Consider the following 57,671-nt stretch of genomic DNA (forward strand, 5'->3'; position numbering starts at 1 on the left):
AGCGGATATATTCCAAGATTCCGCAATGTTTACAAACAGGAAACGGATTTTCTGAGAGGTTATGCAGCCGGTTTTGGAGCAAACCGCCAGACTTACAATGACCGAAACGGATTTGGCGAGGATTTGAAAGCAGGCCTTCTGGAAACAAAATATGGCAATTGGAGCGTAGGATCACACATGATGGGCGAGACCATTCCAAAAGAAAGCAATTACGCGGCACTGGACAAAACGATGAAGGACCCGTTTGGCATGCCGCAGCTCAAAATTTCCGTTGGTTACGACGACAATGATGAGAAAATGATCAAGGATTACATTGAGCAAGTAAGTGAAATGTTCGTCAATGCGGGTTTTAAAAATGTGAAATCCAATGACGGACACAGAAATCCGGGCAACGACATTCACGAAATGGGCGGCGTAAGAATGGGTAAGGACCCGAAAACGTCCATGCTGAATAAATTCAATCAGCTGCATGCGTGTAAAAATGTGTTTGTGACTGATGGCGCGTGCATGACTTCAACGTCAACACAGAATCCTTCCCTCACTTATATGGCATTGTCAGCAAGAGCTGTTGATCATGCAGTTAAGGAAATGAAAGCCAAGAATTTGTAAAAAACAAATCATATAATGCGAAAACCGCCACCAACCGTGGCGGTTTTTTTTGTGGCCTGAAACGCCGTATTCATAGCATTTAAAAAAGTTTTAATTTATTTTTAATAAGACTAAGGGGATTCGAGTACAAAAAAGTCTTTTAATTATTACATAAATAAAGACTCAATGCAGGATCCGTTACTTAACCACGAATCAAAGCGCACAAGCACATTTGTGTCTCCTTTACACGAAGGGAAAAGTGTTGCCAGTGAAATCGATTCTGCTACTTTTTTAAAGGCAACATTCGAGCAAAACCCGGGGAAAGGTCTCGAATTATTGTTCAGGCGTTATTATAATCCGCTTTGCAGTCACGCGGTTCGTTTTGTTTATTCCAAGCAGATTGCCGAAGATCTTGTGAGCGAAGTGTTTTTCCAGTTTTACCGGACACGCGCTTACGAAAACATCACTTCATCCTACACCAGTTATCTCTTCCGCTCTGTCCGTAACGAATGTTACACGTATATGCGGCGCGAATTCGGGAAAATGGCGTCTCTGGAAGCGAATGAAGAGAACACCATTTCCACTTACCATCAGCAGCCCGATGCTGAGATCCATTATAACAATCTTTTCCTGAAAGTGAATGAAGTCATTGCGCGCCTGCCGATGCAATGCCAGAAAGTGTTTCTGCTCAGCCGTTTTGAAAACAAAAAATACCACGAAATCGCTGACGAGCTTCATATTTCCCCAAAAACGGTTGAAGTGCACATTTCCAAAGCATTAAAGCACCTTCGATCGGCGCTTCATGGCGAATGGATGATCTCTGTTGCGCTTACGATCGTGAGTTTTATTTAATCTGACATTCAGCTGCGAGCAGTCCGTGGCCTTCCTTCGAACTCCCATCATATGAAAACAATTATATCAAAATACACGCTATTTGAGTATTTGGCCGGACGGGCCAATCCGCTGGAACGACAGCAGGTGGAAGACTGGATTCTTGATAAAGAAAATACAGAACTATTTAACCAATGGATCCTCGAATACGAAACAAAATGTCCGCAATTTATCCCGGACCAGGACGCCGCCATTCAAATGTTGCTGCACCGCATCGAGACTGACATTGAGCCAGTTGCAGATAATTCGAAGTCTCAGAATGAAAATAAGAAGTCCGACTTCTTCTCAACCCGATCCAACAGCTTCTGGCTTATTGCGGCCTCGGTAATGTTTCTGGTGAGTTGCGGCTGGTGGTTTCGCGAACCGCTGCAATACAAAACCTATCAAACCGCTTACGGGCAAACAACCGACGTATACTTGGAAGACGGCAGCAAAGTTGCGCTGAATTCGAATTCAAAATTAAGAATCCCTAGATTCGGCTTTGACGATCATGTGAGAAATGTGGTTTTGGAAGGTGAAGCCGAGTTTTCAGTAAGCCACACCATTGACCATAAGCGATTTGTGGTAAAAACATCAGAACAATTTCAGGTTGAAGTGCTGGGAACAACATTCTCCGTTTTCGCCCGTCCGAGAGGAACCAAGGTTGCGTTGAAAAGCGGCAGCGTCCGCATTGATTATTCCCAAAACAATGAGCGTAAGGAAATGATGATGGAGCCCGGCGATTTGGCCGTGTTGGATTTTACAGGCGGAGTGAAACTGGCTAAGAAGCAGGACACCAGCACATTCGCAACGTGGAAGGAGAAGCGTTACGTCTTCAACGCGACATCCATAGGGGAGATTGCCGCGATGATCAGTGAAAATTTTGGACAGCGCGTGGTGCTTTCGGATCCCGAAATGGCACAGCGGACGATTACGGGGAATTTCAAAACGAAAAATGCGGACGAACTTTTAAAGACGATCTCAGAAGTTCTCGACATGAAAGTCGAGCAAAATGGCAATACAATCCTATTAATGAATCACTAATACCTAAATCAATTGACTATGAATTTACAGCTATCAGCTAAGCAATGGGCAGCGATCGGGATTGTGCTGATGACGCAATCCTCGCTGGTTGCGCACTCCCAGGTTATTGCATTCGCTTCAATGCCAGCTAAGCAGCACAATGCTGTCGGCCAGGAAGTGAAGTTGAAAAATGTGCTGCTTGAAATGCAGAAATATTACGGTGTAGAGATCATTTTCGAAGATCGTCTGGTCAGATCGGTGAATGTTGCTTCCAGCACGCTGGATCTGAATCAGCCGCTTGAAAAAAATCTGGGATTGTTGCTTCAGCAAAATGGATTGACTTATAAAAAAACCAGGAAAAACACTTTTGTAATCACGGAAAATAAATCAAAAGAAGCTGCTCCCGTTAAAGACGACAAGAAGGACACAGCTCAATTGCTTGACCAAACTACAATTAGTGAGACCATTGTATTGCCTACAAATGTCCAGCAAGTTGCGGTCGACAGGACGATCAAGGGGAAAGTTGCCGATGAGTCGGGAGCCGGACTACCTGGTGTTAGTGTTGTTTTAAAAGGCACGCAGCGCGGAACTTCGACAGGATCGGGCGGAGAATTTACATTGGATATTCCCGAAGCCGGCCAAAATGTGCTTGTGCTCAGTTTTGTGGGTTACAAATCTCAGGAAGTCACGGTTGGCAATCAGTCCGAAGTTTCCATCGCTATGGCCCCGGACGAAAATGCATTGGATGAGATTGTGGTTGTGGGTTATGGTTCGGTGCGTAAGACCGACCTTACCGGCGCGGTTGGAACCATAAAAGGCGACGTTTTGCAGGAGCGTCCTGCTTCGTCATTGAATCAAGGACTTTCGGGTCGCATTGCAGGTGTGAATGTGTCTTCCAACTCCGGTCGTCCGGGTGGTCGTGCTAACATTCGTATTCGCGGAGCGAGCTCCATTTCAGTTTCAAATAATCCGCTTTATGTAATCGACGGCGTGATCCTGAATGCAGTGGAGCTCGGAAACGGAAGCACGCCGATTGATTATTTAAACCCAAATGACATTGCATCGATTGAAGTGCTCAAAGACGCATCTTCAACTGCGATCTACGGAGCGCGTGGCGCGAATGGTGTTATTTTGGTAACGACAAAGCGTGGCACATCCGGCGGTGGGAAAGTTACTTATGACACTGATTTCAGCGTCGGCGTGGTTCCGAAAAAGCTTCCTGTTTTGAATTCCAAGGAGTTTTTAGCCGTTGAAGAAACGATTTATGCCAATGCAGCAAAATACGATCCGGTGGGCTGGGCAACCGGCACAAAATACACAGATCCTAAGTTGAAACGGACCAATCCATTGCTTTTTGATTCCAATGGCAATCCCTTATATGACACCGACTGGCAGGATGAAACATTCCAAAAAGCATTCACGCAAAATCACCAGCTTGGATTAACTGGTGGCAGTGAAAAGGGCAGTTACGGTGCATTTTTAAATTATCGTAATGAAAACGGGATTGCGCGCGAATCGTGGCAAAAAAGATTTGCCGGTCGTTTTGTGTTTGATAGCCAGGTCAAAAGCTGGCTGAAAGTTGGAGGAACATTGGGTTACACCGATCAGAACGAAAAGCAAATTGACCAGCTTGGTGGCGGCGGGATTACAGCTATGCGCCAGGTTTTGGAAGCTTTACCAATCATTCCCGTCAAATATCCCGACGGCAAATGGGCCAGCAACCGTGATTATCCGGGAATGGAAGGTGGCGACAGCCCGCTTAGGGTTGTGGCGGAACGCCTTTATTATCTCAGAACGCAGACCATGCTCGGAAATATGTACGCCACCATCAGACTTGCTGATGGCCTGGATTTTCGCTCAACAGTGGGAACGAACGTGATCAATCAGCGGGAAGATTACTTTGCAGCGGCTGGATTGCAATACATTTCAAACAACGGTGACGCCTCGGTCACCAGCAGAAGATTCAACTCTTGGCAGTTTGAAAATTATCTGACTTACATAAAGGAGTTTGGCAAAATACATTCTATCAATGCAATGCTCGGTTTGTCGTGGCAGCATGTGGATCGTTTTGATGATGCGGCCAGAAGCCAGAATTTCACGGACACTTACTTTCAGTTCAACAACCTTGGGGCGGGCGCAACTGCACTTGCACCATCATCCAGCGCATCCGCTTATGGACTAAATTCTTACTTCGCAAGGCTTAATTACAGCTTGCTGGACAAATATCTGGTGACATTTACGGGCCGGATCGACGGATCGTCCAAGTTTGGGGATGCCAACCGTTATGCATTTTTCCCGTCCGCGGCGGTTGCATGGCGCGTAAGTGAGGAAGAGTTTCTGAAAAATGTGCCGGCAATTTCAAACCTGAAAATCAGGGCAAGTTATGGAGCGACAGGAAACTCGGAGATTCCTGCTTACCGCGCACTCGCGGGAATGTTGAGCTATGACGTCATTTTTGGTGGCGTTCGTAATATTGGAACGGGTGTGGGACGTATGTCAAACGCCAATTTGCAATGGGAAAAAACGCAGCAAGTCGATTTTGGGATTGAGTTAGGTCTGTTCTCAAACAGGCTGAGCTTTGAACTCGATTTGTACAGAAGAAAAGTGAATGAGATGTTGCTCGATGCGCCTTTGCCGCTTAGCAGTGGTTACGGAAGCATTTTCACAAACATTGGCAGCATGGAAAACAAAGGAGTTGAATTTGCAGTGAATTCGACCAACATTAAGGCCGGAGATTTTTCATGGAGCACAACTTTCAATATTTCTGTAAACAAAAACAAGGTGCTTGCGCTGTCTGGCGGGAGTGACATTTTCTCCGGAAACACCATTGTCAGAGTAGGAGAGCCCGTAGGTTCATTTTTCGGTCGTGTTCACGAAGGAACTTGGTCAACAGCGGAAGCTGAGCAGGCAAAAAAATACAATATGCTGCCTGGTGACGTAAAATACAAAGACCTGAACAACGACGGAACGATTAATGATAATGACCGGGACATCATTGGAAAAGGGATTCCGGACGGTTTTGGAACATTCCTGAACACATTCCAATACAAAGCCTGGTCATTGACGGTGGATTTGCAATACATGTATGGCAACGATGTGCTCGATAGGAGCATTCACTCTGCGGAAGACAGACAAGGCATTGCCAACAGTTATAAAACTGTGCTGAATGCGTGGACAGAAACCAACCAAAACACGCCCATCGCGCAGATTCGCCCGATCAATGCATATTATACGACGAACAATGACAGCCACAAAGTTACGGACGCATCATTCATTCGTGGGCGGAACTTGCTGCTTGCCTATGCATTCCCTGCTTCGACAGTGGCCAAGCTGAAACTGGATCGCCTGCGTGTTTACGGATCGGTTCAAAACTTCTTTGTAACAACCAAATACAAGGGTTATGACCCCGAAGTTTCCAATTCCGGCTCACCGTTCGACCAGGGATTTGGATTGTACGATTATCCGAAGCCAAGAGTGTTTATGCTCGGTTTGAACATTGGTTTATAACATCATTACAGACTCTTACTTGAAGGAAAATGAATAAATTATCAAAAAGAATCGGCTTGCTCACAACATTTTTGAGCATTTTTTGGGCAACGGGTTGCAGTGACTTTCTGGACGAAGCCGACCCGAGTAATTTCACTGTGGAAAATTATTTCACGCAGCCTGCACACGGCAGGAGCTCCGTTAATGCAATTTATGCGCCCATGCGCGATCCGCTGGGCAGTGGATTTGGCGGAGGAGCCTGGATGATGACGGAATTTGCAACGGGCTTGGCCGCGACGGATCTGGGGCAGGCTGTTAACAGTTATTTTGTCAAAGATTTGCGAAATACATCTGACAACGGTTACGGGCAAACTTACTGGGCGTCTTATTACAGAGGCATTGCCAATGCGAACCTTTCCATCGCCAAAGTGCCGACGATTCCTGCGATGAATGCGGATGAAGTTAAGAAGCTGCTGGGAGAAGCATATTTTCTGAGAGCCTGGTATTATTTCAATTTGGTTCGCTTGTTTGGCAACATTCCTTTGGTAACTGAGCCCGTTGATCTTGAATCCGAGCAATTGAAACCAGCAGCTTCCACGATTGACGAAGTTTATAATCTGATTGTGGCTGACTTGAAGTTGGCGGAGGAATCAGGTTTGCCCTGGACCGACCCAAGCGGAAAGGTGAATATGGGTGCGATTAAGTCATTGCTTTCCCAGGTTTATCTCACAATGGCTGGATTCCCTTTGCAAAAGGGCGCAACGCATTTTGATCTGGCTGCCAAAAAAGCGCAGGAAGTGATTGATTCAAAACAATTCAAACTTTTCACCAGCTACAATGACTTGCACGATCCGAATAAAAAGAACATTGACGAAAATATCTTCATGATTCAGTTCCGGACGCAGCTTCTTCCTTCAAACTGGCAGGTTTCTATCATTCCTTACAACAAAAATATTTCCCAATATTCCGATGAAACGGGCGGGATTTATTCAACTGCGGATTTTGTAAAATCATACGATCCAGCGGATCTGCGCATTAAGGAAAAACAGTTTTTCTTCACAAAATTCACCAACGAAGCTGACCGCAACAAAGAAGTGGATTTGGGCGGATATTTCATTTATAAGCACTTTGACAACATTGCTCAAACCAGCACGGGCAATAGCGATTTGAATTGGCCCGTGATCCGTTATGCCGACGTTTTGTTGACCTATGCAGAAGCGGCCAATGAAGTGAGCGGCCCTTCAGCTAAGGTGCTTGACGCGGTCAATGCTGTCAGAACAAGGGCTCAATTGCCAGCATTGGCAGGTTTGGCCAAGGACAAATTGCGTGAAGCGATCTGGAAGGAACGCTGGTATGAGCTCTGCTTCGAAAACATCACGTGGTTTGATATGGTGAGATTGCGCAAAGCATTCAATGTTAAAACCAAAACTTTCGAAAATTACGTGGGCCACAAATTCACATACGGACCGACCGTAACGGAGCGCGAATTACTGTTCCCGATCCCCACTTCCGAGATCAGAAATAACACGAGCCTGCGTCAAAACAACGGATATTAAGGTTAGTCGTACACATTACATTGTAGGTTAATGATTAAACTTTCGGGTTTAATAGCATTTAGGTCGCTGAATTTTTCGGCGGCCTATTTTATTTTAGAGGGTTTTGCAAAGCTGGGAAACGCTGCTGGCATTAATTTTTGAGAGCTTGGGCTTCATCAACAATTTGTTACGATATGAAAAAGACAGTGAGTGTGATTTTTGCAAATGTTGCCATTGCAATGGGTGCATTGTGTATCAGTTGTAATTCAAAAACAGACACGGACAGAAAAAAACTTGCAAACGCAGAGGAAAAAGCATTGGAAACGGCTGACGAAGCCAGTCAAAAGATAGCCAGCAACTCGGACACGACCGAAATAGCGGATGTGAAGGAAGACTTGCTGCAAGTGAATAATGATTTAAACGAAAAACAGCGCGCCTATTTGAAATCGTTAAAAGAGGAGGAAGCCAAGCTGAAAGAGCGCGTTACCGAGCTGGACGACAAAATACAGACTGCTGACGGGGACGCCAAGAAACGTTTAATGTCAAAGAAAAACAAGGTTACTCAGGAAAGAGGTTTGTTGCAAGCCAACATTCTCGAAATGGCCAAACCGATGGAGGACAAGCGCCTTGAAACCGCTCAAAAAGAAATTCAGCAACGCATTGTTGCGATTAACAAGGAGTTGAGTTCGGAATAGGAAACGTATGAAAAAGGGAATGGCCGACATTTGCCGGCCATTCCCTTTTCAAGACATTAAGCTTTATCAGATGAATCTGTTGATCAAATTCTCCAAATACTCTTGCTTGCCAGAAATTGTTGCTGGTTCGCCTTTTGATGCTGCAAGGTCAAACAGATCTTCCAGTTTGAGGAGGCCTTTTTCATATTCAGCGCCTTTGCCGCCATCGAAGCTTGCGTAACGATCTGTGCGAATTTTATCGTATTCACCATTTTGAATGATTTTATCCGCAACGATCAATGCTCTCGCCACCGTGTCGATCCCGCCAATGTGTGCGTGGAAAACGTCTTCAACGTCCGTTGAGTTTCGACGGCGTTTTGCGTCGAAGTTAATTCCTCCGCCTTGCAGTCCGCCTGCTTTCAGGATCACAAGCAATGCTTTTGTCCATTCTGCAAGATCGTTCGGGAACTGGTCCGTATCCCATCCGTTCTGGTAATCGCCGCGGTTTGCATCGATAGAACCCAAAATGCCAGCATCCGCAGCAACCTGCAATTCGTGCTCGAAAGTGTGTCCGGCCAATGTAGCGTGGTTCACTTCCAGGTTTAATGAAAAGTCTCCCAATAAGTCGTGCTGACGAAGGAAACCGACCACTGTTGCGGCATCATAGTCATATTGGTGCTTTGTAGGCTCACAAGGCTTCGGCTCGATGAAGAATTTACCCTTGAAACCATTCGCACGTGCATATGCAACGGCAAGTTTCAGCATTTGCGCAAAGTGTTCCTGCTCACGTTTCATGTCTGTGTTCAGCAAAGTCATATACCCTTCGCGGCCTCCCCAGAACACATAATTCTCGCCGCCTAATGCGATTGTAGCGTCCAGAGCCATTTTCACCTGAGCGCCTGCATGTGTAAGCACGTCAAAATCCGGGTTCGTAGAAGCGCCGTTCATGTAACGGTGGTGGCTGAACAAATTAGCCGTTCCCCAAAGCAGTTTAACGCCCGATTCCTTTTGTTTTTCGCCCAAATAAGCCGTCAATGTCTGCAAACGCTTTTCGTTTGTCTTCACGTCGTCGTCATAATCCACAACATCCAGATCGTGGAAGCAATAGTAAGGGACGCCAAGTTTGGTGATAAATTCAAATGCAGCATCAGCCTTGTCTTTTGCGCGATCAACGGCATCTGCTTTTTTGTCCCATGGGTAAAAAAGCGTTGGCCCGCCGAACGGATCAAGTCCTGATCCGTTGAATGTATGCCAGTAAGCGACAGCAAAACGAAGGTGATCCTTCATGCTTTTGCCTCCTATGATGCGATTTTCGTCGTAAAAGCGATATGCAAGTGGGTTATCCGATTCAACACCCTCAAATGCGATTTTTCCGATTCCTTTGAAATACTCTTGATCTCCGAGTAAGATGCTCATTGTGATTTATTAATAAGTGTAAGATTGACATTTCATGCTGCAATACTATCACTTTTTTCTGAATTTGTTGCAGTGAAAATAAAAAGAGGAACAGAAATGATTTCTGCTCCTCTTTTTTAAAATTTTTTTAAATCCGATCAAAAGAATTTCGCGCGGCGGTCTTCGATTTTAGCATTCTCACGAATTGCTTCGTTCACCAAATATGACATGCGGCTTTCAAGCGATTGGGTCAATTGCGTTTTGTATTGCGTGTAATCAGCGATTTTTGGTGCTTCGGTTTTGCTAACTAATTCCATGATAAACACACCATTCTCACCCGTGAAAACACCCGATTTTTGACCTGCTTTCAATCCAAATGCTTTACCAAGTGCGATTGGATCAAATCCAGCGCTGGTTAAGAAACCGGTTGCAAGCGAAATGTCAGTTGCCGTTTCGACCAATGCGCCCGCGCCATATTTGGCAGCAATTGCAGGAAGATCGCCCGTTGCGCCTTTCAGCTTCGCAGTAATCTGCTCAGCCTTGATTTGGTTGCGGACTTTCGTTGTAAGCTCGTCGCGGAAATCAGCCACTTTCACATCTTTCGCGTCAGACTTGCCAACTAAAACTGCTACGATATATTGTTCCTCAGTTTCAAACACTGGCGAAACACCATTGATTTTTGAGTCGTCTTTGAATGCCCATCTTACGATTTCACGGCCATTCTGGATTGCATTAATGTTCGTTGCCGACTCAGGAACGCGGTTTGCGTTGGCTACAACCAATGCTTTGTTTTTCTTAACTGCTTCATCAAACTCAGCTTTTGTTTTTACCGTGTTAGCAAACTCATCCGCCTTTCTGTAAGCTTCATCACGCGTTGCCTGACTTGGAGCAATCGTTTTTCCGATGGCTGCAATGCGATATAATGTGTTTGACTTTGTGTCTGTAACCTTGATAATGTGGAAACCAAACTGACTTTCTACCAATCTTGGGATCAAACCAGGAGCAGTTGCCGAAAATACAGCTTCTTCAAACGGCTTAACCATTGCGCCATTGTTCTGAAAATAGTTAAGGTCACCGCCACGCTGTGCAGATTGTGGATCAGCACTTGTTGTTGCTGCCAATGCTTCGAAATTAGCGCCTGCACGAATCTGAGCAAGAATGCCTTCCGCTTTCGTGCGTGCCGCAGCTTTTGCCGAATCCGACTGATTTTCGGGACGGATTAGAATGTGGCTGGCTCTTGCAGAAGCAACTGTGTCAACGCGTGTGCCGCCGTATTTGTAAATATAATAAGTGTTGCCTTCGCGGTAAGGACCGTAAACGCCACCTGGAACGAACGTTTTCACAGCTTCTTTCAACTGGTCTGACATGGTTCCCAATGACATGTTGATTGGAAGCGGAATGTCCGAATTCATGCTCGCGAAAGATGAATCGTTTGTTGCAGTCGCCAAGCCACGTGCAAGTTCTTTGATTTCGTTGTAAAGTGCAGCGCTGTCGTCTTTTGCAGGCTGGATTGGGAAAGTCACGTATTCGATTGAACGTGTGTCCGTTCCTTTGTATTCTGTGCGGTGTGCGCTCAGATATTCTTCTAATTGTGAGTCTGTTACTTTGATTGTTGTGTCTACAACCGAGAAGTAAGGCACATACAAATAACGCAATGTTGCTTTGCTCGTCTGTGCTACATATTCTTTTTCAGCCAATGCTTTCGGAATGTAAGTCGAGAGTTTCAGCATGTTTTCATATTTGGAACGCATGCGCTCTTCGCGAAGGCTTTTCTCAAAGTTTTCCCATGATCTTTGTTGCTCAACAGGAAGTGTTTTGAGGTTTTTCAAATAATTAACAACTGCGTTTTTATCAAATCGGCCTGTTGTAGGATCAGAAAAGGCTTGCAGAATAGAAGGGCTAATGTGGTTTCCTTGAACCATATCAACCAATTCCTGGTCAGTTACAGTTAAACCAAGATCTTCAAATTGCTTTTTATAGGCGATATCGACAACAAACTGGTTCCAGGCCTGATCTCTCAATGAAGCCAGTTCATTTTCGTTGAGGCTGCGTCCTGATTGTGCTTCGTAATTCTGACGAAAGCCATCGACGCGTGTTTGAAAGTCTTTAATGTTAATTTCTTTACCGGCGATTTCCCCAACAGTCTGGTCATTTCCTCCGCCAAGCATTGAATTTGGGCTCATCAAGTCGCCCCCCACCATAAAAAGAATTAAACTGATCGCGATTACCGTGACAGCGATCCCGGATTTTTCTCTGATTTTTGTAATTAAGGCCATTTTCTCGATTCAAATTAGTCCGCAAAATAAAATCTTTTCTTCGTGGAATGCAAGAGGTTATGCTTAATGCATGTGTTTCAGATTGAATGCATATAGAATTAGCATAAAAATACTGAAGAAGACTCCCGCGAAAGCCGTGATAACGCCGAGCCAGCCGCCAATCAGAAACAGCGGTAAAAGGAATGCAACGGCAATGCCGCCCATGTAAAGGTAAAATCCCTTTTTTTGTTGATTCCACATTAGATAAGCGGCAAATAAAGAAAGCGATTCAAAGATGAGCATAATGATCGCCCCGGTTTTAATCGAGCCCGCAGTGGTTTGTTCAATGACCGCCTCAAACATTTTGTCCATTGTCTCCGTATCAGCGGTAGATGCCTGATTTTCCAAGTTTTCTCGCACGCCTTCAAATGTTTCGCGTGTTTTGTCGGCCATGATTTCCGGATTCCACAAGCGTTCGGATTGGGTCCAGAGACCAGAAACCGAACTCATAAAAGTCAGGATACATAATATGGTAAGAAACGTTGGTCGATTGACGATTTCACTCATTAGATTGTAAATAAATCAGCAGGGTTTTCTGATGAAGGATGTAAAATTTGTGGTTTTAGCTGAAAACACCAAAGCCATTTGAATATTCTTATAAGGGAACATACATTTGTCATTTTTAGTCCGAAAATATTACAACAACCGAAAGACCACCTTATATGAGCCTACAAATTCTGACCGATCGTGTTAAAAATATCCTGGGAACCGACAGCGGCCTTAACGCCACTGTGAAGTTTAAAACGGAGGAAGGCAATGTTTTCATTGATAGCAAAACCGTCCCGAACACCGTGTCAAACGACGACCTGGAAGCAGATTGCACATTTGAAGTTTCTACAAAAAATGCACTCAAACTCATCGACGGCGACCTGAATGCAATGATGGCTTACATGACCGGCAAACTCAAAATTGACGGTGACATGGGCGTAGCAATGCGCATTGCCGAAACTTTCGGAGGAAAATAGTAGTCTTTGCCCTGCATAATCTTTTGCTCTCGGATCAGCATTTTTACCAAAACCAATTCATCACGTGTTATGGAAAAGCAAAAAGAGCACAATGAAAGTGACATCAAGCGCAGGGATTTTTTGAAAACAGGTGCGCTTGCTGCATCAAGTTTCATGATCGTTCCGCGTCATGTTTTGGGAAAAGGATTTGTCGCGCCGAGCGATAAGCTGAACATTGCGGCAGTGGGTTGTGGCGGAAAAGCGGATGTCAATATAAGGCTTGCCTATAATGAAGGCGCAGAAAACATTGTTGCATTGTGTGATGTGGACGACCGCCAGGCTGTAAAATATCGCAAGCAATTTCCAAATGCACCTTATTATAAGGATTATCGGAAAATGCTTGAAAAGGAAGCCAAGAACATTGACGCCGTTATTGTTACCACGCCCGATCACATGCATTTTCCCATCGCCATGGCTGCTATGGAGCTCGGAAAACATGTTTATGTTGAAAAACCATTGACAAAAGACATCTGGGAAGCGCGTAACCTGACCAATGCTGCAAAGAAATATAAAGTTGTAACGCAAATGGGAAACCAGGGCAGCAGCAGCGACGGCACACGCCAGACCGAAGCGCTTGTGCAGTCGGGCATCATTGGCGACGTGCATAAAATTGAAGTCTGGACGGATAGACCTGTGTGGCCGCAGGGCGTAAAATCACCGAAAGACAGGGGCGAGTCGCAACCCGTTCCGCAGGGCGTTGATTGGGATCTGTGGCTGGGAACCGCTCCGAAACGTGATTATCATGAAGCTTATATGCCATTCAGATGGCGCGGTTACTGGGATTTTGGCACCGGCGCATTGGGCGACATGGGCTGCCACTTTATCGACGTGCCTTTTCGCGCATTGAAATTAGGATATCCAACTTCGGTCGAATGCAGCGTCGGTTCCGTTTACGCTGACTTTTTCGAGCAGGCGTTCTTCGACGATGTTTGTCCGCCATCAACTTCCATACATTTAAAATTCGCATCCAAAATCAAGGGCCAGGACATCAGTTTCTCGTGGTATGACGGCGGAATGCGTCCGCAATTGCCCGAAGGATGCGATTACAAAACCGTTTTCAACAGCGTGGATGGCGGAATGTTGTTTACCGGAACAAAAGGAATTATCAGCGCAGAAATGTTTGGCAACAATCCGCGCTTGTGGCCTGAGAAGCAATTTGAAACGGTCAGGCCCAATATAAAACCCCGCGCATTAGTGCCCGGAGGCTCGGAAGGGCATCAGCAGCAATTTGTGCAGGCCTGCAAAAAAGGCCACGGCACTTATACGAGCTCCGCGTTTGAAGAATCAGGACCTTTGACTGAAATTGTTTTAATGGGAAATCTTGCTGTAAGATCTTATCTGCACCGGGAACCCAAAGCGGATGGCAAAGGATTCGACTTTCCTGGAAGGCAAAAGCTTATTTGGGATGGTGTTAATATGAAGATTACCAACTTTGATGTTGCGAATCAGTTTGTGAAACGGGAATATCGGACAGGGTGGTAACGCGGCTCTGGCGAGACTTGCTAAGTCTCCAAGACTTAGCAAGTCTCGCCAGAGTAAGCTACAACTCCAATTCCCTTAAATACATTTGAATTGTATTTTCCAATCCCAGGTAAAGCGCGTCTGAAATCAATGCATGACCAATGGAAACCTCGTCCATCCAGGGAATGCTTTGTTTCAAAAACCGAAGATTGTCCAGGCTCAGATCATGGCCTGCATTGAGTCCTAGGCCCACTTCTCGTGCTTTTTCAGCTGCCAGGACGAACGGGATCACCGCTTTCTGACGGTTTTCGAAATAATGTGCGGCATAAGGCTCCGTGTAAAGCTCGACACGATCCGCGCCACAAATTTTTGCGCCTTCCACCATGCGCTCATCCGGATCGACAAAAACTGACACGCGAATGTTTGCAGATTTAAATATTTGAATCAAATCCGTGAGTTGGCTTCTGTTATTGACCGTGTCCCAGCCCGCATTGGAAGTGATCGCACCCAAAGCATCCGGCACCAATGTTACCTGATCCGGCTTGTTAGCAAGGACAAGTTCCACAAATTTCTTTTCCGAAGGATTCCCCTCAATGTTGAATTCTGTGGTCACAACTTCCTTCAAATCATAAACATCCTGATAACGGATATGCCGCTCGTCCGGCCGTGGATGCACCGTAATGCCCTGCGCACCAAAGCGCTCACAATCCAGCGCCACTTTCAGAACATTAGGATTATCACCTCCACGGGAATTCCGGAGAGTCGCAATCTTATTTATATTAACGCTGAGACGTGTCATGTTTTAATGAGTGAATGAGTGAATGAGTGAATGAGTGAATGAGTGAATGAGTGAATGAGTGAATGAGTCTAATTTTGAATGACTTAATGACTGAATGATTGAATGTGTGCGTGTGCTGGCGCTGCTGCGCTGAATCAATATGTGGATAATGATTGAATGTCTGTTTAGGCACAATTTATAATGATTCGCTTAACTTTGCAGCCCGATTGGCAAATTTATGATTCCAGTTTGAATTTTAACATTCAGTCATTCAATCATTCACTGATTCAAAATTGATTCAGTCATTCAGTCATTCACTCATTCAAAATTGATTCAGTCATTCAATCATTCACTCATCGCACCGGCGACCCGGTCAAAATTAAAAAAACATGTCACTAAAAACCCAAGTTGAATCAGGCATTAAGGATGCTATGCGGGCGAAAGATCAGGATACATTGCGGGCTTTGCGTGCGATCAAGTCGCTTATTCTTTTGGAAGAAACCAAGGGCGGCGCAAGCGGCGAACTCACTGCGGATGACGAACTTAAACTGCTTACCAAAGCAGCCAAGCAACGCAGAGAATCAGCCGACATTTACAAAACACAGAACCGTCCTGATCTGCTTGAGAAAGAACAAGCCGAACTTGCGATTATCGAGCAATTCTTGCCGAAACAGCTTACAGAAGACGAGGTTAAGGCCAAATTGCAGGAAATAATCACCCGCGTAGGCGCATCTTCACCTGCGGATATGGGCAAAGTAATGGGCGTGGCGACCAAAGAATTGGCAGGACAGGCAGACGGACGTGTGGTTTCTACTTTGGTAAAGAGCTTATTAGCATGAAGTTATTGGATGTTCTCATCCTTATTCCCCTACTTTGGGGAGCATTGCATGGTTATCGCAAAGGGCTTTTGATTGAAATTATTGGAATTGCCGGACTTGTGATAGCCATGATTTTGGGATTCAAATTTTTGGGGTTGGGAATGGAAATTCTGACGCCCTATTTCAGTGACAGTGTGGCCAAGCGAATCCTTCCTTATGTGGGTTTCTCGGCCATTTTCTTTCCTACCATTTTTTTATTGAATCAATTCGGCTACTCGATCCGAAGGTCGCTGCGCTATTCAATTTTAGGAACATTTGATAGTGTCGCCGGCGGAATGGTTGGTGTGCTCACCTGGGTTTTCGGGATCAGCGTTTTCTTTTGGCTCGTTAATGCGATCGGTGTAAAAATCCCTGCACACAGAACGGACGACACTTATTTGTATCCCATTGTTGTCCCTGTCGCACCCAACCTGATCACAAAAGCGCTCACATGGATGCCCTCAGGAACCGAGCTGATCAAAGAATGGAAGCACGAATATCTGGATGATGAAGAACAAGCCTCTGAAAATTGACCGTTGATGCGTTTAAAATGATTTGAACTTTCAAAATCCCGCGAAGGTTATCTTCGCAGCCGAGCAAATGATATCTAACATTCAGTCATTCAGTCATTCGCTCATTCAAAATTAAACGTTGCAGACAACTCGTCCATCAGCTCTGCGCATTGGACCCATAGAAAGACACAATGATCGAATTAAATAAAAGGCAGGATATCCGGAAAATGGACGTGGAACAGATTAAAAGCTGGCTGGCCACGCATGGTGAAAAGGGTTTTCGTGCCAAACAAATATTCGAATGGATCTGGAAAAAATCAGCCCATTCTTTTGATGAAATGACCAACTTATCGCTCGCGACGCGCCATTTGCTGAACGAGCACTTTCTCATACATTCGCTGGACATTGCCAAACAGCAGCAAAGTAATGATGGAACGATCAAATCTGCATTCAAACTTTTTGACGGAAATCTGGTCGAAGGCGTGTTAATTCCCGCCGCCGACCGCATGACGGCTTGCGTAAGCAGCCAGGTGGGCTGTTCGCTAACCTGTAAATTTTGCGCAACCGGTTATATGGACCGCAAACGCAATCTGGAAGCAGGAGAAATTTATGATCAGGTCGTGGCTATTGCGCGCCAGGCCGAGGGAAGTTTCAAAGCGCCATTGACCAACATTGTTTACATGGGCATGGGCGAACCTTTGCTGAATTATGCCAATGTGCTGCAATCCATCGAGCATATCACGTCGCCGGAAGGACTGAACATGTCACCAAGGCGCATCACGGTTTCCACAGCCGGCATTGCGAAAATGATCAAAAAGCTTGGAGATGATGAAGTTAAGTTTAGACTTGCGCTCTCATTGCACGCGGCCAATGATGAGAAGCGAAATCAGATTATGCCTATTAATGAGTCAAATTCGCTGGATAACCTGGCCGAGGCATTGAATCATTTTTATAAAAAAACCGGCAACAGGATTACTTTTGAATATATCGTTTTCAATAATTTCAATGACACTTTACAAGATGCGAAGGAGTTGTGGGAATTTACCAAACGTGTTCCTGCACGGGTCAATATCATTGAATACAACCCCATTGCCGAGGCGGATTTCAAGAACACCGAAGCCGACAGGTTAGACAAATTTGCTGCTTATCTGGAAGACAGGGGCGTTTCCGTGCACGTGCGCCGGAGCCGCGGGAAAGATATTGACGCTGCTTGCGGGCAATTGGCCAACAAAGAAGCAGCTTAATCTCGGCTACTTATTGCTGACCCGGAATTAACAATTTGGTAATATTGCAACGGTAAGTAATAAGTAGTTTTGTCTCCTAATTAAAAAACCTATCTTCTTCCTTTATGTTTGGTCTTGAAACCGACATTTTTATCCTCCTCGCTCTTAGTATTTTAGCGGCTTGTGCTTTTGAGTTTGTAAATGGTTTTCACGATACAGCCAATGCAGTTGCCACTGTCATTTACACCAATTCTTTAAAACCTAATGTGGCCGTTATTTGGTCTGGTTTTATGAATTTTTGCGGAGTTTTCCTGGGTGGGATTGCCGTTGCGATGGGGATTGTCAACCTGCTTCCCGTTGAATTATTGATTGATCAGAATGTCTACCATAGCGCCGCTATGGTTTTTTCATTGCTTTTCAGCGCCATTATCTGGAACCTTGGAACCTGGTATTTCGGGCTTCCCAGTTCCAGTTCACATACATTGATCGGTTCCATTTTGGGGGTTGGACTTGCCTTTACATTCATGCCTGAAAACACGCAGGGCGCGGGTGTCAACTGGTCAAAGGCGCAGGAATTGTTTACTTCACTGCTCACTTCCCCGATTTTTGGTTTCGCGTTGGCGATCATTATCATGTTCATTCTGCGCAGAATGCTTTCCAAGCCACTGCGCGAGGTTGTATTTAGTGAGCCAAAGAAAAATCAGCCGCCTCCCATGTGGATTAGGGCAACTTTGATCACCACTTGTACATTGGTAAGCTTCTTTCACGGATCAAATGATGGACAAAAGGGTGTTGGGTTGGTTATGCTGATCCTGATCGGGATTGTTCCTGCGCATTTTGCATTGGACAACAGCATTGATCCTGCGGGCATGAAAACGGATTTGGCTGGCATTGAACGTGCAGTCAGCACCATTGATTCTTCAAGATTGTCCGTTTCCGACCGCCAGCATCTTTACACGGTCAAGGCAGAAATAGACATGCTTGAGACGCAGATCGAGAAACCGCTTGTGGATCATAAGCTGCCTTTGGAAGACCGCATGAATGCGCGTCGCTCCTTGCTTTTGATCAGCCGTAATTTGAAAACAATTTTGGATAACGGTCACGCGAACCTGAATACGGACGACAAAGCATTCCTGAAAATGCAGTCGGGCAGCGAGCTGGGCATCAGGAGATACACGGATTATGCGCCGGATTGGGTGATTTTAATGATCTCGCTTTCACTTGGACTTGGCACAATGGTAGGCTGGAAACGAATTGTGGTCACGATTGGTGAGAAAATTGGGAAACAACATTTAACGTATGCGCAAGGTGCTTCTGCTGAACTTGTTGCGGCCAGCACAATTGGCGTCTCTTCATATTTAGGTCTTCCAGTGAGTACGACTCACGTGCTTTCATCCGGCATTGCGGGTTCAATGGTCGCAAGTAAAGGCGTCAAAAATTTGCAGGGCGGCACCATTCGGAACATTGTGATTGCGTGGGTGTTAACACTTCCTGTGACCATGGTTTTATCGGGAACGCTTTACGTTTTCTTCCGCTGGATACTTTAAGGATATATTCTGATAAAAGGTTATAAAGGGCCACCGGGAACATTTCCGGCGGCACTTCATTTTTATGGCGCTGCACTTTCTTTGCTTTTCATTGGTTTAATATTGTAAATTCGAGTCCACGCGGTGGCCGCCACGCGGTGGCCGGAATTTTTACGATCAACTAAAAGCCAATTATTCACCATAATGACGACTATTGAAGCGCAGGTCAACCGTTACGGATATGTTACCGAAGCAGTTGCTGATGATATTGATTTGATTGCAGAGATCAATCGGTTAAAAAAAGAAAAGAATGCAGTAATCCTCGCGCACTATTATGTGGATGCCGAAATTCAGGACCTTGCCGACTATATTGGTGATAGTCTGGGACTTTCGCAACAGGCTGCCGCCACGGAAGCGGATATGATCGTCTTTTGCGGCGTGCATTTCATGGGTGAAACGGCTAAGGTTTTAAGTCCAAATAAAAAGGTAGTTATTCCTGATTTGAATGCCGGCTGCTCACTGGCCGATTCAGCTCCCGCAGACAAGTTTGCCGCATTCAAAGCGCAATATCCGGATCACATTGTTATCAGCTACATCAACTGTTCGGCAGAAATAAAAGCATTGACGGACATTGTTTGCACATCATCCAATGCATTACAAATTGTAGAAAGCCTTCCAAAAGATCAGAAAATTATCTTCGCCCCGGATGCGAACTTGGGCAGATATGTGGCACATAAGACGGGCCGTGACATGGTTTTGTGGGATGGTGCCTGCATCGTTCACATCGATATTTCAAGAGAAAAACTGAAACAACTTCGGGAAGACAATCCGGATGCATTGCTCATCGCACATCCTGAATGCAAGGAAGATATTTTAATGCAATCGGATTATGTGAGCTCTACAACGGGTTTGCTGAAATTTGTGAAGGAATCTCCGCATCAAAAATTCATTGTTGCCACAGAAGCTGGCATTTTGCATAAAATGAAACAGTCGGTTCCGGACAAGAAACTGATCCCGGCTCCCGGCTCTGACAACAACACATGCGCTTGCTCCGAATGTCCTTATATGAAAATGAACACGCTTGAAAAGGTTTACAATGCGCTATTATACGAGCAGCCTGAGATCATTGTTCCGGAAGACATTCGTTTGAAAGCTTACAAATCAGTTGCCCGCATGCTTGAACTGAGCAAAGGGATTTAAATATTTGTCAAAAATCACCCCACGCTGCTAATGCTGACAGCCGAATGTGGACGTTGATGCACCAAAATTAACCTTAAAAAATGCCCCAATTCGATTTCCTGATTATCGGTTCCGGAATTGCCGGATTAAGTTATGCAGCCAAACTGGCGAGACATTTTGACGAATTGAAGCAGGAAATTTCCATTGCTGTCATCACCAAAGTGCAGGCGGATGAAACCAACACCAAGTACGCGCAGGGAGGAATCGCTGTCGTTTGGGCGGAGTCGGATTCGTTTGAAAAGCACATTCAGGACACAATGGATGCGGGGGATGAGGTGAATAAGCGCAATGTGGTTGAAATTGTTGTGCGGGAAGCACCGCAGCGTATCCAGGAATTGATCGATTATGGAACGCGTTTCGACAGGGAAAAGGGCGGAGAATATGATTTGGCCAAAGAAGGCGGGCATTCGGACAACCGAATTCTGCATTTCAAAGACATTACAGGCGCAGAGATCGAGCGCGCATTGCTCGAAGAGGTTAACAGCCATAAAAGCATTCAGGTTTTTACACATTATTATGCTGTTGAACTGATCACTCAGCATCATTTGGGTGAAACCGTTTATCGTTATCGCGAAGACATTCAATGCTATGGCGCTTATGTGTTAAACAGGCAGACCGGCAAAGTTGAGAAGTTCGTTGCCAGGACGACGCTGCTGGCAACAGGCGGGATCGGCAACATATATCAAAGCACAACAAATCCTACAATTGCAACTGGCGATGGCATTGCCATGGCTTACCGCGCAAAGGGAATTTGTGATAATATGGAGTTTATTCAATTCCATCCCACGAGTTTTTATCAGCCCGGACAGAAACCTTCATTCCTTATTTCGGAAGCGGTAAGGGGTTTCGGCGGCATTCTTAAACGTGCTGACGGAAGCACATTCATGGAGCTTTACGACGAGCGCCTTTCGCTCGCGCCGCGTGACATTGTTGCCCGCGCTATTGACTCCGAAATGAAAAAGAACGGGGTTGATCACGTTTATCTCGACGTGCGCCATCTTGATTATGACAAATTTCTGGAACACTTTCCGAACATCACAGAATACTGCATGAAATCGGGAGTCGATATTAGGACAGAAATGATCCCGGTTGTTCCGGCACAGCATTATTTGTGTGGCGGCATTAAGGTTAATGAGTGGGGAAAAACGAATATTAACTTTTTGTATGCCGTGGGAGAGTGCTCTTGCACAGGTTTGCACGGCTCTAACCGATTGGCTTCCAATTCATTATTAGAAGCTGTTGTGTTTGGACATCGTGCCTACGAAAGCACAGTTGCAGATTTTGCCAATGCAGTCACGCCTCAAAATATTCCGGAATGGGACGATTCGGGAACAACGCATCCCGAAGAGCAGGTTTTGGTAACCGAAATGACCCGGGAATTAAACAGCATTATGTCCAATTATGTCGGAATTGTCCGCACCGATCGCCGTATGAAGCGCGCTTATGATCGTCTGGAACTGCTTCATCAGGAGCACGAACAGCTTTATCGTGAATCCAAGGTTTCGGTTGCGATATGCGAGCTGCGTAACATGATCTCGGTTTCTTATCTGATCATCAAAATGGCAATGGCCCGACGCGAGAACATCGGGCTTCATTACAATTCTGATCGCGTCACTTCCGACCGCGCCATTTCCGACAGGGTTAACTCAGATCCGATTAGTTTTTAGCAATAACGTGCCGGTCTCTTTTTGTAACGGCACGTCTCCATACATTTTCTCCGATTTTTTCGCCCAGGTAAGTGCCTTGCTCAACGCCGTCGCGATAATGTATGCCACCATATACGCGGCTGATGGAAGCGTCCAGATAAGCGTCTTTGAACGATTTAAAGGATTTAATTCCATGCCCGTATTTCTTTTCCGTGGTGTCCGTAAAGGCAATGTTATCACCTATCAAATGCGTCAGGATTGTTCCGCAAGCCGCTGAAATAGAGCTGTGTCCACTCACATATTCCGGAAATGCCGGCGTTTCCAGGAATGGTCGCCAGTTGGGGTCCCAATTGTTGTTGATCACCGTCTCAGGCCTGATGCGGACAAACTTGTATTTCTCCTGCCAGCATGCAGAGAATGCATCAAATATGGACAAAGCGCCCAATGTATAGGCCTCAGTCGACTGCATTAAATTGAGTTTTTTATCCGTCGCAACCGTTTTAATGATCGCCAGCCAATGTCCTGCCGGAGTCATTTTTTTATTTGCAAACATGGCATGTCCCACAACATTGGTCACAAATGCATTGTCATCCCAGAAGTATGCAGTCGCTTTCTGATCTTCGGTTAATGCATTGCCCATGTCATAAACTTCCATCGCCAGTTTCATGAACGGACTGGTCTTGTTCAGGGCATATTTGGCAGGCGGCGGGCAGCTGAATTGATTCACAGAATCGAGTGCAAAAGTCCGCACGGTGTTCCACATAGGTTCACAGGCATCGGCATAAGCAGGCGGCGTAGGCACCCAGGTTCCCGGTGCATTTGTCACCGTATAGCGATAACCGCGTATCTCTTTATAATGATCTTTTGCAGAATAAGCGAGCACGTGCTTTGCCACGGAGTCACCGTATGCAGTGGAACGTTCAAAAACATCCTCAGGGATGCCCATTTTCCTGTATTTTTCAAAAAGCTCCGTTTCATAATCATCCCACATATTTCCTGAAAACGTCAACGTCCTTCCGACAACCGTGAATGCTTTAATGCTGGCGAGCGGAAAGCAATATGCGAGAGAGGAGTCCGGTTTGGGCGGATTGGTGAATTTAACAAGCTGTCCACCAAGTGATTGATAGTCCGGATAGGCTGGTGTTAATGCTTCGTAAGCTGCCAGAAACGAATAGCTGTAAATGCGGCTTGCAACCGGCGGTTTAAAAATATCGTGGATAATAACGTCCGTCAAATGGGTTGTCGTTTCGTGAAACAGCTTTGGATCGGAGGCCTTGGCGTTGTATTCTTCTGGGGAAACGGTTTTGGAACAACCAGAAGTAAATGCAAGCAAAATCAGGGAGAGAAAACCAAATTTCATTCTTGATGCGGTAGGATATGTGATGGCAGATTTAGATCACGAAGTTAAGCAAATATCCAGCAGATTCAGCGCGTATTAATGTAACTTTTAGTAGACAAAGTTATAATTATCAAATTTTAAGCACAAAAAATTGTTATTTTCCTAGAATGCATTGGGGAAAACGCAGAATGTTTTCATTTGTGAAATATTTAATATCTTTTTGTACAATTGAACGAGTAAATCATCTAATTTGGTACTTATCCTGCAAGCTTATGAATTTTGCGCAGCTAATTGTGTACAAATAACACGCTTCTAATCCTAAATAAATCGGGCTTACCAAATCACTTAATAACCCTAATTCAACCTATGTAAACACTTTCCAATCCGAATCTTATTTATTCATCTTGATGGTCTCAGCAATGGAGATCAATGGCTGACTCTACGTTCCGTGCCTATGCGGTTATGCAACTTTTTTATCCTACTACTCAAATCAAATTTACTTTATGAGAAATTTTACTGGATGGACATTTCGTGCTACATCACGATGTGTTTTTTCTCTTTTACTGATCCTGGTCACGGTGATGGGAGCGTTTGCCCAAAATCCTGTGAAGGGAAAAGTAAGTGACGAACAAGGACTGCCTTTGCCAGGCGTAAGTGTTGTTGTGAAAGGAACCACTTCCGGTTCAGTCACCGACAACGAAGGTAATTACACGGTCAATGCGGACCGCAATTCAACTCTTGTGTATTCATTTATTGGTTATCTGACACAGGAAGTTGAAATCGGCACCAAAAATAGCGTTGATATCAGATTGGCTGCCGACACAAAAGCACTTGAAGAAGTGGTCGTGGTGGGTTATGGAACCGCCAAAAAAGCAACATTAACGGGCTCAGTAACAGCCGTTAAAGGAACAGAACTTCAAAAAGCGCCTGCTGCCAACCTTTCCAACACATTAGGTGGTCGTCTTCCTGGTATTTCAGCTGTGCAAGGCAGTGGCGAGCCTGGTTATGACGGCTCGGCGATCCGTATCCGGGGAACTAACTCACTGGGTAACAGCAATGCATTGATCGTTGTGGATGGTGTTCCCAACCGTAGTGGTGGTTTGGATCGTATCAATCCCGCTGATATTGAAAGCATTTCCGTTTTGAAAGATGCGGCCGCAGCCATTTACGGTTCACGCGCCGGAAACGGAGTTATTTTGATCACAACAAAACGCGGGAAAACGGGCAAGCCGCAATTGTCTTACGACATGAACTTTGGTGTGTCGCAGCCAACGCGTACGCCGGAAATGTCCAATGCATCTGAATATGCGACGATCCGGAACGAGTTGCAAATCTATGACAACCTTCCCGTTGGAGAATGGCAAGGCGCATTAACTGGCTTTAACACAACAGGTTCCTATAAAAGGGTCGATAACGGAAACGTCATCAATGCGGTTTTCAATCCGGACGACATGAAGAAATTTGCCGACGGCTCTGATCCGCTTTTGCATCCAAATACAGACTGGTATGGCTCTATTTTGAGAAAATGGGCACCGCAGCAACGTCACAATGTGCAGCTGACGGGCGGAAGCGAAAACATCAAATATCTCGCTTCATTAGGGCACATTAACCAGGACGGATATTATGTAAATTCTGCAACGGGTTACAAGCAGTATGACATGCGTATCAATTTGGATACCAAGATCAACAAATATGTAACTGCAAATCTTGGTTTGACGTTGCGCGAAGAATTCCGTCACTTCCCAAGCGGTGGGAACAGTGCAGGCGCAATTTTCCGGATGTTAATGCGCGGTAAGCCAACAGAAATGGCAATCTGGCCAGACGGACGTCCCGGACCGGACATTGAAAACGGACAAAACCCGGCGGTCATCACAACCAATACAACGGGTTACAACAATGACAAGCGCGATTACGTACAAACAAACGGCGGTTTGGAAATTCAGGTTCCGGGTGTTCCTGGCTTGAAAATCAACACCATGGCCGCTTTGGATAAGCAGCTACGTCGTCAGAAAAACTTCGAAACGCCTTGGACTTTATTTTTCTGGGATAAGAAGAGCTACGAAGCAGACGGGACAACGCCTGTTTTGACCGGAACTGTTCGCTCCACTTTCAAAGATCCGCGCGTGAGAGAAAGCGCTTCGCAGGAACTTTCCATTCAGCTTACGGGTCAGGTTTCCTATGAAAAATCGGTTGGAGGACACAATTTCAATGTCATGGCCGGTATTCAGCGTGAGAAAGTGGAAGCTGATGGATTCTTCGCTTTCCGCAGATATTTTATCTCGCCGGTGGTTGACCAATTGTTTGCGGGTGGAACTGCGGAGCAGGACATTAACAACTTTGATCTTTACAAAAGAGCGCGTTTGAGCTATTTTGGACGTGCGGGATACAACTTCAAAGAAAAATATCTGGCAGAATTTCTCTGGCGTGTTGACGGTTCTTATGTTTTCCCGAAAGATGGCCGATTCGGTTTCTTCCCGGGCGTTTCCGCAGGTTGGAGGGTTTCGGAAGAAGATTTCTGGAAAAACAACATTCGCTTCCTGAACAATGTAAAAGTGCGCGGATCGTGGGGCCAAATGGGCGCTGAACCTTATTTCCTTGGAACAGAAAACCTTGCTGAGTATCAATATTTGTCAACAATGGGCTTCGGCAGCTTCGTAATCAATGATCAGGTTGCTAAAACATTGCTTGAATCACGCGTTGCGAACAAAGACTTTACCTGGGAGGTTGCCAATAACAGCAACTTCGGGATCGAGGGAACATTGCTGAACGATAAACTGGCTTTTGAATTTGACTACTTTGTTAACAACCGTTCCAACATTCTGATCCCAAAAACAGGGACAACGCCTTCATCTGCTGGTATCGACGGAAAACTTCCTCCACAAAACTTAGGTAAACTGCAAAACAAAGGATGGGAATTTAAAGTAAGCTACGATGGCAATGCAGGTGACTTCCGTTATTCTGTCAGTGTGAATGGTGGTTATGCCAAAAACAAGATCAAATATTGGGATGAAGTGCCAGGTGCGCCAACTTATCAGCAATCCACCGGCATGCCTTACCAGTCTTTCCTTGTTTACACTTTCGACGGAGCATTCAAAGATCAGGGTGAGATTGATGCGAATAAAATTGACTACTCACCAATTACAGGTAACCTGAGACCTGGTGATATGAAGTTCAAGGATGTGAACGGCGATGGAAAAATCAGTGCGGATGACCGCATTCGTACAGAAAAAGTGCAGCGTCCATGGTTTACAGGCGGTGCTTCTGTGAATTTGGGTTACAAGGCATTTGACTTGTCATTGTTAATGCAGGGAACATTGGGCGGCTTGCAAATTGTAGGTTTGACAGAATCAGGTGACATTGGTAACTATCTGAAATATGACTACGATCACCGCTGGACAATTGACAATCCAACCGACAAATATCCACGTTTGACAAACCGTAACAACAGATATTACACCAACACAGGTCAGGCTGGGATCAACGATTATTTCTTGAAAAGCAACAATTATCTGCGTGTTAAGAACATCGAATTGGGTTACAACCTGCCTACGGAAATCGGATCGAAAATCGGTTTAAGCAGCCTGCGTATTTACGTAAATGGATTGAACCTGTTCACCTTCGACAAAATCAAGGTCTGGGATCCGGAATCCACAAACCAGAGCGGACAGTATTATCCACAGGCAAGAGTTGTGAGCGCAGGTTTACGTTTGGCATTTTAATGAGATCTAACATGAAATTTAACTATAAAAGTATAATCGTAATTGCGTTGCTGTCCGCAGCCGGATTATCATCCTGTGATACGGAATTCCTCGACGTAACGCCGCCAACAGAAATCCCTAGTGAAGAAGTCTGGAAGGATGGTGCATTGGCAGAGGGCTTTGTAACAGGCATCTATTCAGGACTTCAACAAGGTGGTTTCAGCGAGCAAATGCTTGCTTCTCTGACGGATGAAGCCGTTTTTACCCATACCGGGCGTAACATTAACACGGTAAATGAGGGAAGTTTGAGTCCATCCAACCTCGGCTGGGTGGACGCCACTTACGGTTGGGGATCGATGTACACGTACATCAGGGCTTCCAATTTGGCGATCGCAAATTTGGCAACTGCAACATTCGCAGATGAGTCGCTTAAAGCGCGTCTGAAAGGTGAGGCCTATTTCATGCGGGCATATTACTATCAGCAGCTGGTTCGCTATTACGGCGCAGTGCCGATCATTAAAAAAGTGTATGCATTGAACGAAGATTATAGTGTTCCGCGCAATAATTTCGATGAATGTGTGCAGTTCATTGTAAGTGATTGCGACAGCGCAGCATTGCTTCTTGAGGGCAAAACACTTGTAAAAGGCCGTGCGACAAAACTCGCAGCATTGTCTTTGAAAGCGCGTGTATTGCTTTATGCGGCAAGCGACCTGCATGATATCCCGACAGCAAAAGCCAAATCAACGGTGCTTGCGGCATATCCGAATCCGGAGTTTCTGGGTTACGTTTCGGGCGACCGCAAAGCGCGCTGGACTGCCGCACAAGCTGCCGCAAAAGCAGTGCTTGACGGTGGAAACGGGGGTTACAAGTTAAATCTCACAGCGCCCGTGACGCCTGCGGAAGGCAGAACAAATTACATTTCCATCGCCATGGCAGGTGCCAGTGCTGATAAGACTTTGGATCCTTCTGCTGCTTCGGAAATCATTTTCGGGCGTTATTTTACGGCTAGCTTGGGTGAAGGCGCACGTCAGACCGGGTTGAACAACGGTCCGAATGGTTATCACAACTGGGCCGGAAATACGCCAATCGGAACGCTTGTTGATGATTACGAATTGATGGATGGAACCTCGTTCAGCTGGACGAATCCCGCGCATAAAGCCGCTCCATACAAAAACCGCGATCCACGTTTTTATGCAACTGTAATGTTTGATGGTGCAGATTGGAAACCACGTCCTTCCGATGCAAAAGATCCTGCAAACCAAATCCAGACTGGCGCTTATGACTTACTGGACGATAAGGGCGCATTGATCAACCGCAAAGGATTGGATACACGCAGCAGCTCAATTGAAGACTGGAATGGCAGCCGAACAGGTTACTATATGCGTAAATTCATCGATCCGAACCCAGCTTTGTACGACAACACCGACCGTCAGAACATTCCGTGGCCATTCATTCGCGTAACGGAAAATGTGTTCAACTACATTGAAGCGAGCATTGAACTGGGTCAGGATGCAGAAGCGCTGGCGTGGCTCAACAAAATCCGTTTCCGCGCGGGTATGCCGGCTTTGAAGGTTTCGGGCGCTGCGCTTAAAGAGGCATATCGCCACGAAAGGAGAATTGAAATGGCGTACGAAGAGCAGCGTTACCACGATGCACGCCGATGGATGATCGCAAAGGAAACATTGGGTCGTCCATTGCAATACATTAACGTGCTTGGGAAATTCAAGGCAGGGAAGTCTATGAAGGAGCCATATCATTACGATACGACCGTTTATGACTACACCTACACGCCGGTTGAAGAAAAATCTCACGAAAACCGCACCTGGGTTGACAAAATGTACTTCCGTCCGTTCAGCCGCGACGAGATCAACAGAAATTCAAAATTGGTGCAGAATCCAGGTTATGATAAATAATTAGTCCTCGCTTTATTAGTAAATTTGTGAAACTATGTCTTCGTTATGAAGGCATAGTTTCTTTTTTCTATCAGTTCAACCTTCGTGGTCTATTTATGAAGCGAATAAAATCCTGGTATCCAGGTGTTATTGTGCTGGCTATCAGTTTGTTTTTTGTAGGATGTAACAAATCTGGTGATGCAGGGCAAGCCAAAGAGGGCAACAATGAGCCGCCCTTGTTTACATTGTTATCAGCCGAAAAAACCAAAATCGACTTTGCCAATACATTAACAGAAGGCCTCAACACCAATGTGTTGATGTACGAATATTTTTACAATGGTGGAGGCGTTGCCGCAGGTGACCTCAATGGCGATGGACTCGACGATATTTATTTCACAGGCAACATGGTGCCGAATAAGCTTTATCTGAACAAAGGTCAGATGCGCTTTGAAGACATTACCACTGCTTCGGGCGTGACGGGCCGTGAAAGGCCGTGGAAAACAGGTGTGACCATGGCCGATGTGAACGGCGACGGGAAGCTGGATATTTACGTTTGTTACTCAGGGAATGTCTCGCCGGAAAGTCTGAAAGATCAGCTTTTTATTAACAAAGGCAATGACGCAAATGGCATTCCGCAATTTGAAGAATCCGCCGAAAAGTATGGATTAGGCGCACCGAGCAACAGCACGCAGGCAGCCTTTTTTGATTTTGACAAAGACGGTGATTTGGATATGTTTTTGCTCAATCACAATCCGAAATCGCTTCCGATACTCGACGAAGCAAGCACCGCCGATCTGCTCCGGAAAGATGATCCGGTTACTGGGTTAAGGTTTTTTAAAAATGACCCGAAAGCAGACGGGACCCCGTTTTTTACAGACATTACCAAAAAAGCAGGCATTCACAGCTCGCCGCTGACATATGGCTTAGGCATTGGCATTGCAGATGTAAATCAGGACGGTTGGCAGGATATGTATGTTTCCAATGATTATTCCGTTCCCGATTTTTTATATATCAATAATAAAAACGGCACATTCACAGACGCACTCGATGCGGCGATCGGGCACACTTCTCATTCCTCAATGGGGAACGACATTGCGGACTTCAATAACGACGCACTTCCCGACATTTTCACATTGGACATGCTTCCCGAAGACAACCGTCGGCAAAAATTACTGCACGGACTGGATAACTACGAGCTCTTTGATTTCAATGTTAAAGTGGGTTTTCACCACCAGTATATGCGCAATATGCTGCAACTCAATCAGGGATTTGGCGGCAAGGGCAAAACGCCCGTTTTTTCGGAAGTAGGGCAGTTATCAGGCGTTTCCAACACAGATTGGAGTTGGGCATCCCTGTTTGCGGATTATGATAATGATGGCTGGAAGGACTTATTTATCACGAATGGCAACCTGCGTGATTTCACCAATATGGACTTTGTGAAGTTCATGGGCGATCATTTGAAACGCATTGAAGGGCAGGTGAAGCGGGAAGATGTGCTCGAAATGGTGTATCAAATGCCGTCGTCCAACATGAAAAATTATCTTTTCCAAAACAAAAAGGACTTGACATTCACCAATGTTGCCGACAGCTGGGGCCTTGGGGAAATATCAAACAGCGGCGGCGCTGCCTATTCCGACCTTGACAATGACGGTGATTTGGATTTGATCGTCAACAACATTAACAAGCCTGCATTTATTTATCAGAATGAAGGTGATAAGCTGCTGAAAAACAATTATTTAAAAGTCAAATTAGAGGGCGAAGGGCAGAATAGGTTCGGCATAGGCGCCAAGGTTATCATTTACAACAAAGGCCAGAAGCAATATCTCGAACAAATGCCGACCCGCGGTTACCAATCGAGTGTGTCGCCGGTTTTGCATTTCGGGTTAGGGAAAGAAAATGTGGATTCGTTGCTGGTTGTCTGGCTAAACGGAAAGCAGGAAAAAGTTATTTCTCCCAAAATCAATGCATTGCTGACATTGTCTGAGAAAAACGCCAAAACTGGCAAATCTTCCAGCAGCGCAGTGAAGCCAATTTACACCAATGTTCAATCGCCCATCGCTTACAAAAGTGCAGCGAATAACACAAATGATTTCAAGCGCCAGCCATTGCTGATCAACCCGATCTCATTCTCAGGTCCATGCCTGGTGAAAGGGGATGTCAATGGGGATGGTTTGGAGGATGTTTTCGCTGGCGGAGGCTCGGGCGAGGCGGGTAAGCTTTATTTGCAGCAAAAAAATGGCTCTTTTTCCAGTAAATCAATTGCGGCTTTTGAGGCAGATAAGCAGAGTGACGACACGGATGCTGCCTTTTTCGATGCCAATGGTGATGGATTTCAGGATCTCTTCGTTTGCAGCGGCGGTTATGCCGCATTCATGCCCGATGATCCGCTTTTGCAAAGCCGTCTATATTTGAATGATGGCAAAGGCAATTTTTCCAAAAGCGCGGGTTTACCCAAAATGATCACCAGCACAAGCTGCGTGCGCGTTGCAGACATTAACGGCGATGGTAAATCGGATCTTTTTGTAGGCGGCCGCGTCATTCCGGGTCGATATCCTGAGACACCGAGAAGTTACATTCTGATTAATGACGGCACGGGAAAATTCTCAGATCAGACCGCGAAATTTTCGCCCGAGCTGGCAACAATCGGACTTGTTACCGACGCTGCCTGGACGGATTTGAACGGAGACAAAAAGCCTGACCTTATTGTTGTCGGCGAGTGGATGCCGGTCACGGCTTTCATTAATTCAAATGGCAAACTCGAAAATAAAACGACCACTTATTTTGCCAAAGCATTCACGGGCTGGTGGAATAAAATTCTGCTAAGCGACATGAATGGTGATGGCAGGGAAGATCTCATCATTGGAAATCTTGGGTTGAATAGCCAGTGTAAAGCCTCTGATGCGGAGCCTGTTGAAATGATTTACAAAGATTTCGACGATAATGGGTCCATTGATCCGATCATGAGTTTTTACATTCAAGGCAAAAGCTATCCCTATGTTACCCGTGACGAAATGCTGGATCAAATGAGCAGTATGCGGACGCGTTTCCAGGATTACAAGAGTTACGCAGATGCAAGCGTGAAAGAGATTTTCACCGCCGACGAGCTGAATGGAGTCAAAGAATTGAAAGCAAATTATCTCAAAACCACTTACTTCGAAAAAGCTGCGGATGGGAAGTTCGTAGAAAAAAGCCTGCCGTTCCAGGCGCAGGTTTCGCCCGTTTACACCATTGCTGCCGTAGATTATGATCAGGATGGCAAAAAAGACTTGCTGCTTTGCGGTAATGTAAGCCGCGCACGACTGCGATTTGGGAAGTATGATGCCAATTATGGCGTTTTATTGAAGGGAAATGGCAAAGGGCAGTTTGCCTACATCAGCCAGGACAAGTCTGGTTTTGACATGAAAGGCGATGTAAGAAGTGTGCTTCCGATTGGGGAAAAGCTGCTATTTGGTATTAATCAACAGGAAATTAAAGCATATCAAATTGGTAAAGTTAAATAGCGTTTTATTGCTTTTCGTCTGCCTGCTTGCGGGCTGTAAAAAGGAAAAACCTGCGCAGATTAATCCCGATGCGGTCGGTCATGTGACCGCGAGTATGACGGACATTATGGTGCACGATGTGACCAATCCGCCATTGAGTGCGCGGTTTTTCGCTTATGCATGCCTCGCAGGATATGAAGTTGTTGCTCAAAACGATACGGCATATAAAAGCATGCACGGCGTTTTGAACGACTTTCCGAAAATTGAAAAGCCGGCTATTAAGGAGCATGCATATCAGCTCAGTGCGATATTGGCAATGCTGGAAACGGCCAAGAAAATGCAGCCATCCGGCGCATTGCTTGCGACTTATCAAAATAAATTACTGGATTCTTGCAGGAAGGAAGGCGTTAGCGACGCGATTATTGCTGGTTGTCAGGAATATGCATTGGCAATTAGCAAGCAGATTTTGAAATATGCCAAGGCAGATAAGTACAACCGGATCAGCAACTATCCAAGATACGAGCCAAAGCGCACCCTCGGAACCTGGTATCCGACGCCTCCGGGTTATTTTCCTCCCGTTGAGCCCTATTTCAAAACAATTCGCCCGTTCACGCTCGATTCGGTTTCGCAATTCCGTCCGCAGCCGCCAGTTCCATTTTCAGAGGACAAAAATTCGGCTTTTTTCAAACTCATGAAGTTGAATTATGACAATAAAAAGGAACCTGCGCATCGGGTGATTGCGGCGTTTTGGGATTGCAATCCGTTTGCATTGGAAAATAAAGGCCATTTGCTTGTCGGAATGAAAAAAATCTCCCCGGGGGCACATTGGATGGGGATTACGGCCATTGCATGCAAGCAAGGCAAAGCCGATTTTGGGAAAACATTGCTGGTTAACACGTCAGTCGCCATCGGGTTAATGGACGGTTTTATGACCTGCTGGGACGAAAAATACAGAAGCAACCGCATTCGCCCTGAAACCGCGATCCGCAAATACATTGATCCAACCTGGACGCCATTCCTGCAAACGCCGCCATTTCCCGAATATCTGAGCGGACATTCTGTAATTTCATCAGCTTCGGCCACTATTCTCACGCATTATTTTGGAGACAAATTTGCATACACAGACACAGTCGAAGAACGTTTCGGCCTGAAAGCACGTAAATTTTCATCCTTTATTGCCGCTGCTGAGGAATCAGGCATGTCCCGCTTCTACGGAGGAATCCACTTCATGGATGCCATCGAAAACGGACAAAAGCAAGGTTTCCAGGTAGGCGAGTGGGTCGTGAAGCGGCTTGGGAGATAAGTTTAGTTTGTGACTTTTGGTCAAGTCATATCTTGCCCAGCTCTTGTTCCATAAACTCCGTCAAACCAATCACAGTCACAGCATGTGCCGTTGTGTAGGTTTCGCTGCCTGGGGTTATGATGAATTTATGGAGCGGCTGCAAGTCTTCCGTACAACTGATGAAACCTCTCGAAACAGTGGGAGCGTTGCTCAATTTGATTTCTATACACGCAATTGGCGTTATGCCGCGCACGAGCACCAGGTCGCATTCCGCTCCTGCTTGGGTCCTGTAATAAAAGAGTTCCAATCCTCTGGAAAGACGCTGCGCGATCTGCTCGATCACATATCCTTCCCATGACGCACCGACTGCGGGATGACCAAATAGATCCTCACCGTTCTCAATAAACAGCAAACGGTGCAAAATCCCGGTGTCCCTAATGTAAACCTTTGGAGATTTGATAAGGCGTTTTTTTGCATTGACAAACCAGGGCTGCAAGCGCCGGATCATGTAGCCGCCTTCCAGAAAGCCAGTATATCGCAGCACGGTTGGTGCTGAAATACCGAGTGATCTGGCAAAGACTTCCGCATTCCACACATTGCCATTAGAATGTGCGAGCATTCTCCAAAAGTTTCGGAGCGTTGCAGATAAAAGTTCTACGCCAAAAAGATACGCAAGGTCTCTTTCAACATAACTCCTGATAAAATCATCGAGCCATTGTTTCGCCGTTTCTTCGCTGCCTGAAAGAAGTGCGTCTGGGAAGCCTCCCCCAAACCAATGTTGATCTTTGTGCTGATTATCTGCGATTTCCGAAAGGCCAATGGGTGTCAACTCCGTATATGAAATACGACCGGCGAGCGATTCACCAAATCTCTAACCTAGTAAATCCAAAGTCTGACTTTGGATTTACTAGGTTAGAGATTTGGAATTCATTTCCAATTCCTCCAAAAGCCGCTTTGTATAAACATAACCAACATTAAATAACTGATCTGCTTTTCGGAAGTCGAAGATGCCGAAACGGTTCAGTTCCGGCGGTTCGATGAGGAGGTTACATTGTTTAAAGCGCTCTTTGGTTTTGCTGTGCATGGCCAGGATGAGGCTTCGGTAAATGATCTCTGTGGTTCGTTTCAATGGTTTGGCCAATGTAAACGGGTTACAATGCACGCCGATGAGGAAATCAGCTTCATTCATAATCGGCTCTACGGGCAGGTTATTCAGCACGCCGCCGTCTACAAGTTCATGTCCCTGAAATAGAATGGGACTGAATAATCCTGGAATGCAGCACGAAGCGAGCACTGGAATCGCTAATTCGCCGCTTCGGAACTGCAATTCTTCTCCGGAAACAATGTCTGTCACGGTTACGACCAGCGGCGTTTTTAACGATTCAAATGTATTTTCCGGAATGTATTTCCAAAGCACTGCTTCTAACCGGTTCATTTGCAGAAGGCCCGTTACGCCAAATCCCAGCCTGAAATAAGGATAAAAACGCGTCTGTGCGATCATTTCCATAATCTCGTCTGGCAAATATCCGTGCGCCAGCATCGCGCCTATGAATGCGCCTGAGCTTGTGCCGCTGATAATGTCGGGTTTGATTCTAGCCTCCATTAATGCCTTCACAGCGCCGATGTGCGCGATGCCTCTCGCGCCACCACCGGACAAAACCAATCCGACTTTCATGAGATAAAATCACTTAATGCGCCGCGCTCCCGCAACACAATGCCCCGATCCGTTTGCTCCACAACAGCAGCTTCATAAACGGGATCATGCTCGAAAATAAGAATGCAGTTTTCAGTCACTGCCCGTTGTAAAACCTTCTGCTTTTCCTCCAACGTAAGCAGCGGACGCATGTCGTAACTCATAATCCAGGGCAAAGGAATGTGATAAGAAGAAGGAAACAAGTCGGCAGCATAGATGATTTTTTGACCATGATAATCAATCACAGGCAACATCATTTGCTCCGTATGCCCATTCACATGCATGAAATCAATCAACGGAAATGGCGATTGCCCTTGTTTGATAAATTGAAGCTGTCCCGATTCTTGCAGCGGGAGAATGTTGTCCTTCAAAAACGAAGCTTTTTCTCTCGGATTGGGATTTACAGCCCATTCCCAATGCGCCGCGTTAGACCAATAAATAGCATTAGAAAATGTTGGCTGAATCAATGTGCGGTCCTGGTTATATTGCGCAGCGCCACCCACATGGTCGAAATGTAAATGTGTCAAAATTACATCCGTAACGTCCTTTATATCGTAGCCGCAATTACGAATAGAAGCAATAAGGCTGGCATCACCGTGCAGATCATAATGTCCAAAAAACTTCTGATCCTGTTTGTCACCCAAGCCTGTGTCAATCAAAATCAGCCTTTCGCCGTCTTCAATGAGCAGGCAGCGCATGGCCCAGGTGCAAAGATTTTTTTCATCTGCCGGGTTCTGCTTGTTCCACAAAGTCTTCGGCACAACGCCGAACATGGCGCCGCCGTCAAGTTTGAAATAACCGGTGTCAATGGTGTTGATTTTCATTTTGGAAAGTTACCCAAATCAGCAAAAGATCAAAATGAGACACTCATTTATCTCAGTATTACAACGGGACAAATCTGGGATAATGGAAAGTCAAAGTTGTATTAATCATGAATATTTAAAATATTGTTTTGGCCAAAATAAATATAGCAATATAATATTTGTAAAGATTGATGATCCTCCCTATTTTTCGAATGTATCAGTTCTCAGCCTATCTCCCATGAACCGTAGAAATTTTTTTGAAAAAGCAATTCCTGCCAGCTTTGTCCTCGGCGCAGTGGCTTCATCCTGCGCTCCCAAAACCCAGCTGCAATATCCGGACAAACATTTCCACATCAGCCGTGGTTATCACCAGATTCCGAAATTAAGGCTGTCGATGGACCGGATTGTGAAGGAAACTGTGGGGTTAAGGCCGTTCAGGGCCTCCGGGCCAAGGTTGGATGTGGAGCAGATTGGAAACAAAACCATTGTGCATAATTACGGTCATGGCGGCAGCGGCTGGTCGCTTTCGTGGGGAACGGGGAACATTGCGCGGAGGAATGTGCTGGCTACAAATGAAAAGAAAATCGCCGTTTTGGGTTGCGGAACAGTGGGGATCGCGACAGCGCGACTGTTGCAGGAAAGTGGCTGTGAAGTAACGATTTACACAAAAGATGTTCCGCCTAACATTACGAGTAACCTGGCCACGGGAACCTGGTCGCCAGCCTCACGTGTGTGCGATGTTAAAGTGGCCAAGCCAGAATTTAAGGCGATTTGGGAAGAAGCAACGCGCTTTTCATTCCGTCGGTTTCAGTTTTTTTTAGGGTTGGATGACATTGCCTGCTGGGCAGAAGAATATGGAGTTTTTAAACAAACGCCAGTTTACACGCCAGGGGCAGGAGGGGAGGATTTTGAGATTGAAGGCTTAATTCCGGAACGCGTAAAGCTGGAAGCAAATGAGCATCCGTTCAAGGCGGAACATGTGACGAGACGGACAAATTTAATGTTCAACATTCCGAGTTATCTGCGGCATCAACTGCAAGATTTCGTGATGTTTGGCGGAAAGGTAAAAATTCAGGAGATCAAAAAGCTGGAAGATATTGACGCATTGTCCGAAAAGGTGGTGGTCAATTGTATGGGACTAGGCGCAAAACCGGTGTTCAATGACCAGGAACTGACGCCGGTTTCGGGCCAATTGTCATGCCTGATTCCGCAAAGCGACGCCAATTACAAACTATACACACAAGGCGCTAACTTCATTTCGAGGAAAGACGGCATTTACATTGGGAGCAACGGCATTGTCGGAAACTGGGATACGACGCCGAGTAAGGAACAGACCGAGAAGACGGTCGGCATTCTGATGAAGCTGATGGAGGAAATGAAGGGATAAAAGCGCCGGGACATAACCCGGCGCTCGCCGTATCAGAATGAACTTCCCAGCCCAATGATAATTCCGGCTTGAAGCGTGAAAAATTTGCTTGAATTATTGAAATCAACATTGCCTGGATTGGAAACCTGGATGGAGTTTTCATTCCCAAAAACAATGTTATAGGCTCCCTCTGCAAAGATTCCGAAGGTTTTTCCCAATGGAATTTGAAGTCCGACTTTTGGCGCTACGCCAAAATTAGACGCATTTGCCTTCAAATTGCCGGCCTTTAATTTCAAAAAGTAAACCCCTGCTTCTGTTCCAATGTATGGACGTATGCCTTTTTCTGTGAAATAATATTCCAGCAAGCCCGAAACGGGAATTATGGAGCTGGAAGTTTCAATGGAGCCAGTGCCGGGTGTGATTTCAAGGTCTTCGGTAAAAACTTTCGCTGTGGCGCCAACGGCAAGGTGCGGCCCAAGAAAGAAGCGCAGCTGTGCGCCGCCGCCCCAAAGTCCTTTTGAAATGTCACCCTGGTCGGAGAAGCCGTAAGACCCGTGAAGGGCGATGGAAGGCTGAGCAGATGCCTGGCCATAAAGGATGCTGCCAAGCAACATTAATGCGAACGTAAAAAAAGCGTTTCTCATAATTGAATTGAATGGTTGTTGATGAAACATATCATTCAATCAATATCAATTATTGTGCCTAAACGTTTGAATTAACGTTGCTTTTTTCAGGCTTTCGTTTGTTCCTCCTGCAAATGATATCTCCTGCGTATCTCGTTGACTAAGAACTTCTTTTGCGCCGTGAAACTGTCGGGATGCATGGTCTCGAAAAGTGTTTCCCATTCGGCAAACCGGGCGCTGTCCTGCGACTTGAAGGTCTGCGGATCTATTTTTTTTAGCCTTAAATATGCCTCAAATTCCATTGCGCTTATTTTTTCGCAATATATGCGCATACTTTTGCATAATCTTTAAAACCTTAATGCCAATATGAAAATTGACTTACGCAGCGATACAGTCACAAAACCTACGCGGGAAATGCAGGAAGCCATGTGGGCGGCAGAAGTGGGTGACGATGTATTGGGCGACGATCCGACGGTGAATGCATTGCAGGAAAAAGCTGCAACGATGTTTGGAATGGAAGAAGCACTTTTTTGTCCGTCGGGAACAATGACTAATCAGCTTGCCATCCGCGTGCACACGCAGCCTGGAAGTGACGTGATTTGTGACAAATATTCGCACATCTATTTATACGAAGGCGGCGGCATTATGCTCAATGCATTGTCGTCCGTAAAGCTCCTCGACGGCGACCGCGGCAGGCTTAATGCAGCCCAGGTTGCGGGGGCAATCAGTCCGGAGCACGACATTCACTCCACAGTGACCCGCCTTGTTTCCTTGGAAAATACCATGAACAAGGGCGGGGGCTGTTATTATGATTTCGCTGAAATAGAGTCAATTAAGCAAGTTTGCGCAGCCAAAAACATTCCGCTTCATCTGGATGGAGCCCGACTTTTCAATGCACTGGTGGAAACCGGCGAAAGTCCTTTGCAATATGGAAAAGCATTTGACAGCATCAGCATTTGCCTTTCAAAAGGGTTGGGGTGTCCCGTGGGATCGTTGCTGCTGGGCACGCGTGAAGTGATTAACAAGGCGCGGCGGTTTCGGAAAGTGATGGGAGGCGGATGGCGGCAAGCCGGTTTCCTGGCGGCGGCAGGCATTTACGCGCTCGATAACCATGTGGAACGCTTAAAGGAAGATCATGCACGCGCAAGAATAATTGGTGAAATGTTCAGTGAACTTCCGGAGGTGGAAGAGATTTTCCCGGTGGATACAAACATTGTGATCATTCGGCTGGCCAGCACTATTTCAGAAGCTGATTATGTGCAAAAACTCGCGCAGAAGGATATTATGGCGGTTTCTTTCGGCAAAAATCTGGTGCGCTTTGTAACGCACCTCGACTTCAATGATGATCATTTGGAAGAATTGAAAAGGCGGATCGCATAAATAATTCCGGAGCTAAACCTCCGGAATTATCTCTTCGTATTCATATTCGGAATTCGGTCCCTGGTAAATCACCTTCATGCCCGCCAGATCGGCAACATAAGTGTGAATTCCTGCCGCTCCGAGCTCTCTCAAAAATGTCGGATAATCAATAACACCCTCCTGATTGCGCCTGATTGCCGCTTTCACCGATTCCAGTTCAAAAGTTTCTGCACATTCAAACTCAGGAATGTCACCGGGAATGACCAGTTTGTCACCAATAACGGATGTATAAGTACGTTTGTGATTTTTGACCTTGACCTCATAATTATCGACACCAATCGCTTTCAGGTTTTTTATAAAAAAAGGATACGCCTGTCCTGCCGAGCGCTGCTCAGCAGATCTTATCAGTTCGTCCGTTAATTCGATCATATTCATAGTCTGATGCTTTTGTAAAAACAATATTTTTTGTGGCTAAAATTGCTATGCCAGTTCAATTAAGCACTTTTTGCCCGCCTTAGCTAATCCGAGAATGGAAATCGGTCCGACTTCCTTCATCCGATTTTAGTCGGCAATTGGGGTTAATAATGCAGCTCAAAAGCCACATCCTTAATGCCCCTTTCTCCTTTAATATCCTGAATCGGCGCTTCGATGTTGTAAATATTCAGGATTTTTTTCTCCTTATTAAATTGAAAAGCATAGGTCGTTCCGCTATTTGACGGCGAAGTGAATGTAATGTTGTTGGATATCGGATGAACTTCACCTACGCAATCTCCACTGAAACACAATTCGTACATTGTGAAGTCATTGAGCCCGGTAACCTTGCCGTTGGCATCGAAAACAACCTTTTTACCCGTCGCCTTTCCCTTCTCAAAAATTTCATAGGAACGGGCGATCATTGTCGCATTCAATTGTTCCGGAAAATGCCATTCTCCCGCAGCAGAAGCATTATTTTTAGCAAAGACCGAGTTTTCTTTCGATTGTTTCCATGCACTGTCTTCGAGCACCAATCTTTGGTTTTCATCTATTGAAAACAGCAGATCCTTATCCTGCAACGCTTTCTTAATCGCATATTTCTTACCTGATTTGGCGTAGGCTAGCATTGCTTCTTCAAATCCGTAAAACACTTTTACACTGTCGGCACTAACGAAATCAACGTCATAGCAATAAGTGTTGATTGTGCCCGGGATAGAATCTTTTGCCGTTTCCAGGAATGTCTCATTCACATAATGCCCGCTTAAAGGAATTGCCTCATCTTGCTTTTTGCTGCAACTCATGATAACATTACTAAACAAAAACAGCGCACAGCATGGATAGAAAGGGGTAAATTTCATGATAGGTTGTATAGTTAAAAAAAGATGTTACTCGACCATCTGTCTGGTAAAGTAACATCTTAAACTTAACTAATGATGCCAATCGCTGAAATTAGCGCTTATTAGGCAATGTCGTCTTCTTCCGGATGATGCACGATCAGCGAGCTTCTTGTGTCAAGCTTTTTGATCATTTCAGTGGACATTGCATCGGCATAAACGCCATAGCTGCTCACCAACGTGCCTTTTAAACCATCCTTCGATTCAATTGCATAAAGGATGGACATGTCCGACGGATTTGTCATGCCTTCAAATCGGTAAACCTTGATAATATCAAAGTCGTCCGGGGAAAGGTTAAGGCAAATGCCGTCTTCCTTATGAACTTCCAACGCGTGGGCTGTCATATTAAAATCGTATGTATATCCCTGTGCTTGTAATTCTTCGAGTGTTTCAATGAGCGTATCAGGTTCGCTCATGTTCTTGTTGGATGGATGTGAATGATTTTCCAAATCCTTATCTGAGCCTTGCAGTTCCATATCTTATCGGTTTAAGGTTGATATTTCGTTAAAATGTCAGTTGGCCCGACATTGAATGGTTAGGATGTTTATAGCCAATGATTACAGCCACACAAATAGCTGATAAACCGGCAGCAGCTGATAGCGATGTTTGAAGCGTGCGCTGAAAAAAGTATGCCTTGCAAGTAAGCAGATGTTAAATTGTATCTGCTGTGATTAATGCAGAGATTTCTTACAATTGTCAAAAAATAACGACGAACATTTTGAGGTGCTTTGACCTCAACTTGCCATAAGATGTAGAATGAAGACGGTTTTTAGTTAGGGCGATAATTGAGCTGGCCTATATTGTAGGCCGCAAAACAACCCAATCCGCCGCTCACATTGGTGTAAATTAATGTGGGTTCAATAAACGGATTATCGGAATTGCCGCGCATTTCAAGCGAGCGGTGATATTTGAAATAATGGACATCTGTGTTGTAAACTTCCATGATCAGCAAGGCAATTTTCGCTTTGGGATAAACCGTAAATGAATTGCCGCTGCCAAAATCATAAGCGATCACATTGGGCAAAATCGTGCGGCCGATGGGCGATGTAAGCGGAGCGCCATCGAGGTTGCCGTCGCTTTGGTAATCATTACGGCCAATGGTTTCGTCCCAATTGAATGCAAAGCGGCCTTTTGTCCTGACTTCTTTAAATGTTGCAGCGCTGTTGCCTTCCGCAACGCTGTATTCGAGATCCACGGAAGCTTTTACGCGGTAATAATTCGTGTCGGCGGCAATGTCCGTCCAGGTCATCTGCAAGGTTAGGGAAGTGTCTTGCTCAAAAAGGTTACGTGAAAAAGAGGTGTCGATTTTGAATGATGAGGCCAGCACTTGTTTTGCAGGAACCGTACACATTGCGGTGGCCACGCGCGAGCCATCGGATACGAAAAGAGAGTAAGTTTTCGATGCCTTAATGGGGAAAACAGCACTGTCAATGCTGTATAACGCACTTGCCGTGTCATAGGGAATGGTCACTTCGCTGGTTCCGTCCGAAATCTTCACAAGCGCATTTCTCACAACGCCACCCTTACTGGTCGTTTCGCTGAACAGCGGAACAGATTCCGTCACAACGACATTGATGCTGGTTGCTTGCGGAGAAATGAATGATTGGATCACAAGCTTGGACTCGGTTCGGGGCAACTTATCCGCCGGAATGTCCGTGATAAGCGACTCGCACGCCGAAGCGACAATTGCGATTAAAAAAAGCGTTGTATGAGATAATTTCATGGCTGTCAGAACTTGAAATTGTAACTGAAATAAGGAAGCACAGGAAAAAGGGAATAGCGCTTTAATGTGCTCTTGCCAGTTCCGGTCGAGCCATTTTCTGTGTCGTCCGAATCGATGTCGTAAAAGAATGGATTGCGTCGGTTATACACATTGTAAACCCCAAATTCCCATGTGCGGTCGTGGCGTTTTTTCTGTTTGTGGAATTGAACCGCGAAGTCCATCCGGTGAAATGGTTCTGCTCTGAAACTGTTTTTCTGGCCATATTCACTGACCATTGGCCCGTTCCAGGTTACTGCCGGTTTGCCATTGGGATTGAAGCGTGTGATAAAATTATCGCTCACGCCCTGGTAAGTTGAAACAGGCAAAGTTAGCGCGTTCCCGGTTCCGTAAACCCAGGTTGACGAAAGCGTAATCCGCTTGTTCACTTCAAAAATTCCAACCACAGAAAGGTCGTGTCTGCGATCATAACGCGGGAAAAATGTTTTCCCGAAGTTCAACTCAGGGAATTTCCAGTAAGTCCAGGACAATGTGTAACCAATCCATCCCGAGAGTCTTCCTGTTTTTTTCTGGATCAAAAACTCGCCGCCATATGACCAGCCTTTGCCCGCTGTAACATTGTCTTCCCAGGTGAGTTCGTTGGCGTTCTCACCATTGATGCTGAGGAATGAAGAGCCTTCCTTATAATTGAGAATGTGGTCCATTCGCTTGTAATAACCCTCCAAAGTCAATGTAAGCGCAGGCCTTTCCAGATCCTTTGCCAAACCCATCGCAACCTGTTTGGACTGCTGCGGCGCAACCCGATCCGTTGTAGGAACCCATAAATCGGTCGGGAGGCCGAGACCCGTGTTGGAGAGCAAATGCACATATTGGTTCATTTGCGCATAGGAAGCTTTTAAAGAAAAATCCTGCGCAAGCCGCAAAGCAGCCGACAAACGGGGTTCGGGACGGACGTAAGTTTTCGAAGGTGTCTGAAATGCACTGACGCGAAATCCTCCGTTTATTTTCAAAGATTCCAATGGTTGCCACGTGTCTTCAATGTAAGCGCCCGCCTCCAATGTGTTGATCGGCCTGGCCGAGCGCTCGATTGGATTATCAATAAAAGAGCCTTCGATGGCCAGCGCAGAAGGAATAAACTTGTGTTGCGTGAGCTGTGCACCAAATTTAAGCGCATGCTTAGACGAAGGATAAAAATCAAAATCAGTTTTAATGCCAAAATCCCTGATCCGCGAATCATAATCCAGGCTAAACTCATCTTCCGTGGCGCCGTCGCCGTTGATTTCCTTGGAATAACTGGAAACACCAAAATTGAAGTTGCTGAATATCAATGAAGTGTTAACAAAAAGTCTCTGGCTGATCAAGTGGTTCCAGCGCATGGTGACTGTTGTATTTCCCCAGTCAAGCCCTGCCTGCGTTTCTGAATCGGAGCTTTTTTCGGACACATTGAATTTATCTCTTCCAAAATATCCGCTGACGTAAAGCTTGTCCTTTGCGCCGAGGTCGTAATTCATTTTGGCATTCAAATCATAAAAATAGTAACCCGGCCTAACCTGATTATCATCGCCTTTTTGTTGTTGTTTGATAAATGGCGAAGCGAGCAAATCAATGTAAGTTCTGCGTCCTGAGATCAGAAAGGATGATTTTCCTTTTGATATGGGGCCTTCCAATGTGAGTCTGGACGATATGAGCCCGATGCCACCTTCCCCGTGAAGCTTGTCTTTGCTGCCCTCTTTCATATTCATTTCCAACACAGAAGAAAGCCTGCCGCCATATCGTGCAGGGAATCCGCCTTTGGTAAGCTCTACACTTTTTAATGCGTCACTGTTGAAAATCGAGAAAAATCCAAAAAGGTGATTGGCATTGTAAACAACGGCGTCGTCGAGAATGATCAGATTTTGATCTGGCCCGCCGCCGCGCACGTAAAGGCCGGTCTGTCCTTCGGTGCCTTTCTGAACGCCAGGCATAAGTTGGAGCACGCGTAACACATCTTTTTCCCCAAAAAACGCAGGCACTTTTTTAAGCTGCGCAATGGGAATTTCAATTTGGCTCATCTGAACCGACCGGCTCACATAATCCTCCTGCCTGCGTGCTGAAACGGTGACTTCTTCGAGTTGGTTAATGGTTGGTAAAAACACACTCAGCACCAAATCCTTGTTCAAAGCGATCCTTACATCCGTTTTTTCGTAACCCACAAATGAAAACGAAAGCATTGCACTGTCCGAAGCCGGGACGGTAAGCGAGTAAAATCCGTAAGTGTTCGTCACGGCGCCATATGGAGAGCCCTCGATGTAGACATTCACCCCAGGCAACTGCTCCTGGCTCCCATTTTCCTTGACAAAGCCGCTGACCGTTACACGCTCCTGAGCGAATGCTGCAAGCGAATATAGAATGGAGAATATTGTAACTAAAAGTCGCACAGGCAAATAGGCCCAGCATTTTGGTAATAAATCCTTTGAAGATGTAAAATGGATCATAGTAAAGGGTAAATGCGCAATAGACAAACCTCCCAATTAATGCTTTATATACTCCTATTTTTGCCCGTTGGATCAAAAAGCCGCCGTTAAATAAAATCGAAGCCATGGATCACTCCATGGCTTCGGTAACTAGCAAACGTTAATTTGGCAACAAGCACTACACGGCTGTTTCGAGTCCGCGGTTTTTTAACAAATATTTTACATCAGGCTCATGTCCGCGGAATGATTTGTAAAGATCCATCGGCTCCTCAGTTCCACCTTTTTCAAGAATATTGTGTCGAAATGACTGCGCCGTGTTTGCGTCGAAAATGCTGCCCGCTTCTTTGAAAGCCGCAAAGGCATCACTATCAAGCACTTCGGACCAGATGTAACTATAATAACCCGCCGAATAGCCGCCTGCAAAAATGTGCTGGAAATATGTGCTCCGGTAACGCGGGGCAATTTGCTTGATCAGGCCCAGCCGGTTCATTTCATTTTGCTCAAATTCCTCTGGATCCAAATCTTCGCCAGCTGAAAGCTTATGATAACTTAGATCGAGCATGGAAGCAGCAAGATATTCTACCGTCCCAAATCCCTGGTTGAATTTCGAAGCATTCTTCATCTTCTGGACGGCTTCATCAGGAATGGTTTCGCCGGTTTGGTAATGCTTCGCGTAAAATTGTAGCACTTCCGGCTCAAATGCCCAATGCTCCATCACTTGTGATGGCAATTCCACAAAGTCGCGCGGAACGGATGTTCCTGACAATGTTTCGTAAGTTACATTTGAAAGCAAACCATGCATTGCATGACCAAATTCGTGGAAAAATGTTTCCACTTCGTCCGCCGTCAGTAAGGCAGGGCCGCCATCGGCTGGCTTGGCATAATTGCAAACGATAGAAACAATGGGTGCAACGCGTTCGCCATTTTTCATGCCTTGTTTGCGATAGGAGGTCATCCATGCACCGCCTCGTTTTGAAGATCTTGTGAAAAAATCCATGTAAAAAATGCCAGTCAGCGCGCCGTTCGCTTCATGGACTTCATAGGCAGTTACATCCGGATGATATTTTGGAATGTCTTTGATTTCTGCAAAATTAATTCCATACAGGTTTTTGACAACCATGAAAATGCCATCCCGGACCTTTTCCAATTGGAAATACGGGCGTAACGACTCGGCGTCGTAATTGTATTTTTGTTTTCTGACCTTATCTGCATAGTAAAACCAATCCCAGGCTTCAAGCTCGGCGTTTGGTAATTCTTGCTGCATAAGTTCCTGCATTTGCACCGCTTCGGACTTTGCAACAGGCAATGCGGCCTTCCATAATGCGTCTAACAGATCATAAACTTGATCAATGGTCTTGGCCATGCATTCTTCCAAAACGTAGGCCGCATGTGAATCATAACCGAGTAATGCTGCTTTTCGGTCGCGCAAAGTGACAATTTGCGAAACGATTTCTTTGTTATCCAGTTCATCCCCGTGATTGCAGCGGCTGATGTAAGCCTTGTAAATTTGCTCCCGCAACGAGCGGTCATGCGCATATTGCAGGAATGGCATCACGCTCGGCTGGTGTAATGTGAATTTCCAGCTCCCTTCTTTCCCCGCAGCCTGCGCGGCGCTAGACTTTATAGATGCAGGCAGGCCGGAAAGGCGTGATTCGTCATCGACGATCAGTTCGTATTTGTTGGTCTCGGCGAGCAAGTTTTGGGCAAATTGAACCGTCAGAACAGACAGCTGCTTGTTAATGTCACGCATGGTGACCTGATCTGCATCATTTAAATTTGCTCCGCTTCGGACAAAAGCTTTGTAGGTTTTTTCGAGTAAACGTTTTTGTTCCGCACTCAAATCCAGGCCATGCTGCGCGTCCTGAATGGTTTTAACGCGGCGGAATAAGTCCGGATTGAGATAAATATCGTCGCTGTGCTGGGAAAGTTTTGGCGCAAGTTCTTTCGAAAGCGCCTCGATTTCAGGGTTTGTATTTGCAGAAGCCAAATTGAAAAAAACGGAACTCACGCGCGTCAGCAAGTCGCCGCTGCGTTCCAGCACTTCCATTGTGTTGTCAAATGTGGGCGCATCATTGTTTGCGCAAATGTCGGAAATGCTTTTTTGGTGGTCGGCTATGCCTTTTTCAAAAGCCGGCAAAAAATGTTCAGGTTCCACTTTGTCAAAAGGTGGAACCTGAAAAGGCGTGTTATATGCTGATAAAAATGGATTACTGCTTTCCTGGGACATAATGTGATGATAAGTTGAGATGTTAAGCGCATCCCGATTTGCATGAGTTAAAGTTTCAGCATGCAATTTATCATTTCGGCCAGGAGTTGCAAGCGTCCGATGTCAGTTCGATGCAATAGCGTTCGCTTCCACATTGTTGCGGAGCATTAGTCCTGAGGAAACGCTGGCGAGGATCAGTTTCAGGTCGTCAGAAAGGCCGTTTTTAAACCAAACTTTTCCGTTGTTGATAGTAGAAACTGCCCCGATGATCTTCCCTTCGAGCTGAAACTCATAACCGTAAACATCGTTCTGGGTCAGAAAACTGGATGATCCTTCCAGCTCGCGAATGCCCGCAATGTCTATTTGCACATGACGGGACCGCACAAAGCCGACTGTGCTGTTCTTGTTCAAACTGCGACTTGCGCCGTCAACATTGTGAACGATAAAATCCCAGGGCTCATGACTGTTGTCAGGCTTAACCGATCCTGCAAAGTAATTTTTGTATTTGAGCGAAACGGAAAAGTAATCTTCGAGCGGGGAAAATTCCGTTTCCTTAAATCGACTCACTAGCGCAACCTCGGCGGTTTTTCCATTGGGCGCAACTTGTTGGAAACTCAACTTTTCCTTGGCTCCATTGAATTTCACAATGAATGGAACGGAGTAACCGAAGGTCCAGCCGCGCTTCACTTTGCTGGTTCTGAAGTCGCCAAATGAAATCACCTGGCCAATCTGAGATCCCTGACGGCCCTTAACTGTGTAAATTTCGGTGTCGTTTTTTAGGTCATTATTCACCGCCAGTTCAGCTGTTCGGCAGGAAAACGCATTGATAGAAATAACGGCTGCAAAAAGCAGGGATTTTGAATAAAGTAGAGTGGATTTGAAATTTTGATTCATCGCTAATAAAATTTTTTTATAAGCCAGAAACCAAGATTACATTAAAAGGTTGCAAATGTGAATAGATCAATTCGTGAACGGTCGGTAATTGCATCGCCTATTTTACACCCTTAACCTTCATTTTTAGGCCATAAACGGCTGTTTCCGCTGTAATAAAAAGGAGATCGTTGTTTTTTCCACCAAAGCAAAGGTTAGCAGTCCAGCCGCTATGCACAGGGAAATGTGCGATTTGTTCGCCTTTTTTGTCAAAAACCGTCACACCTTTTCCGGTAAGGTAAAGATTTCCTTCGGAGTCCAGGATCATTCCGTCTGAGCCTTTGGAGACGAAAAGAGTCCGGTTTGTCAATGTTCCGTCGTCTTGAACTTCGTATTTGTAAGTCTTATCATCCCCAATGTCAGCGATATACAATGTTTTACCGTCGGCCGTCCCAATGATGCCGTTTGGCTTTTTGATTTTTTCATCCACGCGCACGAGCTTTTTGTGATCGGGAGTCAGATAATAAACATGCTCGCCGTCTTGCTGAATTTTTGGGTCACGCTTCCAGTAATCGCGCTTATACATGGGGTCGGTGAGATAAATTCCGCCTTTCGGGTCAATCCAAAGGTCATTCGGGCCATTCAAAAGTCTGCCCTCGTAATCTTTAACCAAAACCGTAGGCTTGCCGTTTTTATCAAAAGACCAAACCTGATTGTCCTCATCCGAACACGCCACGAGATTGCCTTTTTTATCAAAATACATTCCATTCGCACGCCCGGGATTGTCAGAAAACACACTGAATTTACCGGTTTTGGCGTCCCAGCGCATGATTTTGTTATTGGGTTGGTCAGTGAAAAACACATTGCCGTTCTCATCGGCAACCGGACCTTCGGTAAATTTGTAGCCATCGCCGAGTTTTTCAACCTCCGCGCCGGGTGCAACTATTGATTTTGAATCCATGATTTGTGCTGAAAGTAAGGCCGGGAAGAGGAGTGCCGCTAGCCCGGACAAAATAGAATTGATAACTACTGGCTTTTTCATATCAAAACAATGCCGGGTGAAGTTGTTCCCGGTTGCTTTAAAAGTCGGCAAGTGCAGATTCCTTACTTATGCAACCCGCGAAGGCGCGATGCCATATGCCTTTTTGAAAGCGAAAGAAAAGTGTGAAAGATCTTCGAAACCTGTTTCCAGATACACTTCCGAGGGCGCTTTGCCTTTTTCTTTGATCAGATAATGCGCAGCTTCGAGCCGTTTTTGCATCAGCCAGCGACTTGGAGACATGTGGAAAATCTTTTCAAAGTCACGCTTGAATGTTGCCAGACTGCGACCGGTTAGATAAGCAAATCGTTTCAACTGCACATTGAAATGGAAATTTTGAATCATAAAGCCTTCGAGGTCAATTTTGCCCGGTTCGCTAAAATCGAAAAGGATGTCCTTGGTTTCAGGGTTCGTTTGCAGGAGAATCAAAATGGCTTCCTTCAATTTGAGCGCCATCAATTGCTGGCTCGTCGGCGGCTGAAATTCGCGGTAAGGCATTAACGAATCTATGTAGCTGGTCATCAACTTATTCGTTTTCAATGCTATAAACGCTTTTTCAGACGAATGCGGAGCGGCTTCGTAATGGAATTCCATACTGAAATTACGTAGTGTCTGCTGGTCCAAATAAATGGATATTGCTTTAAAATCGCCATTAGCGGGAGGCTGCTTGTTGAATTTTACGAGTTTATTCCGCTTTGTAAGCCTGAAATCGCCTTCTTTGAAAATGTACTCTTGAAGACCGTCATTCACGATAAGCGTGCCTGCGATTTGATAACTGAAAACGTGCTCGGGCACAAACTGCTCTCCTTCCCGGCTTCTCGAGTGGTAACAAGAATACGTAATTTGTGATAAGGTGGGTTCGATGACCGGTTGGCTCATTGGAATGGGCATTTGGGTGAACAGCATTGCAGGTGAAAAACGTCTGCAATGCTGTTGAAGTTAGTTGTTTTTACCTAAAAGTTGATGGCAGTTTAAAGGAAATTATACGCCTTTCAGGTTCAAATATGCTTTGCCAGCAGTCGATTCGAAGAAATTTTCGGCGTCGTTGTGGTCCGTAGAAATACTGACAGGCATCCATTTTTCCAGTTCAGCCTGTCTGGATGCGCTTGCTCTTTGTAAAATGCCAACAGCTTCGCTGCCGAGGATTAAATGCAAAGGCGGTTCGGGATGCTCAACGAGCTCCACCATCACTTTTGCAGCCTTATCCGGATCACCAATTGGGACGTAAGCATCGCTGGTAAAAAACTTTTTGACGCCGCCAATTGTAGTTTCATAGCCTTCTATTTCAGGCGCAAAGCTCATAGAAGAACCCGCCCAGTCTGTACGGAATCCGCCCGGTTCAACACATGTAACTTTGATTCCAAGCGGCGCTATTTCTTTGGAAAGCGACTCGGTAAAGCCGCCCAGTCCAAATTTCGCAGCCTGATACATGGTCAATCCAGCACCGCCAACACGGCCACCAATCGAGCTGATTTGCAGAATGTGTCCCGAGCGTTGTTTGCGCATATGCGGCAAAACTGCGCGTGTGATTTCAATTGGTGCGTACAAGTTGGTTTCCAACTGGCTGCGAACTTGCTCGTCAGTAAACGCCTCTGCAGCGCCGGTTATGCCGAAGCCAGCATTATTAACCAGCACATCAATTCTCCCAAAACGCCGAATCGCATTGTCAACCGCAGCATAAATCTGTTCCTTATTGGTTACATCAAGTTGAATTGGATAAACCTGATCCGGAAATTGCGCAACGAACTGATCTAACTGCCGCGTATTCCGTGCGGTAGCAGCAACTTTATCACCATTTTTCAACACTGCCTCTGTAAGGCTACGTCCCAATCCGCGGGAACTGCCTGTAATAAACCAAACTTTTGTCATAGCATTTTTTTGTTTTTTGTATGACAAAGGTCGGCAGGAAGGGAGGGTGAGGCTTTGTTTAAAAGCTCAAAGTTGGTTTGTTGTGGAGCTCAGGGATCGGAAGTCAGGATAGTAAAAAAGGGGCAGATCGGCCTTGCGGATAAAGCCGTGTTTAAGTCCAAGTAATGAGTTGCATCCCTCTAAGCAGCCTGGTTGGTGTTCGCGGTGATTACATAGCCACGCTCAATTTGCTGGCCAAGGAATTCTTCGTCTTTTATTGTTGCCGCACCATGTTGTACGTTCAAATTTTGAATAAAATCGGGCATTTCCAGATTCGCTTGATCCAGCACCACAATCCTTGAAATTTGAACAATTTCATCAGCGGATAAAGAATTTTGAATCTTTTCAGAAAGATATTTCCGGGAGTTCGGATAATCCAGGCAAGCCCATTTAGAATATACCACAATGTCCCATCTACCAAAGGATTCTTCTCTAAGGAAGAGTGCAAATAATTCATAATCACCCTTTTCGGCTGCACTTTCTTGTTCGATCTTTATTAATTTATCAATGATTTCTTTCATAAGTTCAGAAGAATAATGCTGGTGCATGTAAACATTTCATTTGCCTTCGCTTCGCTCACTAATCCGGTAACATTGTAACGCGATTCCGGAGTCCAGTTACTAACAAGTGACCATTCATCGAAATAACGGATTTTAAGCTCTGATTCAAAACCAGTTAAAGATAAGAGTAATTCCAGATCGTGTGTTCTAAGGCTTCTTAGCTTTTCGAATTCTTTGGATGAAGAGGGAAATCCAGCCCAATTTAAGGTTTTGCAAATTTTATGTTTTAAAGCAATTTCAATCGAGTAGCCGCATAGATAAAAAGAACTGTCAAAGCGCCTGGCAAGCAATAATGTCTCCGCGTCGGCCAGTCGCTCAAAGGCAATGTTTCTCAGATCATCGGCAGAAATCATGCATAGTGTGTTTAATTGAAAGAATTACATTGTTTCCAAAAATAGGTTTTGCTTCGAAACATTTGTTGAATCCCCTTGGCTCATTTATTCTCCGGCTAGCGTCAATTTTCGAATGGTTTATTACTTTCTTGGAGTAAATGTTTACCAAATTTCCAATTGCGAATTTTTTGTCAACTCGCCCACAGGTTCTATGATTATCCTGTCATTCTCCAAGCGAACCTGAATTCGTTCTCCTGACCCAAATCCCATATTTTCAAGCCACTTCCCACACAACCGTATTTCCGGGACGAACTTAGAATTCCATCTGGAAGATCTTTGAAATTTTGAATAGATTTTTAGCTGGCGGGATTTGTGCTTGAAAGATTGCATTGAAATAGTAGTTCGTTTTTCGATAGATATATATTGATTTTCTGTATAAAACTATCGATATTCTATCAAAATTACAAAGCTGATTATGGGAATTCTATACAGATCATTGTCTATTCTAAATTTATGTCCTGAAAAGCAGGATTGTATGACAGAACTTGGTCTATATCTAGGAAGAAAATCTATTAATAAGGCGGAGATTTCTCGTAAAACCGGGATTAGTGCTTCTAGACTTAGCGAACTAACTTTGAAAGAGGGCTCCCATTTAAGAGCAAGGGAACTCTATTTGATTGCGCTTGCAATGGATGTCGATCCGTGTGATTTGCTAAGAGCAATTTTTAAAGGCATTGAGTTGCCTTACTAATAAACAAAAACTGATTGAAACGAGAATCATCCAACTACTAAGCGCAAAAGGTTGGGTCAATTTGATCTTGTTCGGTCTTATGAGAAGGACAGGCAATCTATTGAAAGGATTGAGAACGGAAAGATTTCGCCTTCGCTTTCCACTATATATACGAATTCCAATTGAACTGTCCGTGTCATCCCGCGAATCATAGAGGTAAAAAGCGCAGAAACTAGTGCACGGAAAGTTCTAGTTTCTTACCAAGTCCAATTTCTAAAATTCTGTAAAGTGTAGAAAGTTGGATGTCTGCATGACCATTTTCAATTCTGGAAATAAAGCTTTTTTTTGCCCCGATTTTATCGGCAAGCTGCTCTTGCGTTAACTTCGCCAGTCTTCTTTCTTCTTTAATAAGTTCACCGATCAAAAAAGCTTTCGCCTTCAGCTCAAATTCCACTCGTTCTTTTGTTCCAGGCGCTCCGTGGTAGCGGGTGAAATGTTCTTCCGCGGAAGTTATATCCAAATGCTCTTTCATGTCGATTTTCGTTCAAAATATTCTTTCATTAACTTGACGGCAAGCTGTATTTCGTCGGGAGGTGTTTTTTGACTTTTCTTTTGAAAGCCGTTAAACAGGACAACGATTCTCCCTTTATCAAAGCAACAGAAGACACGAAAAATGTTGCTACCCGCTTCAATCCGCAGTTCATACAATCCTTTCTGACCTTCAATATGTTTCAAAAATTTTTCTGGAATCCTATCAAAATGCATTATGAGATAGATTATGTGGTCGATCTTATCTCTCACCTTAGGGTTTTGCTGCTTATAGAAATCGTCAAAATAGTTCTTATAAAATACGAGTTCGCGTATTTGCTCCATTAAATAGTGTGTTATGTAAAGTTAACTTAAAATGTAACATTTGGCAAATTCATTTCCTCTTCACCACCCCATCAATCTCCCCCAACAAAGACTTCACGCCAGTTGAATCCTGCAACAACTGCCAAATCATCACTCCGCTAACCATCTGCTTTGCCAGCTCAGTCTTCTTCCGGATCGTCGGCAGACCATTATAATAAACCATTCCGCCATTCAAATGCATCTGATCCTGGTTGATGGAGTCTGGGAATTGGCGAAGAATGTTTTTGTAGGACATGCTTTCAGGGGCGGTTCCGCCGAAGCCGTAACCGTAGAAGGGGACGCCTAGGGTTAGATTTTCTTTGGAAATTTTGCGGGTTTCGAGCCAATATTGGAGATCTTCTTCGGCCATGGAGTAGGGGGCGTGCGGGCCGGGTTTGTCTGGACGCCAGGGGCCGGTGCGGTCGTAGGACATAATGTTGACGAAATCAAACTGCGCCAGGGCTTTGTCGGTGAATTGCGTTTTGTAAACCGTCGCTATCGCGGCTGTGATCAGTTTGTTCTTTTGCTTCAATGCTGCTGCAAAATCGACTACGAAATTTTCATAGTTTGCGTCAATCAATGCGCCTTCGAGATCGACATCAATGCCGTCGAGATTGTTGTCCACTGCCAGGTTTACAAGGTCTTTGATAAGCTTGGTTTTCTTTTCTCCAATCAAAAATGACGGATAATATTTCGGGGCGCTGCCGCCGCCGATGGAAGCCATAATCTTCACATTTTTGGAATGTGCCAGTTCGGCGACTGCTTTGAGATTCTCGGTTCCAGTCAGGTTTCCCAATGAGTCTGGATTGATGAAAGCAATGTACAAATGCGTGATTTTTGCAAAATCAATTTGATTTGCTGCTGCTGGCAGGTCTGTGCGGTTTGGGAGATAGCCGATTATTTTGAAACGATTCTCATTATCGCTGCCTTTTAAAACGGTGACACTTTTTTTACTGCAACTCGTGCTTAATGCAAGAATCACCATGAAGGCGGAGATGCATTGCTTGAACAACTTCGGGAACTTCATGGTGATTCTTTTGCGCTATAAATTTTATTTTCCTGCTAACGTAATTTTGGCTCCGCCTTTTCGGATGGATTCATAAACCGCGTCCACGACGATCATATCCTTCAATCCTTCGGCTCCACTCACATTCGGGTCGGGCTTGTTGTTGAGGATAATGTCGGCAATTCCATCCATTTGCAACGTTTGGTGCGTGACGATTGGCTGGTTCATAGGGCCATTATGCGTCCGGCCTTTGATCGGGCCGTAACTGAATGCGGGACTTAGCTCGACGAAGCCTTTTTCGCCGACTACATAAAGTCTTTCGTAGTTATTGAAATTATAGGTCGTGCCGCAGCTCGCCACCACGCCACTCGGAAAGCCAAGCTGAAACATGATCGTTTCGTCGACTTCCTTGAATTTTACCGGATCGGTTTTGGTTTCCTGCGCTGTCACCCAAATCGGTTCTTCGCCCGTGGCGTAACGGGCGCCATTTAATGCATAAATGCCCACGTCCATCATTGCGCCTCCTCCTGCCAAAGCCTTTTTAAGCCTCCACTGATTGGGATCGCCGGATTTGAAACCCATATAATTGTTCACGTGCATGATCTTACCGAGCTCGCCAGCCTCGCGCATGCGTATCAGCTCGCGCGTATGTGGCTCAAAATGCATCCGGTAACCAATGTAAAATTTCACTCCTGCCTTTTCACAAGCTGCGATCATTTCGCGCGTTTGTTTCGCATTGTCGGCGACGGGTTTTTCACAAAGCACATGTTTTCCAGCTGCTGCAATTTGCAGCACATGCTTGTGATGCAGTGAGTTAGGCGTCGTGATGTAAACCAGATCTATATCAGGATTGTCTTTGATCTTGCTGACGGTCTCATAGTTGTAAGTGTTCTTTTCGGGAATATTGTATTTCTTTTTCCAATCGTCCAGCTTAGCGGGTGTCCCCGAAACGGCGCCGACCAATGTTGCCATTTTGCAATCTTTCATCGCATCGGCCACACGGGTTCCATAGCTCCCGAGTCCCATAATCGCAACGCGCAATTGCTTATCGGCTTTGGGACCGGAATAAAGCTGTCGGGCAGCGGCAGGCAAATCAGAAAGGGCGGTGGCGCCGATTCCCAGAGTCAGTTTTTGTAGAAAGTCGCGACGCGAGTCCATATTAAATGAGTGATTATTGTTTGATAAATACTTTTGCGCCGTTTTTGCGAAGCGATTCGTAAACGGCATCGATGACGAGCATATCTTTTAAACCTTCATGCCCGGTAACATTGGGATCTGGTTTTCCATTTAAAATGGCGTCGGCAATGCCGTCCATTTGATAGGCCTGGTGATTAACATCCGGTGCGTCAATAGCGCCTTTGTGCGTATTTCCGCGAATAGGGCCGTAACCAAATGCCGGGTTCATCTCGGCCCAGCCTTTTTGCCCCATAACATGCAGCCTTTCAGCGTGATTGAAGTTGTAAGTGCAGCCGCAGTTTGCAATAATGCCGCTTGGAAAGCCAAGTTGAAAAGTAACGGTTTCATCGACATCCTTGAATTTCACCGGGTCTGTTTTGGATTCTTGCGCAGTCACCCAAACTGGCTCTTCGCCAGTGCAATAGCGTGCGCCATTTGTTGAGTAAACGCCGACATCCATCATTGCGCCGCCGCCGGCAAGGTTTTTCTTCAATCGCCACTGCGTAGGGTCGCCAATGGTAAAACCTGCATAATTGTTTACATGCATGATCTTGCCAAATTCTCCTGCTTCCCGCATGCGGATCAATTCGCGTGTATGTGGTTCGAAATGAAGCCGATAACCAATGTAGAATTTGACACCAGCCTTCTCGCAAGCAGCAATCATTTCCCTGGCTTGCTTTGCATTGTCGGCCACTGGTTTTTCACATATTACATGTTTCCCGGCAGCTGCCACTTGCAACACATGTTTGTGATGCAGCGAGTTTGGTGTAATGACATAAACCAGATCAATGTCCGGGTTATTTTTAATTTCTTGGAGATTCTCGTAATTGTAAATATTCTTGTCCTCAATGCCATATTTCTGCTTCCATTCCGGAATTTTGGAGGGAGTTCCTGTCACAAGCCCAACCAGTTTCGCAGTTTTGCATTCTTTCATTCCCCGCGCAACAATGTTTGCATAACCACCAAGGCCCATCAATGCCACGCGGAGTTGTTTGTCGGCTTTCGGGGCATCGGCTATTTTGGGTGCCGCAGCAGAAACATTTTCAGCACCGGCAATGAATGCAGCAGCACCGATTCCCAATGAAAACTTTTGAAGAAAATCCCTGCGCGAATTCATATTCGGTTGTTAAGGTGTTGGAAACAACTGAAAAAGGAATTAAGAAAGATTATCTCCTTATAAAAACCATAGCGGATGCATTAAGGCAAGTTATTGAGTGAATGCTTGCGATATTCTCCCGCCTTTTTCTTTGAAGCTTTGCGCTGTGCCGTGCCGGGCAACGCATTGTCAGGTGCTTTGCCAAACTTTTTCGTTTTTGCTGGATCTGAGGCAACTTTTTGAAGTATTTGATTGATTCTGGCCATTGTTTCAGCTGGAACTTCGGCGTGTATCAAGTCGTCCAATTCGATGTCAAACAGCCGATGAATAATGATAAGGTCACCGATTGAAAATGCCCGAATAGTGTTTAAAAGCTCAGATGTATACGACTTACTATGAGCCAAAATTTCCGCCAGATCATTCTGGTTGAGTCCGTACATTTTCAATTTAGCAACGATCAATTCCTTTCTTCTTTTGAAAAATTTGAATTCCTTTTTGGCCTGTTTTTCAGCTCGGTCGCTTTCCTTGAATTGTTGCTTGGGAATAGAGTCAAAATCTGACCAGTAGCGTGATTCGTACTGGAGGATTAAATCAAATATTTGTTTCCTAAGAACTTCAAGTTCGGGCTGCTCTCTGGACAGTAAATTCAAT

At 45.4% G+C, this 57,671-nt stretch carries 50 protein-coding genes (2 of these 50 cut by a window edge); 21 read left to right on the forward strand and 29 right to left on the reverse strand.

Features of this window, described 5'->3' with window-relative positions; all coding sequences use genetic code 11:
- The 6 genes from LZG73_RS09320 to LZG73_RS09345 form a co-directional block, all read left to right on the forward strand.
- A protein-coding gene (locus LZG73_RS09320; protein WP_233847992.1) for a GMC oxidoreductase crosses the window boundary here: on the forward strand, positions 1 to 609 show its end. 1,104 nt of this gene lie to the left of the window's left edge; the window shows 609 of its 1,713 coding nt (coding positions 1,105–1,713); its start codon lies beyond the left edge, outside the window; its stop codon occupies positions 607 to 609.
- 165 nt (positions 610 to 774) lie between these two features.
- Positions 775 to 1,440 (forward strand): RNA polymerase sigma-70 factor, encoded by a 666-nt coding sequence (locus LZG73_RS09325; RefSeq protein WP_233847993.1) that lies wholly within the window; start codon positions 775 to 777, stop codon positions 1,438 to 1,440.
- 51 nt (positions 1,441 to 1,491) lie between these two features.
- A complete protein-coding gene (locus LZG73_RS09330; protein WP_233847996.1) occupies positions 1,492 to 2,502 on the forward strand; it encodes a FecR family protein in 1,011 nt (336 codons plus the stop codon).
- Between the two features lie 18 nt (positions 2,503 to 2,520).
- The gene (locus LZG73_RS09335) at positions 2,521 to 5,988 is read left to right on the forward strand and encodes a TonB-dependent receptor (protein ID WP_233847997.1); all 3,468 of its coding nucleotides are present in this window, start codon (positions 2,521 to 2,523) and stop codon (positions 5,986 to 5,988) included.
- A 29-nt stretch (positions 5,989 to 6,017) separates the two neighbouring features.
- A complete protein-coding gene (locus LZG73_RS09340; protein WP_233847999.1) occupies positions 6,018 to 7,523 on the forward strand; it encodes a RagB/SusD family nutrient uptake outer membrane protein in 1,506 nt (501 codons plus the stop codon).
- Between the two features lie 173 nt (positions 7,524 to 7,696).
- A complete protein-coding gene (locus tag LZG73_RS09345) occupies positions 7,697 to 8,197 on the forward strand; it encodes a hypothetical protein (RefSeq protein ID WP_233848000.1) in 501 nt (166 codons plus the stop codon).
- Positions 8,198 to 8,263: 66 nt separating this feature from the next.
- Here LZG73_RS09345 and xylA read toward each other — a convergent pair whose 3' ends face one another.
- The 3 genes from xylA to LZG73_RS09360 form a co-directional block, all read right to left on the reverse strand.
- Positions 8,264 to 9,592 carry a xylose isomerase gene (gene xylA / locus LZG73_RS09350; protein ID WP_233848001.1) on the reverse strand — a complete coding sequence of 443 codons (1,329 nt, stop codon included), beginning with the start codon at positions 9,590 to 9,592 and terminating at the stop codon, positions 8,264 to 8,266.
- A gap of 137 nt (positions 9,593 to 9,729) precedes the next feature.
- Positions 9,730 to 11,847 carry a SurA N-terminal domain-containing protein gene (locus tag LZG73_RS09355; RefSeq protein WP_233848005.1) on the reverse strand — a complete coding sequence of 706 codons (2,118 nt, stop codon included), beginning with the start codon at positions 11,845 to 11,847 and terminating at the stop codon, positions 9,730 to 9,732.
- 63 nt (positions 11,848 to 11,910) lie between these two features.
- On the reverse strand, positions 11,911 to 12,336 hold the full coding sequence (locus LZG73_RS09360) for a hypothetical protein (RefSeq protein ID WP_233848006.1): 426 nt from the start codon (positions 12,334 to 12,336) through the stop codon (positions 11,911 to 11,913).
- Positions 12,337 to 12,548: 212 nt separating this feature from the next.
- Here LZG73_RS09360 and LZG73_RS09365 point away from each other — a divergent pair, with 212 nt between their 5' ends.
- Positions 12,549 to 12,851: an SCP2 sterol-binding domain-containing protein gene (locus tag LZG73_RS09365; protein WP_233848007.1), complete on the forward strand. Its 303-nt coding sequence runs from the start codon at positions 12,549 to 12,551 to the stop codon at positions 12,849 to 12,851.
- A 69-nt stretch (positions 12,852 to 12,920) separates the two neighbouring features.
- The gene (locus LZG73_RS09370; RefSeq protein ID WP_233848009.1) at positions 12,921 to 14,372 is read left to right on the forward strand and encodes a Gfo/Idh/MocA family protein; all 1,452 of its coding nucleotides are present in this window, start codon (positions 12,921 to 12,923) and stop codon (positions 14,370 to 14,372) included.
- Positions 14,373 to 14,430: 58 nt separating this feature from the next.
- On the opposite strand, the gene LZG73_RS09375 is transcribed toward LZG73_RS09370, so the two are convergent.
- On the reverse strand, positions 14,431 to 15,150 hold the full coding sequence (locus tag LZG73_RS09375; protein WP_233848011.1) for a pyridoxine 5'-phosphate synthase: 720 nt from the start codon (positions 15,148 to 15,150) through the stop codon (positions 14,431 to 14,433).
- Between the two features lie 368 nt (positions 15,151 to 15,518).
- Between LZG73_RS09375 and LZG73_RS09380 the strand changes: the two genes are divergently transcribed.
- The 6 genes from LZG73_RS09380 (at position 15,519) to nadB (ending at position 22,153) form a co-directional block, all read left to right on the forward strand.
- Positions 15,519 to 15,968, forward strand: a complete 450-nt coding sequence (locus tag LZG73_RS09380) for a GatB/YqeY domain-containing protein (RefSeq protein WP_233848013.1) — start codon at positions 15,519 to 15,521, stop codon at positions 15,966 to 15,968.
- Entirely contained in the window at positions 15,965 to 16,519 is a 555-nt protein-coding gene (locus LZG73_RS09385; RefSeq protein WP_233848015.1) for a CvpA family protein, read from the forward strand. The genes LZG73_RS09380 and LZG73_RS09385 overlap by 4 nt, the downstream gene beginning before the upstream one ends.
- 170 nt (positions 16,520 to 16,689) lie before the next feature.
- Positions 16,690 to 17,742 (forward strand): 23S rRNA (adenine(2503)-C(2))-methyltransferase RlmN, encoded by a 1,053-nt coding sequence (gene rlmN / locus LZG73_RS09390; RefSeq protein WP_233848017.1) that lies wholly within the window; start codon positions 16,690 to 16,692, stop codon positions 17,740 to 17,742.
- A 104-nt stretch (positions 17,743 to 17,846) separates the two neighbouring features.
- Positions 17,847 to 19,268, forward strand: a complete 1,422-nt coding sequence (locus LZG73_RS09395) for an inorganic phosphate transporter (protein ID WP_233848023.1) — start codon at positions 17,847 to 17,849, stop codon at positions 19,266 to 19,268.
- Positions 19,269 to 19,451: 183 nt separating this feature from the next.
- Entirely contained in the window at positions 19,452 to 20,447 is a 996-nt protein-coding gene (gene nadA / locus LZG73_RS09400; protein WP_233848024.1) for a quinolinate synthase NadA, read from the forward strand.
- Between the two features lie 80 nt (positions 20,448 to 20,527).
- Positions 20,528 to 22,153, forward strand: coding sequence for an L-aspartate oxidase (nadB, locus tag LZG73_RS09405; RefSeq protein ID WP_233848025.1), 1,626 nt, complete (start codon positions 20,528 to 20,530; stop codon positions 22,151 to 22,153).
- Here the strand turns inward: nadB and LZG73_RS09410 are convergent.
- Complete coding sequence (locus LZG73_RS09410) at positions 22,143 to 23,492, reverse strand: vanadium-dependent haloperoxidase (RefSeq protein ID WP_233848026.1); 1,350 nt, start codon at positions 23,490 to 23,492, stop codon at positions 22,143 to 22,145. The two genes, nadB and LZG73_RS09410, sit on opposite strands and share 11 nt — an antisense overlap.
- Before the next feature lie 560 nt (positions 23,493 to 24,052).
- Here LZG73_RS09410 and LZG73_RS09415 point away from each other — a divergent pair.
- The 4 genes from LZG73_RS09415 to LZG73_RS09430 all read left to right on the forward strand — a co-directional run bounded on the left by LZG73_RS09415 (position 24,053) and on the right by LZG73_RS09430 (position 33,843).
- Entirely contained in the window at positions 24,053 to 27,190 is a 3,138-nt protein-coding gene (locus tag LZG73_RS09415) for a TonB-dependent receptor (RefSeq protein ID WP_233848636.1), read from the forward strand.
- Between the two features lie 11 nt (positions 27,191 to 27,201).
- Entirely contained in the window at positions 27,202 to 29,082 is a 1,881-nt protein-coding gene (locus LZG73_RS09420) for a RagB/SusD family nutrient uptake outer membrane protein (protein ID WP_233848028.1), read from the forward strand.
- A 95-nt stretch (positions 29,083 to 29,177) separates the two neighbouring features.
- The gene (locus LZG73_RS09425) at positions 29,178 to 32,561 is read left to right on the forward strand and encodes a VCBS repeat-containing protein (RefSeq protein WP_233848029.1); all 3,384 of its coding nucleotides are present in this window, start codon (positions 29,178 to 29,180) and stop codon (positions 32,559 to 32,561) included.
- On the forward strand, positions 32,539 to 33,843 hold the full coding sequence (locus tag LZG73_RS09430) for a vanadium-dependent haloperoxidase (protein WP_409014327.1): 1,305 nt from the start codon (positions 32,539 to 32,541) through the stop codon (positions 33,841 to 33,843). The genes LZG73_RS09425 and LZG73_RS09430 overlap by 23 nt, the downstream gene beginning before the upstream one ends.
- A 25-nt stretch (positions 33,844 to 33,868) precedes the next feature.
- On the opposite strand, the gene LZG73_RS09435 is transcribed toward LZG73_RS09430, so the two are convergent.
- The 3 genes from LZG73_RS09435 to LZG73_RS09445 form a co-directional block, all read right to left on the reverse strand.
- Positions 33,869 to 34,651: an ATP-binding protein gene (locus LZG73_RS09435; RefSeq protein ID WP_233848033.1), complete on the reverse strand. Its 783-nt coding sequence runs from the start codon at positions 34,649 to 34,651 to the stop codon at positions 33,869 to 33,871.
- Positions 34,652 to 34,729: 78 nt separating this feature from the next.
- Positions 34,730 to 35,497, reverse strand: a complete 768-nt coding sequence (locus LZG73_RS09440) for a patatin-like phospholipase family protein (protein WP_233848035.1) — start codon at positions 35,495 to 35,497, stop codon at positions 34,730 to 34,732.
- Entirely contained in the window at positions 35,494 to 36,339 is an 846-nt protein-coding gene (locus tag LZG73_RS09445) for an MBL fold metallo-hydrolase (RefSeq protein ID WP_233848037.1), read from the reverse strand. Before LZG73_RS09445 ends, LZG73_RS09440 begins: the two co-directional genes overlap by 4 nt.
- Before the next feature lie 217 nt (positions 36,340 to 36,556).
- On the opposite strand from LZG73_RS09445, the gene LZG73_RS09450 reads away from it, so the two are divergent.
- Positions 36,557 to 37,705, forward strand: coding sequence for an FAD-dependent oxidoreductase (locus LZG73_RS09450; protein WP_233848039.1), 1,149 nt, complete (start codon positions 36,557 to 36,559; stop codon positions 37,703 to 37,705).
- Between the two features lie 32 nt (positions 37,706 to 37,737).
- Here the strand turns inward: LZG73_RS09450 and LZG73_RS09455 are convergent, their stop codons facing one another.
- Both LZG73_RS09455 and LZG73_RS09460 read right to left on the reverse strand, forming a co-directional pair.
- Complete coding sequence (locus LZG73_RS09455) at positions 37,738 to 38,328, reverse strand: outer membrane beta-barrel protein (RefSeq protein ID WP_233848041.1); 591 nt, start codon at positions 38,326 to 38,328, stop codon at positions 37,738 to 37,740.
- A gap of 86 nt (positions 38,329 to 38,414) precedes the next feature.
- Positions 38,415 to 38,639, reverse strand: coding sequence for a hypothetical protein (locus tag LZG73_RS09460; protein WP_310588400.1), 225 nt, complete (start codon positions 38,637 to 38,639; stop codon positions 38,415 to 38,417).
- Between the two features lie 34 nt (positions 38,640 to 38,673).
- On the opposite strand from LZG73_RS09460, the gene LZG73_RS09465 reads away from it, so the two are divergent.
- Positions 38,674 to 39,687 carry a low specificity L-threonine aldolase gene (locus tag LZG73_RS09465; protein WP_233848045.1) on the forward strand — a complete coding sequence of 338 codons (1,014 nt, stop codon included), beginning with the start codon at positions 38,674 to 38,676 and terminating at the stop codon, positions 39,685 to 39,687.
- A 12-nt stretch (positions 39,688 to 39,699) separates the two neighbouring features.
- Here LZG73_RS09465 and LZG73_RS09470 read toward each other — a convergent pair whose 3' ends face one another.
- The 13 genes from LZG73_RS09470 to LZG73_RS25660 form a co-directional block, all read right to left on the reverse strand.
- On the reverse strand, positions 39,700 to 40,101 hold the full coding sequence (locus tag LZG73_RS09470; protein WP_233848047.1) for a DUF1398 family protein: 402 nt from the start codon (positions 40,099 to 40,101) through the stop codon (positions 39,700 to 39,702).
- Between the two features lie 143 nt (positions 40,102 to 40,244).
- Positions 40,245 to 40,997 (reverse strand): hypothetical protein, encoded by a 753-nt coding sequence (locus tag LZG73_RS09475; protein ID WP_233848048.1) that lies wholly within the window; start codon positions 40,995 to 40,997, stop codon positions 40,245 to 40,247.
- 101 nt (positions 40,998 to 41,098) lie between these two features.
- Positions 41,099 to 41,509, reverse strand: a complete 411-nt coding sequence (locus LZG73_RS09480; protein ID WP_233848050.1) for a hypothetical protein — start codon at positions 41,507 to 41,509, stop codon at positions 41,099 to 41,101.
- A gap of 293 nt (positions 41,510 to 41,802) precedes the next feature.
- Positions 41,803 to 42,756, reverse strand: a complete 954-nt coding sequence (locus LZG73_RS09485) for a DUF4249 domain-containing protein (protein WP_233848052.1) — start codon at positions 42,754 to 42,756, stop codon at positions 41,803 to 41,805.
- A gap of 5 nt (positions 42,757 to 42,761) precedes the next feature.
- Positions 42,762 to 45,227, reverse strand: a complete 2,466-nt coding sequence (locus tag LZG73_RS09490) for a TonB-dependent receptor (protein ID WP_233848058.1) — start codon at positions 45,225 to 45,227, stop codon at positions 42,762 to 42,764.
- Positions 45,228 to 45,384: 157 nt separating this feature from the next.
- Complete coding sequence (locus tag LZG73_RS09495) at positions 45,385 to 47,433, reverse strand: M3 family metallopeptidase (protein ID WP_233848060.1); 2,049 nt, start codon at positions 47,431 to 47,433, stop codon at positions 45,385 to 45,387.
- Between the two features lie 102 nt (positions 47,434 to 47,535).
- Positions 47,536 to 48,306 (reverse strand): hypothetical protein, encoded by a 771-nt coding sequence (locus tag LZG73_RS09500; RefSeq protein ID WP_233848062.1) that lies wholly within the window; start codon positions 48,304 to 48,306, stop codon positions 47,536 to 47,538.
- Between the two features lie 97 nt (positions 48,307 to 48,403).
- Positions 48,404 to 49,324, reverse strand: a complete 921-nt coding sequence (locus LZG73_RS09505) for an SMP-30/gluconolactonase/LRE family protein (RefSeq protein WP_233848063.1) — start codon at positions 49,322 to 49,324, stop codon at positions 48,404 to 48,406.
- Positions 49,325 to 49,390: 66 nt separating this feature from the next.
- Positions 49,391 to 50,200, reverse strand: coding sequence for an AraC family transcriptional regulator (locus LZG73_RS09510; RefSeq protein ID WP_233848064.1), 810 nt, complete (start codon positions 50,198 to 50,200; stop codon positions 49,391 to 49,393).
- 102 nt (positions 50,201 to 50,302) lie between these two features.
- Positions 50,303 to 51,190 (reverse strand): oxidoreductase, encoded by an 888-nt coding sequence (locus LZG73_RS09515; protein ID WP_233848066.1) that lies wholly within the window; start codon positions 51,188 to 51,190, stop codon positions 50,303 to 50,305.
- 179 nt (positions 51,191 to 51,369) lie between these two features.
- Positions 51,370 to 51,750, reverse strand: a complete 381-nt coding sequence (locus LZG73_RS09520) for a hypothetical protein (protein ID WP_233848067.1) — start codon at positions 51,748 to 51,750, stop codon at positions 51,370 to 51,372.
- Complete coding sequence (locus LZG73_RS09525; RefSeq protein ID WP_233848070.1) at positions 51,747 to 52,142, reverse strand: hypothetical protein; 396 nt, start codon at positions 52,140 to 52,142, stop codon at positions 51,747 to 51,749. The genes LZG73_RS09520 and LZG73_RS09525 overlap by 4 nt, the downstream gene beginning before the upstream one ends.
- A 141-nt stretch (positions 52,143 to 52,283) precedes the next feature.
- On the reverse strand, positions 52,284 to 52,511 hold the full coding sequence (locus tag LZG73_RS25660) for a SymE family type I addiction module toxin (protein WP_409014323.1): 228 nt from the start codon (positions 52,509 to 52,511) through the stop codon (positions 52,284 to 52,286).
- A 145-nt stretch (positions 52,512 to 52,656) separates the two neighbouring features.
- Here LZG73_RS25660 and LZG73_RS09530 point away from each other — a divergent pair, with 145 nt between their 5' ends.
- On the forward strand, positions 52,657 to 52,872 hold the full coding sequence (locus LZG73_RS09530; protein ID WP_233848072.1) for a helix-turn-helix transcriptional regulator: 216 nt from the start codon (positions 52,657 to 52,659) through the stop codon (positions 52,870 to 52,872).
- 211 nt (positions 52,873 to 53,083) lie between these two features.
- On the opposite strand, the gene LZG73_RS09535 is transcribed toward LZG73_RS09530, so the two are convergent.
- The 6 genes from LZG73_RS09535 to LZG73_RS09560 form a co-directional block, all read right to left on the reverse strand.
- Positions 53,084 to 53,383: a helix-turn-helix domain-containing protein gene (locus LZG73_RS09535; RefSeq protein ID WP_233848073.1), complete on the reverse strand. Its 300-nt coding sequence runs from the start codon at positions 53,381 to 53,383 to the stop codon at positions 53,084 to 53,086.
- Positions 53,380 to 53,724, reverse strand: a complete 345-nt coding sequence (locus LZG73_RS09540; protein ID WP_233848075.1) for a type II toxin-antitoxin system RelE/ParE family toxin — start codon at positions 53,722 to 53,724, stop codon at positions 53,380 to 53,382. Before LZG73_RS09540 ends, LZG73_RS09535 begins: the two co-directional genes overlap by 4 nt.
- A gap of 49 nt (positions 53,725 to 53,773) precedes the next feature.
- Positions 53,774 to 54,769 carry a glycosyl hydrolase family 18 protein gene (locus LZG73_RS09545; protein WP_233848082.1) on the reverse strand — a complete coding sequence of 332 codons (996 nt, stop codon included), beginning with the start codon at positions 54,767 to 54,769 and terminating at the stop codon, positions 53,774 to 53,776.
- A gap of 24 nt (positions 54,770 to 54,793) precedes the next feature.
- Positions 54,794 to 55,906, reverse strand: coding sequence for a Gfo/Idh/MocA family protein (locus LZG73_RS09550; protein ID WP_233848083.1), 1,113 nt, complete (start codon positions 55,904 to 55,906; stop codon positions 54,794 to 54,796).
- Between the two features lie 13 nt (positions 55,907 to 55,919).
- Complete coding sequence (locus tag LZG73_RS09555; RefSeq protein WP_233848084.1) at positions 55,920 to 57,041, reverse strand: Gfo/Idh/MocA family protein; 1,122 nt, start codon at positions 57,039 to 57,041, stop codon at positions 55,920 to 55,922.
- Between the two features lie 80 nt (positions 57,042 to 57,121).
- A protein-coding gene (locus LZG73_RS09560) for a transcriptional regulator (RefSeq protein ID WP_233848085.1) crosses the window boundary here: on the reverse strand, positions 57,122 to 57,671 show its 3' portion. It continues 116 nt past the right edge of the window; only the last 550 of its 666 coding nucleotides appear in the window; the start codon falls outside the window, past its right edge; the stop codon is at positions 57,122 to 57,124.

Origin of the sequence: Dyadobacter sp. CY326 (genome assembly GCF_021390515.1) — a bacterium.
In the GTDB taxonomy this organism is placed as follows: Bacteria; Bacteroidota; Bacteroidia; order Cytophagales; family Spirosomataceae; genus Dyadobacter.

Bases quoted from the DNA above. Each gene is read 5' to 3' on its own strand.
- LZG73_RS09535 (WP_233848073.1), bottom strand. From the start codon at position 53,383: ATGAAAGAGCATTTGGATATAACTTCCGCGGAAGAACATTTCACCCGC.
- LZG73_RS09425 (WP_233848029.1), top strand. From the start codon at position 29,178: ATGAAGCGAATAAAATCCTGGTATCCAGGTGTTATTGTGCTGGCTATC.
- LZG73_RS09555 (WP_233848084.1), bottom strand. From the start codon at position 57,041: ATGAATTCGCGCAGGGATTTTCTTCAAAAGTTTTCATTGGGAATCGGT.
- nadB (WP_233848025.1), top strand. From the start codon at position 20,528: ATGCCCCAATTCGATTTCCTGATTATCGGTTCCGGAATTGCCGGATTA.
- LZG73_RS09490 (WP_233848058.1), bottom strand. From the start codon at position 45,227: ATGATCCATTTTACATCTTCAAAGGATTTATTACCAAAATGCTGGGCC.
- LZG73_RS25660 (WP_409014323.1), bottom strand. From the start codon at position 52,511: ATGCAATCTTTCAAGCACAAATCCCGCCAGCTAAAAATCTATTCAAAA.
- LZG73_RS09525 (WP_233848070.1), bottom strand. From the start codon at position 52,142: ATGATTTCTGCCGATGATCTGAGAAACATTGCCTTTGAGCGACTGGCC.
- LZG73_RS09355 (WP_233848005.1), bottom strand. From the start codon at position 11,847: ATGGCCTTAATTACAAAAATCAGAGAAAAATCCGGGATCGCTGTCACG.
- LZG73_RS09330 (WP_233847996.1), top strand. From the start codon at position 1,492: ATGAAAACAATTATATCAAAATACACGCTATTTGAGTATTTGGCCGGA.
- LZG73_RS09540 (WP_233848075.1), bottom strand. From the start codon at position 53,724: ATGGAGCAAATACGCGAACTCGTATTTTATAAGAACTATTTTGACGAT.
- LZG73_RS09475 (WP_233848048.1), bottom strand. From the start codon at position 40,997: ATGAAATTTACCCCTTTCTATCCATGCTGTGCGCTGTTTTTGTTTAGT.
- LZG73_RS09380 (WP_233848013.1), top strand. From the start codon at position 15,519: ATGTCACTAAAAACCCAAGTTGAATCAGGCATTAAGGATGCTATGCGG.
- LZG73_RS09530 (WP_233848072.1), top strand. From the start codon at position 52,657: ATGACAGAACTTGGTCTATATCTAGGAAGAAAATCTATTAATAAGGCG.
- LZG73_RS09385 (WP_233848015.1), top strand. From the start codon at position 15,965: ATGAAGTTATTGGATGTTCTCATCCTTATTCCCCTACTTTGGGGAGCA.
- LZG73_RS09360 (WP_233848006.1), bottom strand. From the start codon at position 12,336: ATGAGTTCGGTTTCTGGTCTCTGGACCCAATCCGAACGCTTGTGGAAT.
- LZG73_RS09455 (WP_233848041.1), bottom strand. From the start codon at position 38,328: ATGAGAAACGCTTTTTTTACGTTCGCATTAATGTTGCTTGGCAGCATC.
- LZG73_RS09445 (WP_233848037.1), bottom strand. From the start codon at position 36,339: ATGAAAATCAACACCATTGACACCGGTTATTTCAAACTTGACGGCGGC.
- LZG73_RS09415 (WP_233848636.1), top strand. From the start codon at position 24,053: ATGGGAGCGTTTGCCCAAAATCCTGTGAAGGGAAAAGTAAGTGACGAA.
- LZG73_RS09495 (WP_233848060.1), bottom strand. From the start codon at position 47,433: ATGTCCCAGGAAAGCAGTAATCCATTTTTATCAGCATATAACACGCCT.
- LZG73_RS09545 (WP_233848082.1), bottom strand. From the start codon at position 54,769: ATGAAGTTCCCGAAGTTGTTCAAGCAATGCATCTCCGCCTTCATGGTG.
- nadA (WP_233848024.1), top strand. From the start codon at position 19,452: ATGACGACTATTGAAGCGCAGGTCAACCGTTACGGATATGTTACCGAA.
- LZG73_RS09340 (WP_233847999.1), top strand. From the start codon at position 6,018: ATGAATAAATTATCAAAAAGAATCGGCTTGCTCACAACATTTTTGAGC.
- LZG73_RS09370 (WP_233848009.1), top strand. From the start codon at position 12,921: ATGGAAAAGCAAAAAGAGCACAATGAAAGTGACATCAAGCGCAGGGAT.
- LZG73_RS09375 (WP_233848011.1), bottom strand. From the start codon at position 15,150: ATGACACGTCTCAGCGTTAATATAAATAAGATTGCGACTCTCCGGAAT.
- LZG73_RS09550 (WP_233848083.1), bottom strand. From the start codon at position 55,906: ATGGACTCGCGTCGCGACTTTCTACAAAAACTGACTCTGGGAATCGGC.
- xylA (WP_233848001.1), bottom strand. From the start codon at position 9,592: ATGAGCATCTTACTCGGAGATCAAGAGTATTTCAAAGGAATCGGAAAA.
- LZG73_RS09465 (WP_233848045.1), top strand. From the start codon at position 38,674: ATGAAAATTGACTTACGCAGCGATACAGTCACAAAACCTACGCGGGAA.
- rlmN (WP_233848017.1), top strand. From the start codon at position 16,690: ATGATCGAATTAAATAAAAGGCAGGATATCCGGAAAATGGACGTGGAA.
- LZG73_RS09345 (WP_233848000.1), top strand. From the start codon at position 7,697: ATGAAAAAGACAGTGAGTGTGATTTTTGCAAATGTTGCCATTGCAATG.
- LZG73_RS09460 (WP_310588400.1), bottom strand. From the start codon at position 38,639: ATGCGCATATATTGCGAAAAAATAAGCGCAATGGAATTTGAGGCATAT.
- LZG73_RS09365 (WP_233848007.1), top strand. From the start codon at position 12,549: ATGAGCCTACAAATTCTGACCGATCGTGTTAAAAATATCCTGGGAACC.
- LZG73_RS09440 (WP_233848035.1), bottom strand. From the start codon at position 35,497: ATGAAAGTCGGATTGGTTTTGTCCGGTGGTGGCGCGAGAGGCATCGCG.
- LZG73_RS09480 (WP_233848050.1), bottom strand. From the start codon at position 41,509: ATGGAACTGCAAGGCTCAGATAAGGATTTGGAAAATCATTCACATCCA.
- LZG73_RS09515 (WP_233848066.1), bottom strand. From the start codon at position 51,190: ATGACAAAAGTTTGGTTTATTACAGGCAGTTCCCGCGGATTGGGACGT.
- LZG73_RS09505 (WP_233848063.1), bottom strand. From the start codon at position 49,324: ATGAAAAAGCCAGTAGTTATCAATTCTATTTTGTCCGGGCTAGCGGCA.
- LZG73_RS09500 (WP_233848062.1), bottom strand. From the start codon at position 48,306: ATGAATCAAAATTTCAAATCCACTCTACTTTATTCAAAATCCCTGCTT.
- LZG73_RS09450 (WP_233848039.1), top strand. From the start codon at position 36,557: ATGAACCGTAGAAATTTTTTTGAAAAAGCAATTCCTGCCAGCTTTGTC.
- LZG73_RS09395 (WP_233848023.1), top strand. From the start codon at position 17,847: ATGTTTGGTCTTGAAACCGACATTTTTATCCTCCTCGCTCTTAGTATT.
- LZG73_RS09325 (WP_233847993.1), top strand. From the start codon at position 775: ATGCAGGATCCGTTACTTAACCACGAATCAAAGCGCACAAGCACATTT.
- LZG73_RS09470 (WP_233848047.1), bottom strand. From the start codon at position 40,101: ATGAATATGATCGAATTAACGGACGAACTGATAAGATCTGCTGAGCAG.
- LZG73_RS09520 (WP_233848067.1), bottom strand. From the start codon at position 51,750: ATGAAAGAAATCATTGATAAATTAATAAAGATCGAACAAGAAAGTGCA.
- LZG73_RS09510 (WP_233848064.1), bottom strand. From the start codon at position 50,200: ATGAGCCAACCGGTCATCGAACCCACCTTATCACAAATTACGTATTCT.
- LZG73_RS09485 (WP_233848052.1), bottom strand. From the start codon at position 42,756: ATGAAATTATCTCATACAACGCTTTTTTTAATCGCAATTGTCGCTTCG.
- LZG73_RS09335 (WP_233847997.1), top strand. From the start codon at position 2,521: ATGAATTTACAGCTATCAGCTAAGCAATGGGCAGCGATCGGGATTGTG.
- LZG73_RS09410 (WP_233848026.1), bottom strand. From the start codon at position 23,492: ATGAAATTTGGTTTTCTCTCCCTGATTTTGCTTGCATTTACTTCTGGT.
- LZG73_RS09420 (WP_233848028.1), top strand. From the start codon at position 27,202: ATGAAATTTAACTATAAAAGTATAATCGTAATTGCGTTGCTGTCCGCA.